This window comes from Paucibacter sp. M5-1 (assembly GCF_027498415.2).
Classification (GTDB): domain Bacteria; phylum Pseudomonadota; class Gammaproteobacteria; order Burkholderiales; family Burkholderiaceae_C; genus Roseateles_E.
On sequence record NZ_JAPZLM020000001.1, the window covers coordinates 224,721 to 280,249 of the forward strand.

Below are 55,529 nucleotides of genomic sequence, written 5' to 3' on the forward strand. Positions count from 1 at the left end.
GAGAACGAGGCCCGGGAATTCCACGGCATTTTCATGTCCAGCTTCATCGGCTTCACGGCGGTTGCCGTGGTTGCCCATGTGCTGGTGTGGATGTGGCGTCCCTGGCTCTGAATCGCTGAAGGAGGCCCGTCATGGCTGAGATCACCACCGTCCCCGTCAACCATGCGGCTTTACAGGATTCCAAGGCTTACGAGGCGCTGTTCTTCGTGAGTTTTGTGTTCGTGCTGATGATCGCCGTCGCCGCCCAGCTGCTGTTGCTGAAGTGGCGTCGCTGGTTCCCGGGCGCGGAGAGCGAGAAATCGCTGATCAAGGGTGTGAGGGCGGGTGTCTACACCTTCATGTCGCACCTTAACTAGGAGAGATAAGCATGTGGAGAATTTGGTTGCTGTTCGACCCGCGCCGAGCGCTGGTCGCCTTGTTCGCTTTCTTGTTCGTACTGGCACTGGTGATTCACTTCGTGCTCTTGAGTACCAACAAGTTCAACTGGCTCGATGGACCCAGGACGCAGGCGGTGAGCCAGAACTCATCGATGCCCGCACCGGCGCCGAAGTAGTCGCCGGCCTCGACCCATCGAAGCCACGGCGCGGGTTGAGGCCCGCGCCGTGTCCGGACCGCAAAGGGCCCCGCCAGGCGCGGGCGCCCTCTACCTGAGGTGGCAAGCATGGCTATGCTGAACTTCGAGAGAAAGTACCGCGTACGCGGCGGCACCTTGCTGGGAGGCGATTTGTTCGACTTCTGGGTAGGTCCGTTCTATGTCGGCTTCTTCGGTGTGACCACGGCGTTCTTCTCGCTGGTCGGCATCCTGCTGATTGTCTGGGGCGCCTCGCAGGGCGGCACCTGGAACCTCTGGCAGATCAATATCGCGCCGCCCGACCTGAAATACGGTCTCGGCATGGCGCCGCTGATGGAGGGCGGACTGTGGCAGCTGATCACCGTCTGCGCCATCGGTTCCTTCGTCTCCTGGGCGCTGCGCGAGGTCGAGATCTGCCGCAAGCTGGGCATCGGCTATCACGTGCCCTTTGCCTTCTCGGTGGCCATCCTGGCCTATGTCACGCTGGTGGTGATACGGCCCGCGCTGATGGGGGCCTGGGGCCATGGCTTCCCCTACGGCATCATGAGCCATCTGGACTGGGTGTCCAACACCGGCTACCAGTACCTGCACTTCCATTACAACCCGGCGCATATGCTGGCGGTGAGCTTCTTCTTCGCCACCACCTTCGCGCTGAGCCTGCACGGCGCGCTGATCCTGTCGGCCACCAACCCGGCCAAGGGCGAGGTGGTCAAGACCGCCGAGCACGAGAACACCTTCTTCCGCGATGCCATCGGCTACTCGATCGGCACCCTGGGCATCCACCGCCTGGGCCTGTTCCTGGCCCTGTCGGCCGGCTTCTGGAGCGCGGTCTGCATCGTCATCAGCGGCCCCTTCTGGACCCGTGGCTGGCCCGAGTGGTGGAGCTGGTGGCTGAACCTGCCGGTCTGGCGCTGAGCACAAGTCCAACAAGCCGAGGAGACTCATCATGGCTGCGGAATATCAGAATCTTTTCACCAGCGTCCAGGTCGCGGCGCCGTCCTATCCCGGCGTGCCGCTGGGGCGCGACGAGTACCAGCGCGAGGGCAGGGGGGCGCACTGGCATTGGCTGGGGCGCCTCGGTGATGCGCAGATCGGGCCGATCTACCTCGGCTGGCTGGGCATTGCCTCGCTGATCAGCGGCTTCATCGCCATCGAGATCATCGGCCTGAATATGTGGGCCTCGGTCGGCTGGGATCCGGTGCAGTTCGCCCGCCAGCTGTTCTGGCTGGCGCTGGAGCCGCCGCCGCCGGCCTACGGCTTGTCGCTGCCACCGCTGAACCAGGGCGGCTGGTGGCTGCTGGCCGGCTTCTTCCTGACCATGGCCATCCTGCTGTGGTGGGCCCGCATGTACCGGCGTGCCCGCAAGCTCGGCATGGGCACCCATGTGGCCTGGGCCTTCGCCGCGGCCATCTGGCTCTACCTGGTGCTGGGCTTCATCCGACCCATCCTGATGGGCAGCTGGGGCGAGGCGGTGCCCTTCGGCATCTTCCCGCACCTGGACTGGACGGCAGCGTTCTCGCTGCGCTACGGCAATCTGTTCTACAACCCCTTCCACATGCTCAGCATCGCCTTTCTGTACGGCAGCACGCTGCTGTTCGCGATGCATGGCGCCACCATCCTGGCGGTCAGCCGCTTCGGCGGCGAGCGCGAGATCGAGCAGATCACCGACCGCGGCACGGCCAGCGAACGGGCCGCGCTGTTCTGGCGCTGGACCATGGGCTTCAACGCGACGATGGAATCCATCCACCGCTGGGCCTGGTGGTTTGCCGTGCTGTGCCCGCTGACCGGTGGCATCGGCATCCTGCTGACCGGCACCGTGGTGGACAACTGGTATCTGTGGGCCGTCAAGCATGGCGTCGCGCCGCTGTACCCGGCGGTGTTCCAGCCCATCGTCGATCCGGCCGCGCTGGGAGCCAAGCCATGAGCCGCCAGCATCTGAACCACTGGTGCGCCGCCTGCTGGACCCTGCTGCGCAATGGTTTCGGCGGAGCGTCGCTGAGCCTGGCCATCCAGGCGCAACTGCCGGCGCAAATGCCGGTGGCGGTGCAGCCCGGCGCCTTGTTGACTGGAGAGCAGCCATGATGAATCGACAATCCTTGCGCCTCATCGGGCTGGGCCTGCTGTGCACGCTGCTCGCGGCTTGCGAGCGGCCGCCGGTCGACACGGTGCAGCGCGGCTACCGCGGCACCGGCATGGAGCAGGTCTACAACCCGCGCCTGATGGCCGAGCAGGCCGCCCTGCACGAGACACCGGCGCCGCTGGAGCCGGCCTCGCCTGACGGCCCCAAGGCCGGGCAGGTCTACCAGAACGTCAAGGTGCTGGGCGACCAGAGCGTGGCCGAGTTCAGCCGCACCATGGTGGCGATGACCAACTGGGTGTCGCCCAAGCAGGGCTGCGTGCATTGCCACAATGTGCAGAACTTCGCCGATGACTCGCTCTACACCAAGGTGGTCGCGCGCCGCATGCTGCAGATGACGCAGAAGATCAACAGCGACTGGCAAAGCCATGTCGCCAAGACCGGCGTCACCTGCTTCACCTGCCACCGCGGCGAGCCGGTGCCCAAGGAGGTCTGGTTCCAGCCGCTGGCGCCCAAGGGCGAGAACAACTTCGCCGGCAATCTGGCGGGCCAGAACGCGCCGGCGGCCAGTGTCGGTCTGGCGTCCCTGCCGAACGATCCCTTCAGCGCCTTCCTGCTCGGCGACGCGCCGATACGCGTGGCCGGCACGCAGGCCCTGCCGGACGGCAACCGGCAATCGATCAAGCAGACGGAGTGGACCTACAGCCTGATGATGCACATGTCCAAATCGCTGAACGTCAACTGCACTCAGTGCCACAACACCCGCGCCTTCGGCGAGTGGGACAACAGCTCGCCGCCGCGCCTGAGCGCCTGGCATGGCATACGCATGGCGCGCGAGTTGAATCTGGAGCATATGCTGCCGCTGACCGACACATTCCCGGTCGCGCGCCTAGGCCCCGGCGGTGATGTCGCCAAGGTCAACTGCGCCACCTGCCACCAGGGCGCGCACAAGCCGCTGTATGGCGCCGAGATGGCCAAGCATCACCCCGAATTGCAGGTCAAGACCGGCCCGACGCCGGCGGCCGGCACGGCGCTCAGCACCGACGACCTGAAGGTGCTGGAAGTCCTGCCGGCCACACCGGCCACCATGGCGGCCAAGCCGGCAACTCCGGGCTGAACAGTAAAAAACGCGGGTTTCCGGCAGGGGCCGGGCAGGCCTACGATCCAGCTGTCTGTGATAAGTTCAAGCAGTATCTCCGGGCGCCGCGCCAGCGCTGGCGCCCGGGCTTCATCACTCGATCGAGGCCGCCTCAGGTGTCCACAGCTTCCGAAGACCCCTCCGATCTCAGCGCGCTGTCGCCCCTGGCCAGCGAACTGGCCAACACCATTGCGCGGGTGGCCAGCGATATCGCCCTGGTCATCGACAAGGACGGCGTGATCTCGGCCGTGGCCGAGGGCCAGGCCGTGCAGGCGCAGGGCTGTGGCGACTGGGTCGGCCAGCGCTGGGTCGACACGGTCACCGCCAGCACCCGCGGCAAGATCCAGTCCCTGCTCGACGAGGTCACGAACGAGGGCGTGGTCTCGCGCCGGCGCGAGGTCAGCCATCCGGCCCAGGGCGGGCAGGAACTGCCGCTGACCTGGGCGGCGATACGGCTGGGCGCCGATGGCCCGGTGCTGGCGGTCGGCCGCGATCTGCGCGCGGTCGCCGCGATCCAGCAGCGCTTTGTCGAAGCGCAGCAGGACATGGAGCGCCATTTCTGGAGCCGCCGCCAGGCCGAGAGCCGCTATCAGCTGCTGTTCCAGGTCGCCAATGACGCGGTGCTGGTGCTGGACGCCTTGAGCCTGAAGGTGCTGGAGGCCAATGCGGCCAGCGCCGCGCTGCTCGGCCATGACGCTGGCTCGATCCAGGGCCGGTCGCTGAGCGAGAGCTTGCCGCCCTCGGCGCGCGCGGCGGTGCTGGAGTTGCTGGCCACGGCGCGCAGCAGCGGCCGAGCCGGCGAGATCCGCGTGCGCGGCCCGGCCGGCGCGCTGGACGTCTCCGCCACCCCCTTCCGGGCCGATGAGGCCCAGCTGATTCTGGTGCGGGCGCGTCGCGAGGATGCGGCCAGCGCCGACAGCCTGGCGCTGGCGCGCATGGCGGAGTTTGTCGAGACCACGCCCGATGCGGTGGTCATCACCGACTCTGCGGGCGCCGTGCTGATGGCCAACCCTGCCTTTCTGCGCCTGGCCCATCAGGCCAACGAGCTGGCGCTGCGCGGCCGGGCTCTGTCCGAGCTGCTGCTCGACGCCGACGGCGGCTGGGCGCAGATGATTGAGCGGGTGCGCAGTACCGGCATCGTCAGCAGCGCCTCGCTGGAGGTCGGTTCGCCCAGCGGCGATCCGCAGACCGTGCAGGTCACCGCGGCGCTGATGACCGAGGGCGAGCAGGCCTGCCTGGGCTTCATCCTGCGGCCGGGTGGGCCGGCGATGCCGCTGCAGATGGCTGGCGACGATGTGCTGGCCGGCTTGCTCGACCAGGTCGGTCAGGTGCCGCTGGCGGACTTGCTGGTGGAGGTGGCGCATCGGGCCGAGCGGCAGCTGATCGCCAGCGCCTTGCTGCGCAGCGGCGGCCGGCGCGACGCGGCGGCCGAGGCCCTGGGCATGACGAGCGAGGCGCTGGGCCTGCGCATGCAGCGGCATGGGCTGTCGGGGCTGGGCTATCTGCCGGGCAACGGCGGATCCACGCACCTGATCAACTGAAGCAAGACTGAACGACGCAGCACGCATCGATGCAAGCCTCGAAGCAAGTGGCACCCGCCTTCGGCCAGGCCGACCTCAGCAACTGCGAACGCGAGCTGATCCATCTGGCCGGCTCGGTGCAGCCGCATGGCGCGCTGCTGGTCTTGCGCGAGAGCGCCGATCTGCAGGTGCAGCAGTGCAGCGGCAATGTCGCGCGCCTGCTGGGCCTGCCGGCCGAGGCCCTGCTGCAGCGGCCGCTGGCGTTGCTGGGCGGTGATGTGGCCGAGCGGGTGGCGGCGCTGCTGCAGCCGCAACAGCATCCAGGCGGCCACGCCGATCTGCGCGAGGCCGTGGTGCTGCAGTGCTGCATCGGGCCGGCGGGTCGCCGTTTCGACGGCGCGCTGCACCGGCTGGCCGAGGGCGGGCTGGTGCTGGAGCTGGAGCCGGCGACGACCTCGGCCTCAGCCGAAACCGGTGGCCTGGAACTGCAAGACCTGGCCCCCGAGCTGATGGCCACCACGCTGTCCGAGGCCTTGCAGCGCTTCGGGGCCGCGCCCTCGGTGGGTGTGCTGGCCGATGCGGTGGTCGAGGTGCTGCGCCATCTGACCGGCTATGACCGCGTGGTGGTCTACAAATTCGACCCCGACGGCCATGGCAAGGTGATCGCCGAGGCGCGGCACCCGCGGCTGGAGTCGCTGCTGGGCCACCACTACCCGGCCAGCGACATTCCGCAGCGCGCCCGGGCGCTGTATCTGCTCAACCGGGTGCGCATGCTGGTCGATGTGAACGCACAGCAGGCCCCGCTGCTGCCGGCGCTGCGGCCCGAGACCGGCGCGCCGCTGGACATGTCGCTGTGCCAGCTGCGCAGCATGTCGCCCATCCATCTGCAGTACCTGCGCAATATGGGCGTGACGGCCACGCTGACCGCCTCGCTGGTGCGCGAGGGTCAGCTCTGGGGCCTGATCGCCTGCCACCATTACTCGCCGCGCCATCTGCGCTGCACGCTGCGCGCGGCCGCCGATCTGCTGGCCGAGGTGGCCTCCACCCGCATCTCGGCCATCGAGAACTATGCCCATGCCCAGGTGGCGCTGATGGTGCGCCGGCTGGAGCAGCGCCTGGTCGAGGCCACCTCGACCGAGGGCGACTGGCGCTATGCCTTGTTCCGCAACCCGCGCACGCTGCTGCAGCCGCTGGAGGCCACCGGCGCGGCGCTGTTCTGCGAGGGCGAGGTGCTGGTTTCGGGCGAGACGCCGTCCACGCCCGAGCTGCGCGCGCTGCTGGCCTGGGTGCAGGATCAGCAGCAGCCGGTGCCTGTTGATGAGCCCTTTGCCTGCGCCTCGGTCGGCCAGGCGAACCCGGCGCTGGCCAGCCTCACGCCGACGGCCAGCGGCGTGCTGGCCGTGCGCCTGTCCACCAACAGCCCCGACTGGCTGATGTGGTTCCGCAAGGAGCAGCTGCAAAGCGTCACCTGGGCCGGCGATCCGTCCAAGCCCATGGTGGCCAACAACCCGCTGGAGCTGTCGCCGCGCCGCTCCTTCGCGGCCTGGTCCGAGATCGTGCGCGGCACGGCCGTGCCCTGGTCGAGCACCGAGCTCGCGCTGGCGCGCGGCATCGGCGTGGCCCTGGTGGACATCATCGTGCAGGTGCAGGCGGTGCGATTGCTGATCGCCGAGCATCAGCTGGTGCAGATCCGCGGCGCGGTGGCCGGCTCGCGCGAGCCGGTGCTGGTGGCCAATGCCGAGGGCCGCGTGGTGTTCGCCAATGAGGCCCTGGCGGGCCTGCGCGGCGCGCCGGTCGAGAAGGGCAGCGAGATCGCCGGCCTGTTCGCCGCCGCCCCCGCCGTGCAGCAGGCCCTGGCCGAGATGCGCCGCTCCCAGCACGGCTGGCGCCGCGAACTCGATCTGCTCGGCGCTGGTGACACGCGGCTGCCGATGGCCGTGCATGCCGAGCCGGTCAGCGGCCGCGACGGCCAGGCGCTGGGCTATGTGCTGACCCTGCTCGACCTGCGCGAAGCCCGCCGCGCCGACACCGCCCGGCTCAACCTGGAAAGCACCCTGCGCCTGGCCGCGCAGCACACCCGCAGCGAAGCCAGCGAGCCCGACGGCGTGATCGCCGCCATCCTCACCAACGCCAGCCTCGCCGCGATGGACATCGCCGACGCCCGCGGCGGCCCGCCGGTCGCGCCGCTGCTGCAGGAACTGGAGAACTCGACGCGCAGGGCGGCGGGGCTGTATGCGCAGATCAGGAGTTTTTCGGGGTAGGGGGCAGGCCCTGGGCGCTGGTGCTTGCTCAAGGGCGGGTGGGAGCATTGGTTTTTCGATGGTACCGAGGTGATCGCAAGACAGTTCAAGGCTGAAGTCGGAAGTCCACCAACGTCAGCTTTGCGGCGCCCCAATGCAGGCCAGCGATCGAAGCAACGGCTCGCGGGTGTCTAGGATGCCCCCGGGCGATTCAGATCCATGAGGTCGTCGAGGTAAGCCCCCACCATTGCCTCGTCGACCTCGTTTCGCGCGAACTCGAAGCCGGCATAACCAACGCCCATCGAATGTTGCGATTTCGATGTCGCTAATGCGGCCACACGGTCAGTGTGACTTTGGTGGTGACGGAACCTCGGGCTATGTCATCAACGCGTAGCACTCCGTACCGGTCTTGCGCCTTGATCTGCGCCAACGGCACTGACCATTCGCCTGCGATTGAGGAGATGACAAGCAGGGCGTCCTTTGCGCTCGAGGCGACCTCTACGGACACCTTTTCACCAACGGTAGTTGGGATGTCCTTCGCAGTCGAATTCAGCGCCGTCCGGTTGGCGCGGTAGATGACTGGCTGCACATGCATCGTCTTGATGTAGATGGCGCTGACGTCATCGGCGCCGCTGTATGCAATCGAGCGATAGATCGACGAATAGACAGGCTTGTCGTCGAACTTGGCTGAAGACGGGTAAGGAGAGTACACATCGGTCAGCTGAAAGGCATCCTGCTTGGTTGATCGCAACTCGTCTTTGACGACAACGAAGCCGATCGAGTTCTCGTTCGGATTAGACGCGGAAAAGCCGTCGCCGATGCCCCGCTTCCAGGGGCCGCACGACAGCTGTCCTTGGCTGGATGTACACGGTGGAACAGCAGCCATCACCCATTCAGAAGTCTCGCCATATTTCTGCCAGCTCATGGTCTGACTTTCGCCCACCGCTACTACGCTTCCGAACTTTTGCGTGTATCGCTGTCTAGTGGTTGGAAAGCTTTCTGCAAAGAATCGGCGTACTTCCTGATGAACACCCCCGTCGAGCTTGACCGGCTTGACCAAGGTAAGGTGGTCGGTGTTGCCGATTCGCCTGGCCTTGCCGGAGTAGTTGCCCGATGAATTCGTCGCCACAATCACAGGCATCTCGACGGAAAGCCATTTGCAAGCGAAAAGGCCGAGGAAGCAGTCTTCTTTGGGAAAGGTCGACTCGAAGAATTCAGCCAGCGCTACCGTTTGGTCCGACCTCTTACGTTCCCCCAGCCACTCGCTGAACCGTGCATCAATGTCGGCAAGCGTCTGCGAGCCAGAACTCAGGTCCCTCAGAAGCGAGTTGTTGTAGTAGGAGCCCAGCCAGTTGGTGATGACCTTCGCGTACTCGCTTCCCCTCGTTGGCGAGCCGAGTAGGACCAAGCCTACCTTGCGACGGTCAAAAGAAGCGCGCTTGTCCTGCAAGACTTGACGTACGACGATGCCGCCCAGGGAATGAGTCAGAAATACGATGTTCTTTCGATGAAGCGGTGCTAGCGACCGGTCTTCGACTGGTGACACCAATGCGGTAAAGAGCTGACCAGCTGCGTCATCGATCGAGAAGTTGCCCGAGTCGAGTTGTGAATAGTAGCCAGCGACGAAGATGTCAACGTCCTTGAAGTACGCGGCATCGCTGGCGAGCAGGTCCGGCCAATAGGTGCACGGCTGCGCAGACGCCGTAAGCCAAGCGCCGACGTTATCTGAAGCGATCCCGTGCACGAAAACGACCACCGTGTCGGAACTGTTGTCCCTTATCCAGACGCCGTTCGCATTCTTGATTCTGGCGAATGCCTTGCTCGATGGCCCTGCGTACGCAGTCGAGCAAGGACCGGGCGCGGCCGATTGAGGAGGCGACATCTCCCCAGCGGTCAGTGCCTCCTGCGCCGCCGAAAAGCCCATCAAAATCGTCAAGACCAGCCCGGCAAAGAGTCTTCTCATATAGCCGTCTCCCCTAGCACGCAACCCTATCGGCCTCTTGTGCGGCAGCATATCTCGCTCATACTTGTTGAGCACGACTCGCTAGCTTGACGTGTTGTGAACCGACGAACTTCCGCAGGATTGAGGATGCAGGCCGTCGTCCGCGGTTGCAGTCCAGGTTCTTGATTCGGTGGATTGACGCCGCAGGAACTATGGAGGCGAACTGACACCGCGGCCGATGAAGCAGCGCGGTGGCGGTTTTTCATCCTGCCCGTCCATTCGCCCCTGCCGCATAAGCTGCTCGGTAACCATCTTGAGCCCACCAAGAGCCGTAGTCCTGCGGCTGTTAGCGACTGCTGTCGGGCTGCCGGTTACCGCGCTCCCGCGCATAGATCCGTACCTGCCCAACCATGGCATTCGGCTGCTCTCTTAGGTATCTGGTGAGCGGCAAGCTTCAGAGCCTCGGCCGCTCGCTTGAAGACCGAAGAGCGTGTGGGTCCAGAGTCAGCGATTCCCACCGCTATGCCTATTTCCCTTCACGTAGCGGTTCAGGGTGCTCGAGTGGTGGCCTGTCGAACGCCTCCTGTGCTTCCTTCAACTGTACAAAGTCCCGACTCGACACATCAAATGGCTGCTTTCGGGCGTCGAGTTCAGCGAGCCGCGAGACTGCAGCCGCTGCATCTCAGCCATTGCCACAGCTACTCATCCGCGCCGCCCACCTGCTTGCACTTCCTCAAAGACCGTCCCATGCAACTTGAACCCCTCGCACGCCTCGCTTATGACAGCATCGGTCTGCTCCGGCCCTAAATCGAGCGCATCTAGCCCCGCCCGGAAATCTCGCTTCATCCGCTCGAGTTGCTGGCCATCCTCGTCCCCGAAGGCATAGAAAGCCGTACCCAGCTCGCCCTGCAACCCGAAGCCCTGCCTCACGATGCGCGCCAGCATCTGCCCGCCATGCAGATCGCCGAGGTAGCGCAGATAGGCATGGGGAATCAGCAGCACGGGGTCGGTCCGGGCCAGTTGCCCAAGCCGCTCGGCATATTCCGCCGCCGTGCCCAGCACTGGCAAATCACGGCGCCAGTCCGCGCCAGCGTGCAAGTACCCCAGATCCTGCTCCAGCGCCGGCAGCCGGCGCAACTCGCGGCGCCAGAGCCGCTGCACATTCGGGTCGGTGGGATGGTGGGCATCCAGCCCCGCTTCCAGCGCCGCATAAATCGGCTGCAGATTGCGCAAAAGCAGGCAATACGTCTCGCGGCTGATGCGGCCCTGCATCAGCTCGGCCATCACGCCGCTGCGCTCGGCCTGGCGGTGCAGCTCGCGTGTGGCGTCTTTCAGGCGGGCGGCGAGGCCGCTACATGCTGTGCTCATGCACCGCATGATGCCTCAGCGCCCTGGTCACAGGGTCAGGTATTGCCCGTCATTGGCTCTCGCGCAGAAAGGCCTGCAGCGCCGCCAGCCCGCGGCCGGGCTGTTCTTCCTGCGGCAGATGGCCGATGCCGGGCAGGGCCGCCAGGCGGGCGCGGGGCAGGGCGGCGAGGTAGTCGGCGGCGTTGCTGAAGGGGATCATCGCGTCCTGCTCACCCCAGATCAACAGGGTGGGCGCGCGGATGAGGCGCAGCGTGGGGACCGGGTCGGTGAGCACGGTCTGCTGCATGCGGGCCAGCAGCGCGGGCCGCGCGCCCGGGGCGCGCATCAGATCGAAATAGCGGTCCGTCAGGGGGTCGCTGAGCGTGTCGGCGTCGGCGTAGGCGGCACTCAGGCTCATGCGCAGCACCGGGCGGGGCAGCACATGGCTCATCAGCTTCAGGCTGGCTGGCACCTCGGGCGCCTTGCCGTAGTCAAAGCCGGGGCTGGCGAAACCGTCCGGAGCGATCAGCACCAGGCGCGCCACGCGCTCTGGATGCCGGGCCGCGAGGCCCCAGGCGATGCGCCCGCCAATCGAGTGGCCGATCAACGTGACGGCGCCTACGCCCAGCTGATCGAGCAAGGCCAGCAGCAGCTGCTCGCTGCGGGCGTCGGTGTAGACGCCGCTGGGATCGGGCGGGCTCAGGCCGCTGCCGGGCAGGTCCACCAGGATTACGCGGTAAGTCTCGGACAGCGCGGCGGCCCAGGGCTCCCAGGTGTGCAGGCTGGCGCCGAAGCCGTGGATCAGCAACAGGGCCGGTCCGTCCTTTGGGCCGCTGTCGCGCAGATGCAGCTGGACGCCGGGCAGGGCGCGCAAGGCGACCCGATCACCGGGCTGGCGCAAGTATTTGGCGTCCAGCTCGGCCTGCGGCAGATCGGGCGTCCACGCCCAGGCGGCGAGGCCGAACAGCGCCAGCGCGACGAGTATCAAGATGGCAGTTCTCGTCTTGGCGTGCACGGCGTCAGGCGTGCGGCGCCCGCGAACGCAGGCCCCAGTCCCACAGCTTCTCGCTGGGCAGCGGCAGCACCATGAACCAGTGCTCCAGCAGGGCCAGGCTCAAGAGCATCGCGACAAAGCTGCAGGCCGTCGCGTCGAAGACGCTCACCGAGCTGGCCACAGCGCTGTGCCAGGAGGCGGCGGCCAGCGCGGTGATTGCGATCACCGTGACGGGAAAAAGCGCATTGCCGGGGCGCTGGCGGAAATAGCTGTGCATATAGCGCAGATGCTCGGGCAGGAACTGCTCGTTGAGATTGCGCACGCCCAGAAAGACATTGAGCTTGGCCGACAGGCGCATCAGCCACAGCACCGCAAAGGTCCACAGCGCCAGCTGATTGGGCTGACCCCAGCTCAGCAGCGCGATCGCCGCGCCCAGCACGATCAGTGCCAGCTCGTGATAGAGGATGGCCAGCACCGCCAGGCCGACCCGGCGCCAGCCGCGCGCGCCGCTGGGGCAGGCGACGCGGCGTGGGCCGGTCACATAGCCGAGCAGGAAACCGATCTCCTGCCAGGCCCAGACCATCAGCGCCGACGTGAAGGCGAGATAAGCGCCGCTGATCCGGGTGTCGTCGGCCGAGGCCGCCACGCCCAGCAGCGCGACGCCCAGCAGCACGGTGGCCGCGCCGAAAGTCCATTTGTGCGTGGCGCGCGGCAGGCCATTCAGATACAGGATCACACCGGTGCTGAACCACCACAGCAGCAGCGTGTAGAGCGCGGGCCAGCCGTGTTGCATGGCCAGCTCACTCACCAGCTCGGCGCTACGCGCATCTCGCGCGGCAGCTCGTGCTTGATCGTCGGCAGAAAATACAGCCGGCCGAAGCACAGCGCGGCCCGGGCGGCGCACAGGCCTTGCTGCAGCCGGCCCACCAGCCCGCCGCGCTGCTTGGCCCGCTCGGCGGCGGCCGAGATGCTGCACAGCCTATCCATGCCGGCGCGGAAGGCCGGGTGGTCGGTGTCCAGGCTCAGCGGGAAGACCTGGCGGCTGATCTCGGTGGTGATGTCGAAGACCTTGTAGTCGTAGTCGCTCGGGTCCATGCCCAGCGCCTCGGACAGCCAGGGCCGCGTGTGGTCGCGCACATACATGGTGGCGTAGACGGCCAGCAGGAAGAAGCGGATCCACAGCTTGTTGGCGCCGCTGAGCAGGCCGGGCTGGGCGCGCATGATCAGCGCGAAGGACTCGCCGTGGCGGAACTCGTCATTGCACCAGCGCTCGAACCAGCGAAAGATCGGGTGAAAGCGCAGCTCGGGGTGGCGCTCCAGCTGGCGGTAGATCGTGATGTAGCGGGCATAGCCGATCTTCTCGGACAGATAGGTCGCGTAGAAGATGTACTTGGGCTTGAAGTAGGTGTAGGCCTTGCTGCGCTTGAGGTTGACCAGATCGACGCCCAGGCCGAAGTCCTTCAGCGACTGGTTGATGAAGTTGGCATGGCGCGATTCGTCGCGCGTCATATAGCGCATCAGCGCCTTGATGTCGGGGTTGCTGACGTGCTTCTGGATCTCGTTGTAGAGCACGCAGCCGGAGTATTCGCTGGTCAGCGAGCTGACCAGGAACTCCTGGAAATCGCGCCGCAGCTGCGGTGACCACTGGGCCGACAGCGCGGCCACCTCGGCGGCGAACTCGGGCGTGCGCTGGAAGTGGTCGTGGTTGTTGTCGCCCTCGTACTCGGCCAGCATCGCGTCCCACTCGGCGCGTATCGGGCTCACGTCGAGCCGGTCCATCGCCGCGTAGTCGGTGGTGTAGAAGCGCGGCGTCAGCACCGTCTCGGCCTTGGCCAGACGGGCGGCATCCTCGGGGCTCTGCAAGGTTTGTTCAGCGCTGTGCGACATGGCTTTCTCCAGAGGCGGCAGACATCAGCCGGGCGAAGACCGCCGAGTTGCTGGGGCCGAAGGATTCGAGATCGACGCGCCGGCCGGTGCCGGGGTCCACCAGCGTGAGCCGGCCGTCGGAGCGGCCCAGCAGTTCGAACGGCGTCTCGGGCCCCAGGCCCTGGCGCTTGCGCTCGCGCACCAGGCCGCGCATGGTGCTGCGCAGAAAGCCGTTGGTGCCCGGCGCCACCGTGTCCAGCAGCGCGCCGCTGCGGGCATCGCGCACCTCGATGCCGCCATCGTCGCGGTCCTCGAAGCGCAGCTGGCGCACGGCCAGCGTGGCCGCGTCGGGCTGCTGCTGGGCGCTCATGCCCGTCAGCCGCACCAGGCCGACGCCGATCAGGCTGCTCAGCACCAGGGCCGCCATGGCTGCGAGGGGGAGCATGGGCAGCTTGGATTGCAGGTCGGGCGACATGGAGGACTCCTCAGGTGTTCTGGGCCAGCGCGCCGGCCTGAGGGTTCGAGACCAGGGTCGGCATGCCGCTGCGTGCATCGACCCGGCCGACGGCTCGCACCGGCAGCGCCGAGCGGGCCGCCTCGGCCTGCCCCAGCGCGGTGGCCAGGGTCTGCGCGACGGACTTGGCATCGGCCAGCGCGCGCAGCATCGGCTGGGTGCGCTTGAGCTGCCAGGGCCGCACATGGGGCCACAGATGCAGATAGGCGATGCGGTCGCTGCCGGCCAGGCTCAGCACGATGTCGCCGCCACCCGCTCTGCCGCGGGCGCGGAAACCGGCCGAGGCGATCTGCGCAAACGGCAGATTGAAGGTGATGCTCAGCACCACGCCGACCCGCATCACGATGCGCCGGTTGGTGATGGTGTAGACCGTGCTGCGCGCCATCAGCCAGGCGAGGGTGCCGATCAGGCCCAGGGCCAGCACAATGGGCGCCAGCATGCCGGCCATGGCCAGCAGGGTCTGGCCCAGCGGCTCGCCGTCATACCAGCTGCCGAGGCCGCGCCAGGCCAGCAGCGCGCCGAAATAGATCAGCAGCAGGTCCAGATGCAGGGCCTGGCGGGCCATCAGCAGCGCGTCGGGGCTGCCCTGCCAGAGCTGCGTCTCGCCGGCCGGCAGGGCTTCGGGCAGACCATGGGCCGCCTCGAACTCATGCTCATGCGCGGGCGTGAGCAGGTCCACCACGTTGTTGTGCTTTACGGCTTTCACAGCAGCGGCTCCTGACGTTGTGGCGTCGCGTACAAGGTGCCGGCGCCGTAATAGGCCATGATCTTTTCCTCTTCCAGCAAGGTCACCTGCTCGGGCTGGCGGGTCTGGGGCACCTGGGCGAACTGGTGGCCCAGGATGGACTTGACCCGGATGCGGCGCTGCTCGACGCGGGCGAAGTTCATCGGCAGCAGCACGCGTGCGCCACCGGCCACCTCCAGCTCCAGATAACGGAACAGCATCTCCGAGCGGTCCACCCACAGATCGATGACCCGGCCGCCCTCGACCCCGTCATCCCCCAGCACCGGCAGGCCGCGCGGATCGACGTCCTGCCGTGCGACGCCGAAGCCCTCCGCCACGCGCAGCGGCACGATCTTGGTCAGGCCCTCGTAGGTCACATCGGCCACATCGGCGCGGTCGTTCCAGCTGCCCGGCCCGACGCCGGCCAGCAGCAGCGCGCTGCCGCTCTGCTCGGGCTGCAGCGGCGCGCCGCGGTAGGCGCCCTCGTGCACCGGCGGCTGGTTCGCGGCCTTGCCGTTCGGTGCGCTGACCGACTCGCCATTGGCCAGGCGGTAGGTCTTGGGATCGGGCACCGAGGGCCAGCCCTGCACGGTGATGGAGGCCGAGCGGTCGGACTCCAGCGGATAGCCCTCGCGCTTGTTCTCGCGGTGCAGGTAGTAGATCAGCCCCGCGAAAAAGATCCAGAACGCGTAGAGCGCGAGTTGGGCGACGTCGATATAGCCTGTGATGGCACCGGTTTGCATGGAAGCCTCCTAGCCTGGGAACTCGGCCAGGCCGAAGCGCTGGCGGGATGGTTGAGGCGCGCCGGCCGGGCGCACCAGGGGACCGATGGCGATCAGCGTGCCGAACAGCAGCGCGATCTCCAGGTGATAGACGATGCTGTAGGCCACCTGCGGCTCCGACATCGCCGTGCCCAGCCAGCCGGTGGCGGCCAGGGTCTCGAAGCCGTCGCGCAGCGCGCCGCCCAGGGCCACCGCGATGCCGCCGGCCGTGGCCTGCATCGCGCCCCAGGCGCCCAGCGCCAGACCGGCCAGCCCGTCGCGCTCCAGGCTCATCGCGACAAAAAGCGTGCTGACGGCGAACAGGCCGCCGCCCAGGCCGATCAGAAAGTTGCCGACGCGAAACAGCAGGCTCGAGTCGAGTGGCGCCGCGAAAATCACCGCCGAGAAGGCGCAGATGCCGATCAGCAGGCCGATGGCCGCGAGCCGGTGCGCGTCGAAGCCGCGCCGCAGCAGGCGCGCGGCGATCGCAAAGGCCAGCACCGAGCCCAGGGCCAGGCCGGCGGTCAGCAGGCTGGTCGAAGCCACCGAGAGTTTCAGGATCGCGCCGCCATAGGGCTCCAGCACGATGTCCTGCATATTGAAGGCGGCCGTGCCCAGGGCTACCGCGACCAGGAAGCGGCGCGTCTTCGGCTGGCCGGCAAAGCGCCGCCAGACCTCGCGAAACGGCGGCTGCGGGACCGAGGCCTCGCTGCGGCGCGGCACGCTGCCGCGCGCCTCCTGCTTCCACAGCGCGATGGTGTTGAACAGCATGGTCAGCATCGCCGCGCCCTGCACGACGCCGGCCAGCCGGGTGGCCGTGAAGTCCTGCAGCACCAGGCTGAACAGCACGCTGGACAGCACCATGCCGGCCAGCAGCATCAGATACATCAGCGCAACGACCCGCGGCCGAGCCTCGGGCGCGGCCTGGTCGGTGGCCAGGGCCAGGCCGGCGGTCTGCGTGGTCTGCATGCCCGCGCCCACCATCAGGAAGGCCAGGCAGGCGGCGATATGGCCGATCACCGCGCCGCCGGGTTGCGTGTCGGCGCCGGGCTGCAGCAGTATCAGCGCGAAAGGCATGATGGCCAGGCCGCCGAACTGCAGGAGCGAGCCAAACCACAGATAGGGCACGCGCCGCCAGCCCAGCGCGGACAGATGGATGTCGGAGCGGTAGCCGACCAGCGCGCGAAACGGCGCCACCAGCAGCGGCAGCGCCACCATCAGCGCCACCAGCCAGGCCGAGACGCCCAGCTCGACGATCATCACCCGGTTCAAGGTGCCGACCATCAGCGCATAAGCCATGCCCACCGAAACCTGGAACAGCGCCAGACGCAGCAGCCGGCTCAGCGGCAGGTCGGGGCTGGCCACGTCCGCAAAAGGCAGGAAATCCAGGCTCAGCCGCGCCCACTTGAGCGCCAGGCGCTCATTGAGTTGCCGCGCGGCCTGGGTCGCTTTCATGGCCGCCTCAGCTCCATCGCCTGCGAGGTGTAGAAGCCGCTGGCGATGCGTTCGCTGCGCCCCAGATCCCAGGCCAGCAGCTGGGGATGGGCTTCGAGCCGACGCCGCAGCGTGCGCTCGGCCACCGGCACGATGGCCGGCGAGCGATCACCGCGCGGGAACAGCTTGCCGGCCGCCTTGAACAGCTCCAGCGCTGGGCTGCTGGGCGCGAAGGTGAACAGCAGCGCCCGGCGGGTGCGTTCCGCCAGGCCGGCGATCACCTCAACGGCGTCACCGGCCTCGTAGTGGATCAGCGAGTCCATGCCCACCACATAGTCGAAATCGCCGAGCTGCGGGTCCAGCATATCGCCCGAGCGGAAATCGATGCCGCCGCCGCTTTCGAAGGCAGGCTGGCGTTGCCTTGCGAGGTCCACCAGCGTGGGCGAGAGATCGATGGCCAGCACCTGCGCGCCGCGCTGCGCCGCCTCGACCGCCAGCGCCCCGGTGCCGCAGCCGGCGTCCAGCAGGCGCAGGCCGCGCAGATCGGCCGGCAGCCAGGACAGCAAGGTGGCGCGCATGCGATCCCGCCCGGCCCGCACGGTGGCGCGCACGCGGCCGACCGGCGCGTCCGAGGTCAGCCGCGCCCAGGCCTCGACTGCGGTGCGGTCGAAATAGGTTTCGATTTCGCTGCGGCGTGCGGTGTAGGTGTCGGCTTGCATCAATCAAACCCCAGCAGATCAAAGATGTCGCGGTCCTTCATCGGGACGGCGCTCAGCGGCTCGCTGCCCAGCCACAGCGCGGCGGCCAGACGCATGTATTCCTTCTGCACCAGCGCCAGCTCGGGCGAGGGCTCCATCTCGAACAGCGTCGACTTCTTCAGCCGGCTGCGGCGTATCACGTCGAGGTCCGGGAAGTGGGCCGCGAGCTTCAGGCCGATCTTGTCGTTGTACTTGTCGATCTGGTCGGTGGCGGCGCTGCGGTTGGCGATCACGCCGCCCAGCCGCACCTTGTAGTTCTTGGCCTTGGCGCCGATGGCCTGGACGATGCGGTTCATCGCGAAGATGGAATCGAAGTCGTTGGCGGTGACGATCAGCGCCCGGTCGGCATGCTGCAGCGGCGCGGCGAAACCGCCGCAGACCACATCGCCCAGCACATCGAAGATCACCACATCGGTGTCCTCCAGCAGATGGTGCTCCTTCAGCAGCTTGACGGTCTGGCCCACCACATAGCCGCCGCAGCCGGTGCCGGCCGGCGGCCCGCCGGCTTCCACGCACATCACGCCGTTGTAGCCGGGGAAGACGAAGTCCTCGACCCGCAGCTCCTCGGCATGGAAGTCCACCGTCTCCAGCACGTCGATGACGGTGGGCAGCATCTTCTTGGTCAGCGTGAAGGTGGAGTCGTGCTTGGGGTCGCAGCCGATCTGCAGCACCCGCTTGCCGAGCTTGGAGAAGGCGGCCGAAAGGTTGCTGGAGGTGGTGCTCTTGCCGATGCCGCCCTTGCCATAGATCGCGAAGACCTTGGCCGTGCCGATGTCGACTCTTGGGTCGAGCTCGACCTGCACGCTGCCTTCGCCGTCGGGGCGGCCGCCGCGTCGGATGGTTGAGACGGGAATTTCGGTGACGGTGCTCATGCTGCTGCCTTTTCAACGATCACGCCTTCGAGGCGGTCTTCCAGTTCATCGCCGGCCTGGCGCAGGGCCTGGAGCGTGTCGGCATCGGGCTGCCAGTAGTCGCGCTCATAGGCTTCAAGCAATCGGTTGGCCACCCGCGCCGAGGCGGTGGGGTTCAGCTGGGCCAGGCGCTCGCGCATGGCCGCATCCAGCATGAAGGTGGCGCTGAGCTGTTCGTAGACCCAGGGCGCGACCTGGCCGGTGGTGGCCGACCAGCCCATGGTGTTGGTCACATGGACCTCGATCTGGCGCACGCCTTCGTAGCCGTGCTTGAGCATGCCCTCATACCACTTGGGGTTCAGCATGCGGGTGCGGGTTTCCAGCGCCACCTGCTCGGTAAGCGTGCGCACCGTGCCGCCGCCGAAGCTGTCGCGGGTCTGATCGCCGATATAGACCGGGGCCATCTGGGCGTTGTCCCCGTCCTTGCGCACCTTGGCCCGCTTGATCGCGCGGCTGACGCCGCCCAGCGTGTCGAAATAGGTGTCCACCGTGGTGATGCCCAGCTCCACCGAATCGAGGTTCTGGTAGGCCAGCTGCACATCGGCCAGCACGCTTTGCAGCAGCGCGGCTTGCTGCACCGGCCGGCCTTTGACCCCGTAGGCAAAGCCCTTGCGGCGGCTGTAGGTCTCGGCCAACTCGTCGCCGTCTTCCCAGCGGCTGTTGTCGATCAGGCTGTTGATGTTCGCGCCGTAAGCGCCCTCGGCATTGCCGAAAACGCGCAGCGAGGCGCTCTCCAGATCGCCGCCATTCTGGGCCTGGAAGGCCAGCGCATGCTTGCGGATGAAGTTCTGCTCGGGCGCCTCCTCGGCCTCGGCCGCCAGCAAGGCGGCTTCGGCCAGCAGCTTGATCTGCAGCGGCAGCAGGTCGCGGAAGATGCCCGAGAGCGTGATCACCACATCGATGCGCGGCCGGCCCAGCTCGGCCAGCGCGATCAGCTCGGCACCGGCCAGGCGGCCATAGCTGTCGAAGCGGGGCCGGGCGCCCATCAGCGCCAGCGCCTGGGCGATCGGGCCGCCCTCGCTCTTGAGGTTGTCGGTGCCCCACAGCACCATCGCAATGGATTCGGGCAGCGGGTTGCCGACGCCCATATGCTTGTCGAGCAGGCGCTGGGCCTGGGCGAAGCCGTCCTTGACCGCATAGGCGCTGGGAATGCGGAAGGGGTCGAAGCCGTGCAGATTGCGGCCGGTCGGCAGAATGGTCGGGGTGCGCAGCAGATCGCCGCCGGGGGCCGGGCGCAGGAAGCGGCCATCGAGCGCGCGCAGGATGCCGTCGAGCTCATGGTCCTCGGCCATCAGCCGGTCGATGGCGCCCAGCTCCTGCAAGAGCGGCGTGGCGTCCTTGGGCAGACCCTGCGCGACTAGCGCCTCGATCAGCGCACGCTCGGGTTTGACGCCCAGCGAGGCCTCGGCGCAGCACAGCAGCAGATCGACCCGCTCGGCCGGGCTGGGCGCCTGGCCGACCACATGCAGGCCGTAGGGAATCAGCGTGTATTCCAACTCCAGCAGCTTGTCGCTGAGCTGGGCCATGCTGGGGGCGTGCAGCTCCAGCGCGGTGGCCTGGTCTTCGATCATCAGCGCCAGCGCATCCCGCTCTCCTTGAGCCTCGGGCTCCAGGCTGCGGTAGCGCTCCAGCGCCTCCTTCAGCTCCACCAGGCCCTTGTAGAGCCCGGCCTCGGCGACCGGCGGGGTCAGGTAGCTGATCAAGGTGGCGGCGGCGCGGCGCTTGGCGATCGTGCCTTCGGAGGGATTGTTGGAGGCGTACAGATACAGATTCGGCAGATCACCGATCAGCCGATCCGGCCAGCAGCGGGACGACATGCCGGCCTGCTTGCCGGGCATGAACTCCAGCGCGCCGTGGGTGCCGAAGTGCAGCACCGCATGGGCGGCGAAATCCTCGCGCAGCCAGCGGTAGAAGGCCGAGAAGGCGTGTGTCGGCGCAAAGCCCTGCTCGAACAGCAGGCGCATCGGGTCGCCCTCGTAGCCGAAGGCCGGTTGGATGCCGACGAAGACATTGCCGAAGCGCTCGCCCAGCACAAAGATATGGCTGCCGTCGCTTTGCTGCTTGCCGGGCGACGGCCCCCATTGCGCCTCGATCTCGCTCAGGTACTTCTCGCGCCGCAGATGCTCGTTGGCCGGGATGCGGTGGTGCACATTGGCCATCGCGCCATAACGCGCCGCGTTGCCGCTGATGATGCGCTCGCGCAGTTCGTCAACGGAGGCCGGCAACTCCACCGTGTAGCCGGCCCGGGCCAGCGCCGCCATGGTGTTGTAGAGCGACTCGAAGACCGACAGGAAGGCGGCGGTGCCGGTGGCGCCAGCATTGGGCGGAAAGTTGAAGACCACGGCCGCGACCCGGCGCCCGGCGCGCTCGCTGCGGCGCAGGTCCACCAGCTTGCCGACGCGGGCGGCCAGCGCATCGGCGCGCTCGATGCAGCTGTGCATATCGTGGGAGTCGACCTCGTTCTCGAAGCGGCAGGCATGGGGGCAGCCGGTGCAGGCGATGTGGGCGGCGTTGGCGCGGCCGCCGAAGACCATCGCGCCGGTGGCCCCGTCCAGCTCGGGGATGGCCACCATGATGGTGGACTCCACCGGCAGCAGGCCGCGCGAGGAGCCACCCCACTGGTCCAGGGTCTGGAACTCGACCGGGTGCACGGCCAGATAGGGCACGTCCAGCGCGGCGAGCACATCCTCGGCCGCTTTCGCATCGTTGTAGGCCGGGCCGCCGACCAGCGAGAAGCCGGTCAGCGAGACCAGCGCGTCGATCCGGCTGCGGCCCTCGGCGTCCTGGAAATAGGCGGCGATGGCCGGGCGCTGATCCAGGCCGGTGGCGAAGGCCGGGATCACGCGCAGGCCGCGCGCCTCCAGCGCGGTGATCACGCCCTTGTAGTGGTCGGCATTGCCGGCCAGCAGATAGGAGCGCATCAAGAGCAGGCCGACCGTGCCACGCGTGCCGGTGGTGGCCACCTTGGGCAGCGCGTCCATCGTGGTGGCCATCAGGCCCACGGCGCTCGCGTGGCTCATCAAGGGGTGGTAGAGCCCGATCTCGGGGTACTCGATCGGCTGCTGCGGCCGGGCGGCCAGGCGCAGCGGCTTGCGCGGCCCCTCGGCATAGCGCTCGACCAGCAGGCGCACCAGATTGCCGATATTGTCCTGCGAGCCCGCCAGCCAGTACTGCAGGCTCAGGAAATAGGCCCGCACGTCCTGGGCCGTGCCGGGGATGAAGCGCAGGATCTTGGGCAGCATGCGCAGGGTCTTCATCTGCTGCGCGCCCGCTGTTCCCTTGTTGCCGTCGTCCTTGCCCGGCGGCTTGCCGCGCAGCCGCTTCAGAAAGGCCATCGCGCCGGTGGCGGGCGCGGCCATGTCGAAGCGACCCATGCGGGTCAGCTTGGTGACCTCGGCGGCCGACATCATGCAGACCATCGCATCGCAGCGCTCGCGCCGCGCCTGCAACTCGGCCAGGATGGGCATGAAATGGTCTTCCAGGAAGAGCATCGACGCGATGACGATGTCGCCCCGCGCGATGTCCGCCTTGCAGCGGTCCAGTGCGGTCGGGTTGTCGCCCCACTCGGCGGCAGCATGGACGCTCAGGCGCAGGCCGGGCAGGGCCTTGGACAGGGTCGCATTGGCCCGCTCGGTGGCGCTGGCCAGATGGCTGTCCATGGTCACAATGACCACGTTCATGCTGCTCGCCTTATCGGCTGAAGTGCGCTTTGGCGTCATAGAGGGTCTCTACGGTGATCACCGGCACGCTCTTGCTCAGCGCATAGGCCTCGGTGTTGCGGCGGGCCTTGCCGCGCACGAAGAAGGGGATCTTGCGCAGCTCCTTCTCGGCGTCCGGTGCCCAGGCGGCGGGTGGGGCCGGCACATCGATCAGGGCGGCGGGCGGTGCGGCGGCGGCCGGCCCACCCAGATGCGAGGGCGCGGCGTCCTCGTGGAACTCGAAGTCGCCCCGGAACATGCCGATCAGGTGTTCTTCCAAGCCCATCATCAACGGATGGACCCAGGTGTCGAAGAGCACGTTCGCGCCCTCGAAACCCATCTGCGGCGAGTAGCGGGCCGGGAAGTCCTGCACATGGACCGGGGCCGAGATCACCGCGCAGGGCAGGCCCAGGCGCTTGGCGATATGGCGCTCCATCTGCGTGCCCAGCACCAGCTCCGGGCCGGCCGCGCTGATGGCGGCCTCGACCTCCAGATAGTCGTCGCTGATCAGCGCCTCGATGCCGTAGAGCGCGGCCGCTTCGCGTACATCGCGGGCGAACTCGCGGCTGTAGGTCCCCAGGCCGACGACCTTGAAGCCCAGCTCGGTGGCGGCGACGCGGGCCGCGGCGATTGCATGGCTGGCGTCGCCGAAGACGAAGACACGCTTGGCCGTCAGGTAGTTGGCGTCGACCGAGCGGGCATACCAGGGCGCATGCGAGTGGGCCTCGGCGGCCGCGAGGTCCGCTGCATGATCGGGATCGAGCCCAGCCAGCGCCGCGACCTCGCGGATGAACTCGCGGGTGGCGCCGGCGCCAATCGGGATGGTCTTGGTGGCGGGCTGGCCCAGATGGCGCGCCATCCAGCCGGCGGCCTGATGCGCCACCTCGGGATAGAGCACGATATTGAAATCGGCATCGGCCAGGCGTGCCAGGTCTTGCGGGCTGGCGCCCAGCGGTGCGACCACGTTGACGGCCACGCCGATCTGCGCCAGCAACTGGCGGATCTCGCGCACATCGTCACGGTGGCGAAAACCCAGGGCGGTGGGGCCGAGGATGTTGCAGCGAGGCGGCTTGTCGCCCATGGCGCGGGGCCCCGAAGGCTTGACAGCCAGATGGCGCACCAGTTGATAAAAAGTCTCGGCGGCGCCCCAGTTTTCCTTCTTCTGGTAGGCCGGCAGCTCCAGCGGTATCACCGGCACCGGCAGGTCCAGCGCCTGCGTGAGGCCGCCGGGGTCGTCCTGGATCAGCTCGGCGGTGCAGGAGGCGCCGACCAGCAGGGCCTGGGGCTTGAAGCGCTCGTAGGCATCGCGGGCAGCGTCCTTGAAGAGCTGGGCCGTGTCGCCGCCCAGATCGCGGGCCTGGAAGGTGGTGTAGGTGACCGGCGGGCGCTCGGTCCGCCGCTCTATCATCGTGAACAGCAGGTCGGCATAGGTATCGCCCTGGGGCGCATGCAGCACGTAATGGACCTCGCGCATCGCGGTGGCGATGCGCATCGCGCCGACGTGCGGCGGGCCTTCGTAGGTCCAGAGGGTGAGTTGCATGTCAGTGGCGCCCGGCCGCCCGAAGGCACTGACGCGCCCCCTCGGGGGGCAGCGAGCGAAGTGAGCGTGGGGGCTTGTTCATGTCAGGCTGCCAGTAGTTGCCGGCGTGTGAGAGGTCGGGTGAACAGCCCCGCCAGATCGCCGGCCTGCTCGAAACCCTGGATCGGCGTGAACACCAGCTCGATCGACCATTTGGTCGTGAAGCCTTCCGACTCCAAGGGGTTGGCCAGGCCCAGGCCGCAGACGACGATGTCGGGGCGCAGCGCGCGGCAGCGGTCCAGCTGCTTCTCGACATCCTGGCCCTCGGACAGGGCCGTGCCGGCCGGCAGCCAAGCCAGCTCCTCGGCCAGATGTTGACGGTGCAGATAGGGCGTGCCGACCTCGCTCAGCTGCATGCCCAGCTCGCGCGCCAGGAAACGCGCCAGCGGCACTTCCAGCTGCGAGTCGGGGAAGAAGAAGACGTGCTTGCCGGCCAGCAGGGCACGGTGCGCGGCCAGCGCCAGCTCGGCACGCTGGCGGGCCGGGGCGATGGCTTGTTCGACGCGCTCGGCGCTCAGGCCCATGGCCGCGCCGGCCGCCTGCATCCAGGCGGCGCTGCCCTCGGCGCCCAGCGGGAAGGGCGCCGGTACGCGGCGGGCCCCGCGGTCCTCCAGCGCCCGGGCGCTGTCCGCCAGAAAGGGCTGGGCCAGCAGGAAGCGGGTCTGCGGGCCAATGGCGGGCAGGGCGGTCGAGCGGCGCGAGGGGAAGAAGGCAAAACGCTGGATGCCCATCGCGGTGAACAGGCGGGCGAACTGATCCTCGACCACATCGGCCAGCGCGCCGACGATCAGCAGCTCGGGCTCATGCGGCTGGATGGAGATGGGCAGCACCGGCACCAGCGCCGCCAGGCAGGCGTCCTCGCCCTGGGTGAAGGTGGTCTCGATGCCGCTGCCCGAGTAATTCAGCACCCGCACCTGGGGCATGAAGCGCTCGCTGAGGCGGCCGGCGGCGCGCGACAGGTCCAGCTTGATGACCTCGGACGGGCAGGAGCCGACCAGGAACAGCAATCGGATATCCGGCCGGCGCTCCAGCAGGCGCTGGACCACCCGGTCCAGCTCGTCCTGCGCATCGGCCAGTCCGGCGAGGTCGCGCTCGTCGAGGATGGCGGTCGCGAAGCGTGGCTCGGCGAAGATCATCACGCCGGCGGCCGACTGGATCAGATGCGCGCAGGTGCGCGAACCGACCACCAGGAAGAAGGCGTCCTGCATCTTGCGGTGCAGCCAGATGATGCCGGTCAGGCCGCAGAAGACCTCGCGCTGGCCACGCTCCAGCAGCACCGGGGCGTCGCTGCAGCCCTGGTCCAGCTGGATCGGAATGACGGCGCTCATGTCGCCGCTCCGGCCGCCAGGCTGGCCGCTTGGTCGAGTCGCGCCATGCGCAGCTTCCAGATGAACTGGGCGGCATTGATCACATAGGCGGTGTAGGCGGCCAGGGCCAGCCACATCTGCTGCTGGCTGCCGAGCGAGCCGGAAAACCAGGCCAGCACATAGGCGGTGTGCAGTGCCAGCACCAACATGCTGAACATGTCCTCCCAGTAGAAGGCCGGCGCGAACAGCCAGCGGTCGAACACCACCTTCTCCCAGATGCAGCCGGTCACCATGATGGTGTAGAGCGTCAGCGTCTTGACCAGCACCGAGAGTGCGGCGGCCTGCTCGCCCTGGCCCGTCATCAGGAAGCGGACCACCAGGACCAGGCTGACCAGGAAGACCAGGAACTGCAGCGGCGCCAGCAGGCCCTGGACCAGGGTCCAGACGCTGGCATCGCGGCGCTCGCGCTCCTGCGGTGTGTACAGCGCGGCACGTACAGCGGGTGAAGCGGCTTGATTCAGCATGGAGCCGAATCTAGGCCTGCCCCCAGCATCTGTCAATTAGAATTGACGTAAACAAAACTAGACATTTTTCTGCCAATGGGGAAAATCAGCTTGACGCCGACCGCGACGGCACCGAAAGTCGGACGCGCTGCAGATGTCAATGCGAACTGACTGCGGCGCCGAGGCATAACGACAAAGAGCGACAAAGAGTTCAGGACGAGACAAAACGGTTAGCAGTAGCGATCACTGACGCTGCCCAGCGCCGAGAGCCGAGGCCAGTCTTCCCCGGTTGCTCAGAGTGAGCCTTGCTGCCAATCCACCCACGAGGAGATACGTGGTGGCTGGATGGACACACAATCGACTGGCCAAGCGCCAGCAAGCACCGCTGCCCGGGGCAGACGGTTCCCGCAGCGGCAGTGCAACGGGCGATGAATCGCTGCACCGACCCGATCCGCCGACGCTGGCCGAGCTGCTGGCGCGCAAGAGCGCCGAGCTGGTCGGCCAGCCGCGGCAGCTGAGCTTTGACGAGGAGCGGCCGCGGCTGAGCTCGCCGCATCTGGTGGCCAGCAACACGGGGCAGGACATGCAGCTCTCGCGCATCGTCGAGCTGGAGATCATCCCGCGCCTGATGCTGATGCACAGCACCCAGCCGCTGCAGAACCGCCCACCCTTGCCGGCCATGGTGCTGACCGTGGACCATGTGCACACCCTGGCCCATCTGTCGGCCGAGGGTGAATCGGACAGCGCCGGCAGCTATGTGCGGGCCCTGCTGGACGCCGGTGCCTCGCAGGAGCAAGTGTTTCTCGACCTGCTGGCGCCCTGCGCACGCTGGCTGGGCCAGATGTGGGACGACGACCGCTACGATTTTTCGCAGGTGACGATTGCCTTGTGGCGCTTGCAGCGGGTGCTGCACGAGCAGGGCAGCCGCTTCAACCAGGTCGTGCAGCCCGACGCCGACAGCCATCGCGCCCTGCTGGCCGCCGTGCCGGGCGCGCAACATACCTTTGGTGTGATCATGGCGGCCGAGTTCTTCAGCCGGGCCGGCTGGGACGTCGAATGTGAACCCAAGGCCAGCTGGCCGGACCTGCAAGCCCGTCTGAATGGCGGCTGGTTCGATATGTTCGGACTGTCAATCGCAACTGGCGACAGCATCGCCCATGTAGCGTCTGCTATCCTTGACATGCGAGAAGCGTCGGCCAACCCGCTGATTTTTGTGATGGTCGGGGGGCCGATGGCGGCGGAACTGCCGAATCTGGCGGCGCTTTGCGGCGCCGACGCGATGGCTTGCGAGGCTGGCAGCGCGGTGGCAACCGCCAACTGTGGTGTCGGCAGGCGCGTCAAGCAAGCTTGACGTCAAGTGGACGCATTATCCTTCTCGTTCACCCCAGTCTTCACCCGTCCCGGCAGCAGTTGATGCCGCCTCTTGCAACTCAGGGAGCTCGATGCAGAACCTTGGCACATCGGCCGATCAGCTGTTTGAAGCTCCCGAGCTGTACTTCTCCGACCTGAATGCCGACGTCCTGGCTGCGGCGGTGTCCGCTGCGGCCGATCTGGCCCTGGTGCTGGACAACCAAGGTGTGATCCGCGACATCTCGCTGGGCACTAGCCATACCAAGGAGCTGGGCGAGCTGCGCCAATGGGTCGGGCGGCGCTGGGTCGAGACGGTCACGGTCGAGAACCGCGCCAAGATCAGCGCGATGCTGGCCGCGGCGGCCGGCGGCGCCGGCCCGGAGCTGCAGGGCCAGCGGCCCGAGCGCCAGGTCAACCATCCGCTCGCCGGCGGGCTGGATCTGCCGGTCAGCTACAGCCTGGTGCCCATGGGCGTGCAGGGCCGCATGCTGGCGCTGGGCCGCGATCTGCGCGAGGTCGCCGCCGTCCAGCAGCGCCTGATCGACGCGCAGCAGTCGATGGAGCGCGACTATCTGCGCCTGCGCCACACCGAGGCCCGCTACCGCCTGCTGTTCGAGGCGGTCGACGAGGCGGTGCTGGTGCTCGACGCCGGCTCGCTGGTGGTGTTCGAACACAATGCCGCGGCGGCCCGCCTGCTGGGTGATTCGAGCAAGCGCATCGTCGGCCGCGCCTTCACCGAGCTGCTGGCGGTCGAGAGCCAGGCCGAGTCCTATGCCAAGTTCTCGCAGGCCCGCAGCGCCGGCCGCAGCGACGAGATGACGGTGCGCCTGGCCCATGGCCATGTGGAGCTGAAGCTGGCCGCCACCTTGTTCAAGCAGGACAGCACCAGCTCGCTGCTGGTGCGCCTGTCGCCGCTGCACGCCGGCCCGACGGCGGCCGGCCGCGCGCCCGAGGCCCCCTCGCTGCTGAGCGTGGTCAATGCGATGCCCGATGCCTTTGTGCTGACCGATATGCAGGGCCGCATCCTGAGCGCCAACCAGGCCTTCAGCGACATGCTGCAGCTGGCGGTGGGCGAGTCGGTGCAGGGCCAGTCGCTGGACCGCTGGCTGGGCCGCTCCTCGGTGGATCTGAATGTGCTGATCGGCAATCTGCGCCAGCACGGCGTGCTGCGCCTGTTCCCGACCACCTTGCGCAGCGGCTATGGCGAGCCCGGCGCGGTCGAGATCTCGGCGGTGGCGGTGCCCGACGGTCCGCAGGCCTGCCTGGGCTTCTCGATTCGCGATGTGGCGCGGCGCCTGCCGGCCGAGGGCCGCTCGAACCGCCAGCTGCCGCGCTCGGCCGATCAGCTGACCGGCCTGGTGGGCCGCTTGCCGCTGAAGGACATCGTCGGCGAGACCACCGACCTGATCGAGCGCCTGTGCATCGAGGCGGCGCTGGAGCTGACGCGCGACAACCGCGCCTCGGCCGCCGAGATGCTGGGTCTTTCGCGGCAAAGCCTGTATGTCAAGCTGCGTCGCTACGGCATCCAGGACATGGGCGGCGGGCCGAACGGCGACTGAGTCTCTGCGTGGCATTTTGCCGTGACGCATGAGAGTGTAAATTAAACTTGACAACCCGCTGCGTCAGCCCAGAATAGGGCTATGCAGCGCCCCGCACTGTCCGCAGTCACCGAACTGCTCAAGCCCATCACCTGGTTCCCGCCGATGTGGGCTTTTGCCTGCGGGGTCGTGGCCTCGGGCATGCCGGCCGAAGGGCGCTGGCCGCTGATCATTGCCGGGGTGCTGCTGGCCGGCCCCTTTGTCTGCGCCACCAGCCAGGCGGTCAATGACTGGTTCGACCGCCATGTCGATGCGATCAACGAGCCGCAGCGGCCCATCCCCTCGGGCCGCATGCCGGGCCGCTGGGGCCTCTATATCGCGCTGATCTGGACCCTCTTGTCCGTGCTGCTGGCCTGGCAGCTCGGCCAGGCGGCCTTTCTGGCGGCCTTGTTCGGCCTCGCGCTGGCCTGGGCCTATAGCGCGCCGCCGCTGCGGCTCAAGCGCAATGGCTGGTGGGGCAATGCCGCCTGCGGCCTGTGCTACGAGGGTCTGGCCTGGATCACCGGCGCGGCCGTGATGGCGATGGGCGAGTGGCCCGGTGCCCGCTCGCTGGCGCTGGCCCTGCTGTACAGCGCCGGGGCCCACGGCATCATGACCTTGAATGATTTCAAGTCCATCAAGGGCGACCGCCAGATGGGCATCGCCTCGCTGCCGGTGATCCTCGGCGCCTCGGGCGCGGCCTATGTGGCCTGCATCGTGATGGCGACGCCGCAGGTCATCGTGGCCCTGCTGCTGTGGCATTGGGGGCAGGGCTGGCATGGCCTCACGGTGGCCGGCCTGTTGGTGGTGCAACTGCTGATGATGCGGCGCTTCGTGGCCCAGCCGGTGGAGCGCGCCGTCTGGTATAGCGGGGCCGGCGTGCCGCTGTTCGTCTCGGGCATGCTGGTCAGCGCCTTTGCGCTGCGAGGGGCGCTGGCATGAGCCCCCGCCCGGCCGCTCCGAAGGGGGCTCGCACCGCAGTGCCCAGCACGGAGGTTACCCAATGAGCGCATGCAACTTCGGCTGGCTCGGGGTGTTCCGCCTGGGCCTGGTGCAGGCCAGCCTCGGCGCCATCGTCGTGCTGACCACCTCGACCTTGAACCGCGTGATGGTGGTCGAGCTGGCGCTGCCGGCGCTGCTGCCGGGCCTGTTGCTGGCCCTGCATTACTTCGTGCAGATCAGCCGGCCGCGCATGGGCCATGGCTCCGACCTGGGCCAGCGCCGCACGCCCTGGATCATCGGTGGCATGTTCACCTTGGGCTTTGGCGGCTGGCTGGCCGCGCTGGCCACCGTCTGGATGGGCAGCAGCCCGGCCGCCGGCATCGCGTTGGCCCTCGTGGCCTACAGCCTGATCGGCCTGGGTGTCGCGGCCAGCGGCACCTCGCTGCTGGTGCTGCTGGCCACGCGCGTCGCGCCAGAGCGCCGCGCGGCGGCGGCCACCACGGTCTGGATCATGATGATTGCCGGCTTTGTCGTGACCGCTGGCGTGGCCGGCAGCCTGCTCGACCCCTATTCGTCGACGCGCCTGCTGTGGGTGGCCGGCGGCGTGGCGCTGGCGGCGCTGGGCCTGACGACGCTGGCCCTGCTCGGGCTTGAAGGCGCGAGACAAGACCTGACCCCGGCTGCCGAACGTCCGGCGCCGGCGGACTTCAAGGCGGCGCTGTCCGAGGCCTGGACCGAGCCGCGCGCGCGCCGCTTCACGATCTTCGTCTTCGTGTCGATGCTGGCCTTCAGCATGCAGGACCTGGTGCTGGAGCCCTTCGCCGGCCTGGTGTTCGGCCTCAGCCCCGGTGCGACGACGCGGCTCTCGGGCCTGCAGCACGGCGGCGCGCTGATCGGCATGCTGCTGGCAGCCGCGGCCGGCAGCCGCTGGGCCGGGCGGCAATGGGGCACGCTGCGGGGCTGGACGGTCTGGGGCTGTGTCGCCTCGGCGCTGGCCCTGGGCGGCCTGGTCTGCGCCGGCCTGGTGGGCCCGGCCTGGCCGCTGCGCGCCAATGTCTTTGTACTGGGCCTGAGCACCGGCGCTTTTTCAATCGCCGCGATCGCTTCGATGATGGGCCTGGCCGGTGGCGCCGGTGGCGCCGGCCGCGAGGGCGTTCGCATGGGCTTGTGGGGCGCGGCCCAGGCCATGGCCTTTGCGCTGGGCGGCGTGCTGGGCAGCGCCCTCAGCGACATGATGCGCTGGTTGTTGACGGACGCCGGCCTGGCCTATGCGCTGGTCTTCTTTGTCGATGCGGCGCTGTTCGTCTGGGCCGCGCGCCTGGCGAGCCGGGTCGAGCCGGCGCGGGGGCCGCGCCCTGCGGTCTTCCTCGCTCAGCTGGAAAGGGCGCCATGATGAACAAGCCGATGTCTGTGGACTACGACGTGGTGGTGGTCGGTGGCGGACCGGCCGGCGCCACCGCTGCCGATGACCTGGCAGTCCAAGGCTTGCGCGTGCTGCTGCTGGACCGCGCCGGCCGCATCAAGCCCTGCGGCGGTGCGATCCCGCCGCGGCTGATCCAGGACTTCGCCATCCCGAGCGAGATGCTGGTGGCTCGCGCTACTGCCGCGCGGATGATCTCGCCGCAGGCGGCCAAGGTGGACATTCCCATCGAGGGCGGCTTTGTCGGCATGGTCGACCGCGAGCACTTCGACGAGTGGCTGCGCGAGCGGGCCAGAGCCCATGGCGCCGAGCGGCGCGAGGGCACGTTCGAGCGACTGAGCCGCGACGCCGACGAGATCAGCGTCGTGCACTACTGCCGCGAGGACGGCAGCGCCCAGCGCGTGCGCAGCCGCGCCGTGATCGGCGCCGATGGCGCCCGCTCCAAGGTCGCCAGCCAGGCCATCCCCGGCGCCGACCAGGGCCGCTTCGTGTTCGCCTATCACGAGATCGTCGCGCTGCCCGAGGCGCTGCCGGCCGATTACCTCGGCAGCCGCTGCGAGGTGCATTACTGCGGCGCGCTCTCGCCCGATTTCTATGGCTGGGTGTTCCCGCATGGCGCCAGCGTCAGCATAGGCACCGGCAGCGCCGACAAGGGCTTCTCGCTGCGCGGCGGCGTCAAGCAGCTGCGCGCCAGCGCCGGCCTGGCCCAGGCCCGCACCTTGCGCCGCGAGGGTGCGCCGATCCCGATGAAGCCGCTGCCGCGCTGGGACAACGGCCGCGATGTGGTGCTGGCCGGCGATGCGGCCGGCGTCGTCGCGCCCGCCTCGGGCGAGGGCATCTATTACGCGATGCTGGGCGGCCGGCTGGCCGCCGAGGCGGTGCAGGCGCTGCTGCAGACCGGCGATGTGCGCTCGCTGAAGCTGGCCCGCAAGCGCTTCATGCGCGAGCACGGCCGGGTGTTCTGGATCCTCTCGATGATGCAGCGCTTCTGGTACAGCAGCGACAAGCGCCGCGAGCGCTTTGTCAGCATCTGTCGCGACCGCGATGTGCAGCAGCTGACCTTCGATGCCTATATGCACAAGCGCCTGGTGCGCGCCAGGCCGATGGCCCATGTGCGCATCTTCTTCAAGGACATGGCCCATCTGCTCGGGCTGGCGCGGGTCTGATGGCCATGCTGCCGGCCTCCCTCGACGAAGCGGCGCTGCTGCACCTGGTCGATCTGGTGCTGCTCGTCAGCCTGCTCGAGCTGGCCTGGCTGCTGCTGCGCCGGCCGGCGGCGATCCGTGGCCTGCTGCCCAATCTGCTGGCCGGGCTGAGCCTGACGCTGGCGCTGCGCCTGTCGCTGGGTGGTGCCGGCCTGGCCTGGGTCGCGCCCTGTCTGATCGCCGCCGGTGTGGCCCATCTGCTCGATCTGCGGGCCCGCCGCGCTGAACAAATCCCCACACCCACCCACGCCCCCGGGCCAGGAAGGCAGTCATCATGAGCACAGCTCGCCGCTTATTCATCATCCAACTGATCCCGGTCGCCGGCGGGGGGCTGTTCGCGGGCCGCGCCTGGTCCCAGGCCATGGTCGACGAGAAGGATCCCCAGGCCACCGCGCTGGGCTATGTGGCCGATGCCGCCAAGGTCGACAAGGCCAAATACCCGAAGTTCGCCGCCGGCCAGGCCTGCGCCAGCTGCGCGCTGTTCCAGGCCAAGGCCGGCGCGGCCGCCGGGCCTTGCCCGCTGTTCCCGGCCAAGCAGGTGGCCGCCAAAGGCTGGTGCAGCGCTTATGCCAAGAAACCCTGATCTCGGCAGCCCGGCATGAGGCTGCTGCCGCCCGACCTGCCCGAGCGTGCCGCGCTGTCGCTGGAGGTGCATGCGCGCCCCTCGGAGCCGCTGGCCGCGCCCGGCCGCGCCAGCTATCTGGCGGTGCTGGTCGATGCGGACGAGCGTGAGCGTGAGTTGGCGCATCTGGCGCGGCTGTGCCGCAGCCACGGCCAGCCCGCGCCGGCCGCCGATGCGGTGCACTGGAGCGGCACTGTCGGCGGCCTGCGCCTGAAGTGGGAGCGCCACGGCGAGTTCTCCAGCTACACGGTGCTGGCGGCGGCCGCCGCTGCGGCACCACCTTTTGGCGAGCCGGCGGCGGCCCAGCTGCAGCCCGGCTGGCTGGCCGGCGTGCCGGGGCTGACCGTCTATGCCGGCCATGCCGAGCTGCTGAGCGCCGCGCCGACGTCGGCCGCCCTGCAGCAGGACTTCTTCGCCGGCCATGCGGTGGTCGGCAGCGAGGTCGGCGATGGCGCGGGCCTGGCCTATTCCGACTTCCTGATCCATGCCGACGGCTTTGGCCGCCAGGTGCTGGTGGACCAGGGCTTCACGCCGCTGATGGCCGGGCGCATGCTGCAGCGCCTGTTCGAGATCGAGGCCTACCGGATGATGGCCTTGCTGGCCTTTCCGGTGGCGCGCCGCCTGGCGCCGCGCATCCTCGCGATCGAGCGCGCGCTGGCCGGGCTGACCGATGACATCGCCAGCGACGGCGGTCGTGACGAGACCCTGCTGCAGGAGCTGACCCGGCTGGCCGCCGAGGTCGAGAGCGGCCTGTCCGCCAGCCAGTTCCGTTTCGGCGCCTGCCGGGCCTATGCGGAGCTGGTGCGCACCCGCATTGCCGAGCTGCGCGAGCGCCGGCTCAGCGGCCTGCAGACCGTCGATGAATTCATGTCGCGCCGCTTCACGCCGGCGGTCGCGACCTGCGCCACCGTGTCGCAGCGCATGCACGATCTGTCCGAGCGCGTCGCCCAGGCCAGCCATCTGCTGTCGACCCGCGTCGACATCGCCCGCGAGCATCAGAACCATGCGTTGCTGGCCTCGATGGACCGGCGCGCCAAACTGCAGCTGCGCCTGCAGCAGACGGTCGAGGGCCTGTCGATCGCCGCCATCGTCTACTACATGGCCGGCGTGGCCGGCTATCTGGCCAAGGGCGGGCGCTCGCTGGGCGTGCCGCTCGATGTCGATCTCTTCGTGGGTCTCAGCGTGCCGCTGCTGGCCTTGCTGGCGTTCGGCGCCGTGCGGCGGGCGCGTCGGCGTGCGCGTGAAAACGAGGCCATCTGAAACTTCATGAGCACCCCATTCCCTTTTTCCGCGATCGTCGCGCAGGACGAGATGAAGCTGGCCATTCTGATCGCGGCGGTCGAGCCGGCCATCGGCGGCCTGCTGGTGCTCGGTGATCGGGGCACCGGCAAGTCCACCGCGGTGCGCGGCCTGGCGGCCCTGCTGCCGAAGATGCGGGCGGTGCAGGGCTGCCGCTATCACTGCGATCCGACCTCATCCTCGCTGTGCGAGGACTGCGCGCGGCTGAAGACCGGCGCGCGCCTCAAGACCGAGGAGCTGCCGGTGCCGGTGGTCGACCTGCCGCTGGGCGCCAGCGAGGACCGGGTGCTGGGCGCACTGGATCTGGAGCGGGCGCTGTCGCAGGGCATCAAGGTCTTCGAGCCGGGCCTGCTGGCGCGCGCGCATCGCGGCTTTCTCTATATCGACGAGGTCAATCTGCTGGAGGACCATCTGGTCGATCTGCTGATCGATGTGGCCGCCTCGGGCGAGAACGTGATCGAGCGCGAGGGCCTGAGCGTGCGCCACCCGGCGCGCTTCGTGCTGGTGGGCAGCGGCAATCCGGAAGAGGGCGAGCTGCGGCCGCAACTGCTGGACCGCTTCGGCCTGTCGGTCGAGGTGAAGACGCCGACCAAGATCGCGCAGCGGGTCGAGGTGGTGCGCCGCCGCGATGCCTTCGAGCGCGACCCGGCCGGCTTTGCCGCGCTATGGGCCAAGCAGGACGTCAAAGTGCGGCGGCAGATCCTGCAGGCCCGCGAGCGTCTGCCCGAGGTCCTCGTCGGCGATGCCGTCCTCTACCGGGCCTCCGAGCTCTGCGTGGCCGTCAACAGTGACGGCCTGCGCGGCGAGCTGACGCTGATGCGCGCGGCGCGTGCGCTGGCGGCGCTGCAGGCCGCGCCCGAGGTCACGCCAGAACACCTGCGCCAGATCGCGGTGCCCGCGCTGCGCCACCGGCTGCGCCGCAATCCGCTGGACGACACCGGTTCCAGCGAGCGCATCGAACGAGCGGTAGCCGAGCTGTGGAACTGACCGAGCTGGATGCGGGCCGGCAGGCCATCTGCCTGCTGGCCGTCGACCCGCAAGGCCTGGGCGGCCTGTGCCTGCGCGGCCCGGCCGGTCCGGCCCGTGATGCGCTGCTCGGCAGCCTGCGCCGCTTGCTGCCGCCCGAAGCGCCGTGGCGCCGCCTGCCGCTGCAGATCGATGACGAGCGCCTGCTCGGCGGCCTGGACCTGGGCCTGAGCCTGGCGGCCGGGCGGCCGGTGGCGCAGGCCGGTTTGCTGGCCGAGGCCGCTGGCGGCGTGCTGCTGCTGGCGATGGCCGAGCGCTGTGATGCGGGCCTGGCGGCCAAGCTCGTGTCGGCGCTGGAGCAGCAGGGCGGGCCGCGCTTTTGCGTCGTGGCGCTAGACGAAGGCCAGTCGGCCGAGGAGCAAGTGCCGGCCGGCCTGCTGGAGCGGCTGGCGCTGATCGCCAGCCCGGCTGCGCCGGCGCTGGGCGCGGTCTTCGGATCGCCTGCCGAGTGTCAGGTCTTGCTGCCTTTCGATCTCGCAGCGGCGCGGCGGCGGCTGGCCCATATCGCTTACGACGAAGCCACCGTCCAGGCGCTGTGCGGCACCGCCGCCGCGCTGGGCCTGGTGTCGCTGCGCCCGCCCTGGCAGGCCTGGCGCGCGGCCTGCGCGGCGGCGGCCATCGCAGGGCGGGACGAAGTGAGCCAGGCCGATGCCGAGCTGGCCGCCCGGCTGGTGCTGGCGCCACGCGCGCGGGCCTTGCCACAGTCGCAGGCTGAGCCTGAGGCCGAATCCGAATCGACGCCGAAGTCCGGGGCCTCGGCACCGCCGGAGCCCAGTCCGGCCGATCCCGATCCCGAGGCCGCCGACGCCTCGCCGCCCGACCCCAGCGACGGCGAGCAGCAGGCTCAGGCTGCCCTGCAGGAGCAGCTGATCGCCGCCACCCGGGCCGCGATCCCGGCCGGCCTGCTGGCCAGCCTGGCCGGTGCGCCATCGCGCAGCATTGCAGCGGCGGCCGGCCGGCGTGGCGCCGCCGCTCGCCCGGCGCAGAGCGGCCGGCCGCTGGCGCCGCGCCGGGGCAGTCTTCGCGCGGGCAGCCGGCTCGATCTGCTGGCCACGATGCGGGCGGCCATCCCCTGGCAGCGGCTGCGCTTGATGGAGCGTGAGCAGCGGGGGCTGGGCGCCTCGCCGGCTCGCTTGCTGCTGCGCCGCGATGACTTCCACATCAAGCGCTATCGCCGCCCGAACGAGACGACGACGGTCTTTGTCGTCGATGCCTCGGGCTCGCAGGCGCTGAACCGGCTGGCCGAGGCCAAGGGCGCGGTCGAGCTGCTGCTGGCCGATTGCTATGTGCGGCGCGACCGGGTCGCGCTGATCGCCTTTCGCGGCGAGGGCGCCGAGGTCCTGCTGGCGCCGACGCGCTCGCTGGTCCGCGCGCGTCGCTCGCTCTCCGGTCTGCCGGGCGGCGGTGGCACGCCGCTGGCCGCCGGCATCGAGGCCGCCTGGCTGCTGGGCAGCAGCCTGCAATCCCGCGAGGGCGGCCAGGCGCTGCTGGTATTCCTGACCGATGCCCGCGCCAACATCGCCCGCGACGGCAGCCCCGGCCGAGCCCTGGCCATGCAAGACGCACTGAGCGCCGCCCAGCGCCTGCGCGCCTCGGGCCTCGCCAGCGTGCTGATCGACACCTCGCCGCGACCGCAGCCCGCCGCAATGGCGCTGGCCCAGGCCATGGCTGCGCGCTATGTGCCGCTGCCGCAGGGGCAGGCGAAGGATGTGCATGCGGCGGTGACTGGGGTGCGGTGAGGGCGCGGTGGACTGCGTTGGGTCGGTTGGCGATGATGGCTCAGTCGACTGGCTACGGCCAGTAGCGGCCCACCAGCCTGTCCCTCTCCACGACTGCTTGGCATTGCGACCAACAGCCCCACGCTGCGTTGCGCCCCGATAATCGGCGACAGGGGGGAAATGGTCAGATGAGCCTAGATACAGACGATGCAATGGTCACGCTCTATGTGGGCCTCACGGACTTGCCACTTGGCGACCGGCACATAGATCTTGGGGACGGGATATTCCTTCGTGGCGCTGACGCCACCTTCATTTCGTCGCTACTTCTCGTCAATACTGATGAGCACTCGAAGCAATCGAAGGCTGGGCCGTTGGGTAGTGATGGGCTACCCCCTTTGCCACGGCCGGCATTCTGGCAACTAGGTGGCAAGACAACCCGCATCTCTGCGGAGCTCGCCATCCCTAGTACGGTCCACCAGTCGCTTTCCCAGCAGTACGCACTCGCGCGGTTCTTGGGGTCGCTGCTCCGGCTCTGGACCAATCCGGGTATTCGCATGCATGCAATGTCGGAGCATCCGTTCACGGACCTGATCCGCTTGGATGGAAGCGGGCCGCGCGTCATTCCGTTGGAGTCGTTCAAGCAGCACTCACGGCTTGGTCTCATTGAGACGTCGTCAATGCTTGAAAGCGTTACCTGGGTGCAGGCGAACTGGAGAGCTGCGCACAAGCTCTACTCGTCCAGCACTGAGTTTCGGCTTGCGGCGGACGCGCTGGACGCCGCGCATTTCATCGAGAACGAGGCTCTCGCGCTGGTGTCGCTATGGGCCGCGATGGAGGCGCTTTTCTCGCCGTCGACGACTGAGCTGAAGTTCCGTGTGTCAGCACTAATCGCCAGTTTTCTGGAGGAGCCCGGAGAGGCGAGACGCTCCCGGCAGAAAGCCATTGGACACTTGTACGACAAGCGATCGGCGGCCGCTCACGGCAAGCCCAAGCATCAAAGCGAGGATCTGGTCTCGACTTTCGAGCTACTGCGGCGTGTCTTGATCAAGATGATTCACTCGCGAGCTGTTCCCTCGAAGGACGAACTTGATGCACGCTTGTTCGGTTGCTAGGCGTAAGTCACCTTGGGCTTGCTGAATCCGTGGCTTGCGCAACGCGCACCATAAGTCCGGTCAGGCTGGCTGATCGCTCATTGTGGAGAGCCGCCCGACCGGTCAAGGCTGTCCATAGGCGGGCAGAGTTGTAGCGCGGTCCCGGGTCGCATCGCGCAGGCCTAGCAATAGCGCATTGACCACCTCCGGCGCCTCCTCATGCGCCAAATGCCCCAGCCCCGTCAGCGGATGAAAGCTCGCCCCTGGCAGCCACCTCGCCAGCTCCAGCGACTGCACCGGCGCCACCGTGCGGTCAGCCAGTCCGGCTGCGAGCCATAGAGGCGTGCGCAGCTCGGGCAGGCGGGCCTGCAAGTCTTCCAGCCGCCAGCTGGCCAGCATGTCGAGCACGCCGCGCACATGGGCGGGCTGGGCCAGTAATTCGCGGTAGTGCTGCACGCCGGCCTCGTCCAGGCGTGAGCCGGTGGAGGCGATCAGGTTCTTCAGCGCGCGGGGTTGGCCGGCGTGGCGAGTCACCCAGGCAGGTAGCCAGTCACCGCTGCGGGCCGCGAGCTTGGCGACGGCCGGGGCCACCACGCCCATCAGGCCCGGCAGCGGCTGCAGCGCGCCGTTGATGGCCAGCAGCCCGCGCGCCTGCGGCAGCAGGCCGTCCAGGCACATCTGCACCATCACCGCCGCGCCGGCCGAATGGCCGGCCACCAACTCGGGCTGCCAATCGAGCGCGGCCAGCAGCTCGCCCAGGGCCTGGGCCATGCGGGCCGGGCTGGCCTGGCCGTCGGCAAAGCCTTCGCTGCCGCCATGGCCCGGCAGGTCGGGAATCAGCAGGGAAAAGTGCTCGGCCAGCCCGGGCAGGCAGGGCGCCCAGGACTGCAGCGAGGAGCCCGTGCCATGCAGCAAGAGCAGGCGTGGCAGCCCTGCCTGGCTGCCGGCGCGCTGCACGCGCCAGCGCAGCGCGCCGGCTTGCAGTTGCAGCAGCAGCAGCAGCAGCTCTGAGGGCAGGGGGCTGTCAGTTTTCATGGCAATGCCTATTGTCAACTAAACTAGACACGTCTAGGATCAAGCCATGTTGACGCCCGGCCTTCCGCCCAGCTCGCCCAGCTCCGCCGCCCTGCCGGGGGCAGCGCCCCATGCCCGTGCTGATGCGCGTCCTGATGCGGGTCCCGATGCGCGTCCTCAGGCCCTGGTCATCGGCAGCGGCTTCGGCGGCCTGGCTGCTGCCGTGCGGCTGGGCGCGCGCGGCTACCGGGTGACGGTACTCGAAAAGCTCGACGCCCCCGGCGGCCGCGCGTATGTGCACCGGCAGGACGGTTTCACCTTCGACGCCGGCCCGACCGTGATCACCGCGCCCTTCCTGTTCGAGGAGCTGTGGGCACTGTGCGGCCGGCCCCTGGCCGACGATGTGGACCTGCGCCCGGTGGCGCCGTTCTACCGGGTGCGCTTCGATGACGGCACGGTGTTCGACTACAGCGGCGATGCGCAGGCGATGCGCGCCGAGGTGGCCCGGCTCGCGCCCGAGGATGTGGCCGGCTACGAGCGCTTTCTCCAAGCCAGCGAGGCGATCTACAAGGTCGGCTTCGAGCAGCTGGGCCATGTCTCCTTCGACAGCTGGACCGCGATGGCCAAGGTGCTGCCCGATCTGCTGAAGCTGGAGGGCTACCGCACGGTCTGGGGCCTGGCTTGCAAGCATGTGAAGAACGAGAAGCTGCGTGTGGTGCTGACCTTCCAGTCCCTGCTGGTCGGCGGCAACCCCTTCTCGACCACCTCGGTCTACTGCCTGATCGCTTTTCTGGAGCGGCGCTTCGGCGTGCATTTCGCGATGGGCGGCACCGGGGTGCTGGTGCGTGGCCTGGTCGGGCTGATCGAGGGGCAGGGCGGGCAGGTGCTGTGCGGCCAGGGCGTGGAGGAAATCCTCGTGGAGCGGGGCGCGGCCTGCGGGGTGCGGCTGGCCTCGGGCCGGCAACTGGCGGCCGATGTGGTGGTGTCCAACGCCGATTCGGCCTGGACCTACAAGCATCTGCTGCCAAAGCGCTACCGTCATCGCTGGACCGACCGCCGCATCGACAAAGCCCGCTACTCGATGAGCCTCTTCGTCTGGTATTTCGGCACCAAGCGCCAGTACCCGGATGTGGCCCACCACACGATCTCGCTGGGCCCGCGCTACCGGGGCCTGCTCGACGACATCTTCACGCACAAGCACCTGGCCGACGATTTCAGCCTCTATCTGCACCGGCCCACCGCCACCGACGCGAGCCTCGCGCCGCCGGGCTGCGACACCTTTTATGTGCTGGCGCCGGTGCCGCATCTGGAGGCCGGCGTCGATTGGCGCGAGCGCGCCGAGCCCTACCGCGCGGCGATTGCCAAACGCCTGTCCGAGACCCTGCTGCCCGGGCTGGAGCAGGCTGTGGTCAGCTCGCTGATGCTGACGCCGCAGGACTTCCAGGACCGGCTGAGCTCCTACAAGGGCGCGGCCTTTGCGCTGGAGCCGGTGCTGACGCAAAGCGCCTGGTTCCGCCCGCACAACCGCAGCGAGGAGGTCGAGCGCCTCTACCTGGTCGGGGCAGGCACCCATCCGGGCGCCGGTCTGCCGGGCGTGCTGTCCTCGGCCAAGGTGCTGGACGCCATCGTGCCCCACGGTCGCGATCTGGGCCGCAACCGCCATCCCCTGGCCGAGCAAGGAATCCCCAGCCATGTCAGCAACGCATCACCGGCCTGATCAAACCCTCCCGCCGCTGCTGGACGCCGATCTGGCGGCCTGCCGCGCCAGCCTGGCCGCCAACTCCAGGACCTTCCATGCGGCCTCGCTGTTGCTGCCGCCGGCGGTGCGCGCGCCGGCGACCGTGCTCTATGGTTTTTGCCGTCTGGCCGACGACACGGTCGATGTCGAGGGCGGCCGCCGCCTGGCGATCACGCAGCTGCGCCGCCGCCTGGACCGGGTGTTCGAGGGCCGGCCTCAGGCCGTGGCGGCCGACCGGGCGCTGGCCGCTGTGGTCGCGCGTTATGCGATCCCGCGCGCCTTGCTGGACCTGCTGATCGAGGGCCTGTCCTGGGATGTCGAGGGCCGCAGCTACGAGACGCTGGATGAGCTGCAGGACTATGCGGCCCGCGTGGCCGGCACGGTGGGCGCGATGATGAGCCTCTTGATGGGCGTGCGCGAGGCGCCGGCGCTGGCGCGGGCCTGCGATCTGGGCGTGGCGATGCAGCTCTCCAATATCGCCCGCGATGTCGGCGAGGACGCCCGCATGGGCCGGCTCTACCTGCCGCGCCAGTGGCTGCGCGAGGCGGGCATAGCCCCCGAGGCCTGGCTGGCCGCGCCGCGCTTCGAGCCGGCGCTGGCCGGCGTGATGCAGCGCCTGCTGGCCAGTGCCGATGAGCTCTACGCCCGCGCGGCCTCGGGGGTGGCCAGCCTGCCGATGGCCTGCCGGCCGGGCATCAATGCGGCGCGCCTGCTTTATGCCGAGATCGGCCGCGAGGTGACGCGGGCCGGCGGCGATTCGGTCAGCCGCCGGGCGGTGGTGTCGGGCCGGCGCAAGAGCGGCCTGCTGCTGCGCGCGGGGCTGAGCCTGTGGCCCGGCCGCGCGCTGTTAGAGGCGCCGCCGCTGCCCGCCAACCGGCCCTTGCTGGCCGCCGTGGCGGCCACGGAGGCGCCGCCGCAGACCGCTGGCAAGGTCGATTTCGTGATCGATCTGTTCGAGCGTCTGGAGCGTCGGGAGCGCCAGACCCACTTCGGACGCAGCGCAGCATGAGCGTGCTCGCGCTGGGGCTCAACCACGGCAGCGCGCCGCTGGATCTGCGCGGGCGCTTCGCGATCCCCCTGGAGGCGCTGGGCCGCAGCGTGCAGGGCCTGCGCAGCCACCTGGCCCGGGCCCAGCCCGAGGTGGCCATCCTCTCCACCTGCAACCGCACCGAGCTGTATGTGGGCCTGCCGTCCTCCGCCTGCCCGCGCCATGCGCTGGAGCTGGCCGAGCCGGCGATCGAATGGCTGGCCGCCCAGGGGCGCACCAGCGCCGAGAGCCTGCGCAGCCACAGCTACTTCCTGCAAGGCGAGGCGGCCGCGCGCCACGCCTTCCGCGTGGCCTCGGGGCTGGACTCGATGGTGCTGGGCGAGCCGCAGATCCTCGGTCAGATGAAGGCGGCGGTGCGCGAGGCCGACAGCGCCGGCGCTTTAGGCGCCACGCTGCACCAGCTGTTCCAGCGCAGCTTCGCGGTGGCCAAGGAGGTGCGCAGCAGCACCGAGATCGGCGCGCATGCGGTCAGCATGGCGGCGGCAGCCGTGCAGCTGGCGCTGCAGCTGTTCGAGGATCTGCACGACACCCGGGTGCTCTTTGTCGGCGCCGGCGAGATGATAGAGCTGGTGGCCACCCATGTGGCCGCGCACCGGCCGCGCAGCATCACGGTGGCCAACCGCAGCCTGGAGCGGGGTCAGGTCTTGTCGGCCCGGCTGGGCGCGGCCTCGCTGCCGCTGGCCGAGCTGGGCCAGCGCCTTCACGAGTTCGACGTCGTGATCAGCTGCACCGCCAGCAGCCTGCCGCTGATCGGCCTGGGCGCGGTCGAGCGGGCGCTGAAGGCGCGCAAGCGTCGGCCGGTGCTGATGCTGGACTTGGCCGTGCCGCGTGATATCGAGCCCGAGGTGGCGGCGCTGGACGATGTCTATCTCTACACGGTCGATGACCTGGCCCGGCTGGTGCAGGGCAATGGCGAGCGGCGCCAGGCGGCGGTGCAGCAGGCCGAGGCCATCGTCAGCGCCGGGGTCACGAGTTTTGCCCAGTGGCTGGAGCAGCGCGCCAGCGTGCCGCTGATCCAGGCCCTGCAGCGCCAGACCGAGGATTGGCGCCAGGCCGAGCTGGCCAAGGCGCGCCGCGCGCTGGCCCGGGGCCAGGATGTCGAGGCGGTGATGGAGGCCCTGTCCGGCGCGCTGACGCGCAAGATGCTGCATGGCGCGCTCAGCGAGCTGCACGGCAGCGCCGGCGAGGCGCACCGGCGCTGGATGGACTCGGTGCAGCGCCTGTTCCTGCGCGACAGCGCATGAGCGCCGCGCAGGGCCGCCCCGAGCAAGCTCGCTCCCGCTCGGCGGGACAGGCCGCAGGCCGAAGGGTGCACCAATGAGCGCGGAGCGCTTCTACGGGCTGATCGAGCTGCTGCTGGTGTTCGGCGCCGTGATGGCCTGGGCGCTGTGGCAGTGGTGGGACTGGCGGAAATGGCGGCGCGGGCAGCGTGAGCTGCGGGAGCGGCCGCCAGACGATCCTCCGCCTCATTGATAGCCCCGCCAACCCTCGCCAGACCGTCAAGGCACAGTGCTCCAGGAATTTGCGCAAACGCATGAATGCTGGGGCGCAAACGTTTAGCGTTTTCCTTGAGCTGCCATTACACTGACATTTCCTACAATCCGTCCGGTCTCGCCTCTGCGCTTGTTCGATGTCCGTCCCTGTGGCGAGGCTGGCAGCGTGGCGAGCTGTGTTCAACCAGTCTTGATGGGTACGCAATGATCGCTCAATCCACGCTCGTCGGCGCCATGCTGGCCGCCTCCCTGTCCGCCGTTTCGCTGTCGGCGTCGGCCCAGGCTCAGCCGGCCATCATCTTCGACATGGGCGGCAAGTTCGACAAATCGTTCAACGAGTCGGCTTACCGCGGCATCGAGCGCTGGAAGCAGGAGAGCGGCAAGACCTATCTCGAGTTCGAGATCAGCAACGACACCCAGCGCGTGCAGGCGATCCGCCGCATGGCCGAGCGCGGCGCCAGCCCCATCATCTCGATCGGCTTTGCCCAGGCCTCGGCGCTGGAGCAGGTGGCCAAGGAGTTCCCGAAGTCGCAGTTCGCCATCATCGACATGGTCGTGAACCTGCCGAACGTGCAGTCGGTGGTGTTCAAGGAGCATGAGGGCAGCTTCCTGGTCGGCGCGATGGCCAGCCTGTCGAGCAAGACCGGCAAGGTCGGCTTCATCGGCGGCATGGACATCCCGCTGATCCGCAAATTCCAGTGCGGCTACGAGCAGGGCGCCAAGGTGGCCAATACCAAGGCCGAGGTGTTCAGCAATATGACCGGCACCACCGCCAGCGCCTGGAACGATCCGACGCGCGGCGGCGAGCTGGCCAAGGCGCAGTTTGCCAAGGGCGTCGATGTCGTGTTCGCCGCCGCCGGCGGCACCGGCTCGGGCGTCTACCAGGCCGCCAAGGATGCGTCCAAGCTGGCCATCGGTGTGGACAGCAACCAGAACCATATGCAGCCCGGCACGATGCTGAGCTCGATGGTCAAGCGCGTCGATGTGGCCGTCTACAACGTGCTGAAGTCCTACAAGCCGGGCCTGAGCGTGCTGGGCCTGAAGGAAGGCGGCGTCGACTATGCGATGGACCAGCACAACGCCAAGCTGGTCAGCGCCGCGCTGAAGACCAAGGTCGATGCCTACAAGGCCGACATCATCGCCGGCAAGATCAAGGTGGCCGACTACATGGCCGACAACGCCTGCAAGTACTGATCTCCCGAGAGTACGAGAGCACGAGCACTGATCCTGATGTCAGAAGCAAGCAGCGGCACACGAGTGCCTCCGGCGGTACGCCTGTGCGGGATCAGCAAGCGCTTCGGCGCGGTGCAGGCCAATCGCAGTGTGGATCTGAGTGTGGCCCCGGCCACGGTGCACGGCCTGGTCGGCGAGAACGGCGCCGGCAAGAGCACCTTGATGGCCATTCTCTATGGCTATTACCAGGCCGATGCCGGCCATATCGAGGTGGCCGGTCGCTCGGTGGCGATCGCCAACTCGCACCAGGCGATCGCGCTGGGCATCGGCATGGTCCACCAGCATTTCATGCTGGTCGAGACCCTGAGCTGTCTGGACAATGTGATGCTGGGCGCCGAGCCGGCCTTCTTCCTGGGCCGCGCCAAGCGTGAGGTGCGGGCCAAGCTGGAAGCGCTGATGCGCGACACCGGCCTGCATGTGCGGCTGGACGAGCTGGTCGGCGACCTGCCCGTCGGTGAGCTGCAGCGCCTGGAGATCCTGAAGGCCCTGTACCGCGGCGCCAAGATCCTGATCCTGGACGAGCCGACCGCCGTGCTGACCCCGCAGGAGACGCTGCAGCTGTTCGAGACCCTGCGCCGTCTGAAGGCCATGGGCACGACCATCATCCTGATCACGCACAAGCTCAAGGAAGTGATGGCCTTGTGCGACGAGGTCACGGTGATGCGTGCCGGCCAGGTGATCAAGACCAGCGCGATCGCCGACACCAGCCCGGAGGACCTCGCCGAGGCCATGGTCGGGCGCAAGGTCAATCTGGGCCGCAGCGGCGGCGCCAAGCGTGGCGACAGCCTGCGCCTGCAGGCGCAAGACCTGGCCCTGCGAGATGCGCAGGGCGTGGCCGTGCTGTCGGGCATCACGCTGCGGCTGCAGGCCGGCGAGATCGTCGGCGTGGCCGGCGTCTCGGGCAATGGCCAGAGCGAGCTGCTGGAGGTCTTGTCGGGCATGCGCGCGCCCGATGCCGGCCGGCTGAGCGTCGGCGCGGCGAGTTTCGATGCCGCCACCGCCTGGCTGGAGCCCGGCCAGGCGCGGCTGCTGAAGCTGGCCCATGTGCCGGAAGACCGTCAGGTCTGCGGCATGGTGATGAGTTTCCCGGCCTGGGAGACCGCCGCGCTGGGCTATCACGAGCAGGCGCAGTACCGCGCCGGCCCGGCCGGCTGGGCGATGAATCAGGGCCATATGCGGGCGCAGACCGCCGAGATGATGGAGCGCTTCGATGTGCGGCCGCGCGATGCGCAGCTGGGCTCGTCGAAGTTTTCCGGCGGCAACCAGCAGAAGCTGATCCTGGCGCGCGAGATCGGCCAGGCGCCGAGCGTGCTGCTGGTCGGCCAGCCGACGCGCGGCGTCGATATCGGCGCCATCGAGTTCATCCACCAGCAGCTGCGCGCGCTGCGCGACGCCGGCTGCGCGGTGCTGCTGGTCAGCTCCGAGCTCGATGAGATTCTGGCGCTGGCGGACCGGGTGCTGGTGATGAATGGCGGCCGCATCACCGGCGAGCTGGCCATCGATCAATGTGATGAGAAGAGTCTGGGCCTGCTGATGGCGGCCCAGGCGGCGGAGCCCGTGGAGTCATGAGTAGCAGTCAATCCTTGCAACTGCCGCGCTGGATGGATGTCGGCCTGTTGCCGCTGTGGAATCTGTGCGTGGCGCTCGCGGTGGCGGGCTTGGTGGTGCTGGTGATCGGGCAGAGCCCGACCCAGGCGCTGGCGGTGCTGCTGCAGGGCTCGCTGGGCAGCGTGCGCGGCCTGGGCTACACGCTGTACTACACGACCACCTTCATCTTTGCCGGTCTGGCGGTCGCGATGGCTTTTCACGGCGGCCTGTTCAATATCGGCGGTGAGGGCCAGGCCACCTTCGGCGGTCTGGGCGTGGCCCTGATGGCGCTGGCCTTGAGCGCGAGCCTGCCGGCCTGGCTGATGCTGCCGCTGCTGGTGGTCTCGGGCGCGCTGTTCGGCATGGTCTGGGCCCTGGTGCCGGCCTATCTGCAGGCCTGGCGCGGCAGCCATATCGTCATCACCACCATCATGTTCAACTTCCTGGCCAGCAGCCTGAATGTCTATCTGCTGGTCAATGTGCTGCGGCCCAAGGGCAGCATGGCGGTGGAGAGCGCGAACTTTGCCGACAGCGCCCGCATGCCGGCGCTGCACAACCTGGCGCAGAGCCTGGGCGTCGAGATGCCCTCGTCGCCGCTGAATCTGAGCCTGCTGCTGGCCCTGCTGGCCTGTGTTTTCGTCTGGTGGTTTCTGTGGAAGAGCCGCGCCGGCTATGCGCTGCGCTCGGTCGGCAGCGCGCCCAAGGCGGCGCACTATGCCGGCATCCGGCCGCGCATGCAGGTGCTGATCGCGATGGGTCTGTCCGGCGCGCTGGCCGGCATGGTGGGGGTCAACGAGATCTCCGGCGTGCAGGGCAAGCTGACCCTGGACTTTGTCGCTGGCGCCGGCTTCACCGGCATCGCGGTCTCGCTGATGGGCCGCAACCATCCGGTGGGCATTGTGCTGGCCTCGCTGCTGTTCGGCGTGCTCTACCAGGGCGGGGTCGAGGTGGCCTTCGAGGTGCCCGGCTTCAGCCGCGAGATGGTGGTGACGGTGCAGGGGCTGATCGTCTTGTTTGCCGGCGCGATGGCCATGGTCAGCGCGCCGCTGTTTGCCAAGCTGTACGCGGCCTTCCAACGCACGGCGGTGTCCCATGGATGAAGTTCTGATCGGATCCGTGCTGGCGTCCACCTTGCGCGTGACGACGCCGCTCTTGCTGTGCGCGCTGGCCGGCCTGCTGTCGGAGCGCTCCGGCGTCATCGACATCGGCCTGGAAGGCAAGATGCTGTTCGCGGCCTTTGCCGCGGCCGCTGCGGCCAGCGCCAGCCACTCGACCGGCATGGGGCTGGTGGCGGCCATCGCCGTAGCCTGCGCGCTGTCGCTGCTGCACGGCTTTGCCTGCGTCAGTCATCGCGGCGACCAGGTGATCACCGGCGTGGCGCTGAATATGGTGGCTGCCGGCCTGACCGTGGTGCTGGGCATCGCCTGGTTCGCCCAGGGCGGCCAGACCCCGCCGGTCGGCACCGAGGTGCGCCTGACGGGCTTGAGCACGGCCTATGCCGAGCCGGTGGCCGGCGACTGGTGGGGCGCGGTGATCGGCCACGGCCTGCTGAGCCATAACGTGCTGGTCTATCTGGCCTTCTTCCTGGTGGCTGCGGTCTGGTTCTTCCTGGAGCACACGAAGCCGGGCCTGCGCCTGCGTGCGGTCGGCGAAAACCCGGCCATGGTCGATGCGGCCGGCGTCTCGGTGCCGCGGCTGCGCTATGCGGCGCTGCTGATGAACGGTGTGCTGTGCGGCCTGGCCGGCAGCTATCTGACCCTGGCGCAGAACGCCAACTTCAGCCCGAACATGACGGCCGGCCGCGGCTTCATCGCGCTGGCCGCGATGATCTTCGGCAAGTGGAAGCCGGTGCCGACCATGTTCGCCTGCCTGCTGTTCGGCTTCCTGGACGCGGTGGCGATCCGGATGCAGGGCGTGGCGCTGCCGGCGCTGCTGGGCGGCGGCGAGGTGCCGGTGCAGCTGATCCAGGCCTTGCCCTATATCCTGACCGTCGTGCTGCTGGCCGGCTTCATCGGCCAGGCGCTGGCGCCCAAGGCGCTGGGCCGGCCCTATATCAAGGAACGTTGATCATGACCCTGACGCCCGAGTTGCAGCAGCGCCTGCTGGAGGCCTCGCTGCAGGCCCGCCAGCGCTCCTATTCGCCGTATTCGCGCTATGCGGTCGGTGCCGCCGTGCTCGACGAGCACGGCCTCATCCATCTGGGTGCGAATATGGAGAACGCCGCCTATCCTCAAGGCTGGTGTGCCGAGGCCACAGCCCTGGGCGTGATGCTGATGGCCGGCTCGCGCCGGGCCCAGGCGGTGCTGGTCAGCGGCCCGGGGCCCGACATCATCACGCCCTGCGGCGGCTGCCGCCAGAAGCTGCGCGAGTTCGGCGGCCCCGATCTGCTGATCATCGCGGCCGACCCGGGCGGCATCCGCCAGCAGTGGACGCTGGAGCAGCTGCTGCCCTTCAGCTTCGGCCCCGAACATTTGAAGACCTGAACTCCCGGGAGGCAAGAACAATGAACACACAAGAACAGGCGATCGCCGCCACCGTCGCCAAGCTGCAAGCCCTGTTCGGCCCGGCCCCCGAAGTGGCCGTGGTGCTGGGCTCGGGCTGGGCCGGTGCGGTCAGCCATGTCGAGGGCGCGCAAAACCTGCCCTATACCGAGCTGCCGGCCTTTCCGCAGCCCAGGGTCGAGGGCCATGTCAACGAGATCGTCGTCGGCCAGATCGGCGCCCAGCGCGTCGTGATGCTGCGCGGCCGCGCCCACACCTATGAGAGCGGCGACTGCACCGGCATGGCCGGTGCGCTGCGCAGCTTGAAGCGCTGGGGCGTCAAGGTGCTGCTGCAGACCAATGCCTCGGGCTCGCTGCGCGCCCACACGCCGCCGGGCAGCCTGATGCTGATCGCCGACCATATCAACGCGCCGCAGCGCTCGCCGCTGATCGGCGAGCCGGGCAGCGAGCGCTTTGTCGACATGAGCACGGCCTATGACGCCGAGCTGCGCGGCCATGCCAAGAAGGTGGCCCAGGCCCAGAACATGAAGCTGGGCGAGGGCGTCTATGTCTGGGCCCTGGGGCCGCAGTTCGAGACGCCGGCCGAGATCCGCATGTTCGCGGCCTGGGGCGCCGATGCCGTGGGCATGAGCACCGTGCCCGAGACCATCCTGGCCCGCCATGCCGGCCTGCGCGTGATGGGCATCGCGCTGATGACCAATATGGCCGCCGGCCTGTCGGCCGAGGCCCTGACCCATGCGCTGACCTTGCAGCAGGCCCAGGCTTCGGGCGACAGCGCGGCGAAGTTCCTGGCCCAGGTGATCGCCGGCCTGGCCGAGCTGCCCTCGCTGCGGGCCTGATGGTCATGGACCTGCATGCTGCCGCCCGCCAGGCCCTGGCCTGCCTGGATCTGACCAGCCTCAACGAAGCCGACAGCGCCGCCGATATCGAGGCCCTGTGCCGCCGTGCCCAGACCGAATTCGGCCCGGTGGCCGCAGTCTGCGTCTGGCCGCGCTTTGTCGCGCAGGCGAGGGCGTTGCTGCCGGCCACGATCAAGGTGGCGGCGGTGGCCAATTTCCCCGACGGCGCGCTCGATCTGGCGCGTGCGCTGGCCGATGTCGAGGCGATTGCGGCGGCCGGTGGCGATGAGGTCGATGTGGTGCTGCCTTACCGCGCGCTGATGGCCGGACAGGCGGCCGAAGTCGCCGAGTTTCTGGCCGAGGTGCGCCACGCCAGCCGGCCGCTGACCTTGAAGGTCATCATTGAAAGCGGCGAGCTCAGGACCGCCGAGCTGATTGCCGAGGCGACCCGTCTGGCCCTGATGGCCGGGGCCGATTTCGTCAAGACCAGCACCGGCAAGAGTCCGCTGTCGGCCACGCCGCAGGCGGCCGCCGTGATGCTCGGCGAGATCGCGGCCAGCGGCCTGCCGCATGCCGGCTTCAAGGCCTCCGGCGGCATCCGCACGGTGACCGAGGCCCAGGCCTATCTGCAGCTCGCCGCCGACAAGCTCGGCACCGCCGCGCTGACGCCGCAGCGCCTGCGTTTCGGTGCCAGCGGCCTGCTCAACGACATTCTCGCGACGCTGTCGGGCCAGGCCCCGGCGCCCGCCACCAGCGCCTACTGATGCATTCAAGAGAGGAGCGGCAGCGATGATGCTGGCTCAGGAAATCATCCGCAGCAAGCGCGACGGCGCGGCGCTGTCCGAGGCGCAGATTCAGGCTTTTGTGCGCGGCCTGGTCGATGGCAGCTGGAGCGAGGGCCAGGTTGCGGCGCTGGGCATGGCCGTGTTCCTGCGCGGCATGGGGCGCGACGAGTGCGTGGCGCTGACGCGGGCAATGATGCACTCGGGCCGGGTGCTGAGCTGGCCGGACATGCCCGGCCCGGTGCTGGACAAGCACTCCAGCGGCGGCGTCGGCGACAAAGTCAGCCTGATGCTGGCGCCGCTGGTGGCCGCCTGCGGCGGCTATGTACCCATGATTGCCGGCCGCGGCCTGGGCCATACCGGCGGCACGGTCGACAAGCTCGAAGCGATACCCGGCTACACGACGACGCCGGCCCCGGCCGAGTTCGACCGCATCGTGCGCTCGCTGGGCTGCGCCATCATCGGCCAGACCGCCGATCTGGCCCCGGCCGACAAGCGCTTTTACGCGACGCGCGACGTCACCGCGACGGTCGAGAGCGTGCCGCTGATCACCGCCTCCATCCTGTCCAAGAAACTGGCCGCCGGCCTGCAGGGCCTGGCGATGGACGTCAAATGGGGCAATGGCGCTTTTGCCGACTCGCCGGCGATGGCGCAGCAGCTGGCCCAGAGCATTGTCGAGGTGGCCAATGGCGCCGGCATGAAGACCCGGGCGCTGATCACCGATATGAACCAGGTGCTGGGCAGCGAGGTCGGCAATGCGCTGGAGATCCACGAGACCATTGCCTATCTGAGGGGCGAGCCACGCGAGCCACGCGAGCCACGCCTGCACGAGGTGACGCTGGCGCTGGCCGCCGAGATGCTGCTGCTGGGTGGCCTGGCCGGCGACGAGGCCCAGGCGCGTGCCAAGCTGCAGCGGGCGCTGGACAGCGGCGCGGCGGCCGAGAAGTTCGCAGCGATGGTCGCGGCGCTGGGCGGCCCGGCCGACCTGCTGGAGCGGCCGGCCGCCTATCTGCCCGAGGCGCCGGTGCTGCGCCCGGTGCCGGCCTTGCGGGCCGGTCGCCTGACGGCGATGCGCACCCGCGAGATCGGCCTGATCATCGTCGAGCTCGGCGGCGGCCGCCGCCAGGCCGGCGATGTGATCGATATGCGCGTGGGCCTGTCCGGCATGCGCCAGCTGGGCGACGAGCTGCAGGCCGGTGAGCCACTGGCCTGGGTGCATGCGGGCAGCGAACTCGATGCCGAGCGCGCGGTGGCTTCGCTGCAAGCGGCCTGCGAGCTCGCCGAGCCCGGCGCGCCCTGGCAGGCCTTGCCGCTGATCGCGGCGCGGGTCGGCTAGACTTTCGCCCCCGCTCCTTCTTTCTCCCCGTTCACCCCGCCATGTCCGATTCTCCCGACACCCCGCCGCGCCGCGCGATCAAGAGCTTTGTCACGCGCGCCGGCCGCATGGGCACGGGCCAGATCAAGGCCCTGGCCGAGCTAGGCCCACGCTTTGTGCTGCCCTTCAAGCCAGAGCTGCTGAAGCCGGCCGAGGTCTTCGGCCGCGAGGCGCCGCTGGTGCTGGAGATCGGCTTCGGCATGGGCGGGGCCACGGCCCAGATCGCACAAACGCTGCCGGACCATGATTTCATCGGCTGCGAGGTGCATGAGCCCGGGGTCGGCGCCTTGCTGAAGCTGATTGACGAGCAGCAGATTGCCAATATCCGCATCGTCCAGCATGACGCGGTCGAGGTGCTGGCGCAGATGATTGCACCGGCCTCGCTGGCCGGCGTGCACATCTTCTTTCCCGACCCCTGGCACAAGAAGCGCCACAACAAGCGCCGCCTGATCCAGGCCGAGTTCGTCGCCACCTTGATCCAGCACATCAGGCCCGGCGGCTATCTGCATCTGGCCACCGACTGGGAGCCCTATGCCCAGCAGATGTTGGCGGTGCTGAGTGCCGAGCCGGGGCTGGAGAACACCGCAGCGACCGGAACCGGCTATGCCGAGAAGCCGGCCTACCGGCCGTTGACCAAGTTCGAGAACCGCGGCATCCAGCTGGGCCACGGCGTCTGGGATCTGGTGTTCAAGCGCCGCTGATCTACAGCGGAGGCTGCAGCTGCGGCCTCAGCAGGCTGGCTGCAGCCAACACGACCAGAGCCAGGGCCAAGGGCACGGTGGCGATAAAGCCGGCATGCTTGAAGCCCAGCGCACCGGCCAGGCCGCCGATGAAAAAGGCCAGCACCAGGCTGGCATGGATCTTCAGGCGCCGGCGATCGGCCTGCACCCTGGGGCCGACCGGGTTCCGATTCCAGTAGAGCAGGCGCCCCAGCTCCATGCCCAGATCGGTCAGCAGGCCGGTGACATGGGTGGTGCGGATCTCGGCATTCGAGATCTTGGTGATCAGCGCATTCTGCAAGCCCATCACAAAACACAGCAGCAGCGCGGTCAGCGAGACCCGCTCGATCTGGTGCGGCAGCATCTCGCTGCCGATCAGGCCGAACACCAGCAGCAAAGCCGCCTCCAGCACCAGGGTCGGCACATAGGCCCAGACCGGACGGCGCCGGCGGCTGTAGTTGACCAGCACGGCGGTGCTGAGCGCGCCCAGCACAAAGGCCAGCACCGCGACGACGGCGCTCAGCGCCAGGCCGATCTGCCCCAGCGCGATATGGTCGGCCGCGCCCGAGACCATGCCGGTCATGTGCGAGGTGTATTGGCCCACCGCCAGAAGGCCGCCAGCATTCAGCGCGCCGGCCACAAAGGCCAGGCCGGCGCCCAGATGCAGATTGGCACGCGCGCTGCGCTGCGGGGCGGTCAGTTCGGCGAGATAGTCCACGGGCATGGGCGCGAGCATAGAGCCTGCTAGAGTGCGCGCCATGTCTGAAAGCACACAACTCGCCGGCAAGCATGTCTTGCTGGGCCTCTCGGGCGGCATCGCCTGCTACAAGTCCGCCGAGCTGGTGCGGCTGCTGATCAAGGCCGGCGCCACCGTGCAGGTGATGATGAGCGAGGCCGCCGAGGCCTTCATCACGCCGGTGACCATGCAGGCCCTGTCCAACCAGCCGGTGCTGATGAGCCAGTGGGACGCCCGCGAGCCCAACAATATGGCCCATATCAACGCGACGCGGCGCGCCGATGTGATGCTGGTGGCGCCGGCCAGCGCCGACTTCATCGCCAAGCTGGTGCAGGGCCGGGCCGACGATTTGCTGAGCCTGACCGCGCTGGCGCGGCCTGCCGAGCGCTGCCCGCTGCTGGTGGCGCCGGCGATGAACCGCGAGATGTGGGCGCACCCGGCCACGCAGCGCAATATCGCGCAGCTGCGCGCCGATGGCGCGGTCGTGCTGGGCCCCGGCAATGGCGACCAGGCCTGCGGCGAGATCGGCGATGGCCGCATGCTGGAGGCCGCCGAGCTGCGAGACGAACTGATCGCCTTCTTCCAGCCCAAGCTGCTGGCCGGCAAGCAGCTCCTGATCACGGCCGGACCGACCTTCGAGCCCATAGACCCGGTGCGCGGCCTTACCAATCGCTCCAGCGGCAAGATGGGTTTTGCGATCGCGCGCGCGGCGGCCGAGGCCGGCGCCGAGGTCACCTTGGTGGCCGGGCCTGTGCATCTGGCCACGCCGCGCGGCGTGCGGCGTGTCGATGTGCAGACCGCGTTGCAGATGTATGACGCGGTACTGCCGCGCGCGGCGGCGCACGATGTGTTCGTCGCGACCGCCGCGGTGGCCGACTGGCGGCCGGCGCAGATCAACGAGCACAAGATCAAGAAGGACGGCAGCAGCGCCAGTGCGGCGCCGAGCTTTGAGCTGACCGAGAACCCCGACATCCTGGCCGCCGTGGCGGCGCTGGCGGACAGGCCTTTTTGTGTGGGCTTCGCGGCCGAGAGCCGCGACCTGCTCAAGCATGCGCGCGAGAAGCTGCTGCGCAAGGGCGTGCCGTTGATCGTCGGCAATCTCGGGCCGGCGACCTTCGGCCGCGACGACAATGCGCTGCTGCTGGTCGATGCCCAAGGCCAGCGCGAACTCCCTCATAACGACAAACTGAGCCTGGCGCGCGAGCTGATCCGCGAGATCGCGACGCGCCTGCACGACAAGCCATGACCACGACGACTGTTGACCTGAAAGTGCTCGATGCCCGCATGGCCGAGCAACTGCCTGCCTATGCGACCCCCGGCTCGGCCGGCCTGGATCTGCGCGCCTGCCTCGATGCGGCCGTCACCTTGGCGCCGGGTCAGACGACCTTGATCCCGACCGGTCTGGCGATTCACATCGCCGACCCCGGCCTGGCCGCGCTGATACTGCCGCGCTCGGGCCTGGGCCACAAGCACGGCATCGTGCTCGGCAATCTGGTCGGCCTGATCGACAGCGACTACCAAGGGCAGCTGATGGTCAGCTGCTGGAACCGCGGCCAGAGCACCTTCGTGATCGAGCCGATGGAGCGCATTGCGCAGCTGGTGCTGGTGCCGGTGGTGCAGGCGGGTTTTCGCCGCGTCGATGACTTCGATCAGTCCGCACGCGGTGCCGGTGGCTTTGGCTCCACCGGCAAGGCCTGAGCCTCAGTGGATGGAGGCGTCCGGCGGCGCGCCGCTGACCAGGCTGAACACCGCCTCGCCGACACTGCCGGCCTCGATCTCTTCCTCGCTGGCCTCGCGCACATCGCGCACCTTCAGATGCATGCGCAGGCCGATGCCCGCCAAGGGGTGGTTGCCGTCAAGCACCACATGTTCGGGATAGACCTCGGTGACGGTATAGACACGGTCGGCCGGCATGTCTTCGCTGGCCGCACCTTCGGGCAGGCCTTCGAACTGCATGCCTTCCGAGACGTTCTCGGGCAGCACGGCGCGGCTCTCGAAACAGACCAGGGCGGAGTCGTACTCGCCGAAGGCGTCTTCGGGCTCCAGCGCCAGGCTGGCTTCGAAGCCGATCTCCTGGCCAGCCAGCGCTTCCTCGACCTTGGTGAACAGGTCGTCGCCGCCGTAGAAAAACTCCAGCGCCTCGCTCAGCTCGTCGATCAACTGGCCTTGGGCATCTTCAAGTCTCCAGCTCAGGGAGACCACACAGGGGGCGGAAATTTGCATGGGCGGGATGATCGCATACCGCGGGCAGGCCACAATCCAGGCCCATGAATATTGACCAATCCACGCCACTTCTTGGCGGTTTGTCCCCGGCGCAATTCATGCGCAGC

The 55,529-nt window shown here is 68.6% G+C and carries 54 protein-coding genes (2 of these 54 cut by a window edge); 36 read left to right on the forward strand and 18 right to left on the reverse strand.

Annotated elements, in window-relative coordinates; all coding sequences use genetic code 11:
- The 9 genes from pufB to O5M90_RS01110 all read left to right on the forward strand — a co-directional run.
- On the forward strand, positions 1–111 hold the 3' portion of the coding sequence (pufB, locus tag O5M90_RS01070) for a light-harvesting antenna LH1, beta subunit (RefSeq protein WP_137940796.1). 39 nt of this gene lie to the left of the window's left edge; the window shows 111 of its 150 coding nt (coding positions 40–150); the start codon falls outside the window, past its left edge; its stop codon occupies positions 109–111.
- 20 nt (positions 112–131) lie between these two features.
- Positions 132–356 carry a hypothetical protein gene (locus O5M90_RS01075; protein WP_137940795.1) on the forward strand — a complete coding sequence of 75 codons (225 nt, stop codon included), beginning with the start codon at positions 132–134 and terminating at the stop codon, positions 354–356.
- Between the two features lie 11 nt (positions 357–367).
- Positions 368–553 (forward strand): light-harvesting antenna LH1, alpha subunit, encoded by a 186-nt coding sequence (gene pufA, locus O5M90_RS01080; RefSeq protein ID WP_133701504.1) that lies wholly within the window; start codon positions 368–370, stop codon positions 551–553.
- A gap of 108 nt (positions 554–661) precedes the next feature.
- On the forward strand, positions 662–1,486 hold the full coding sequence (pufL, locus tag O5M90_RS01085) for a photosynthetic reaction center subunit L (RefSeq protein ID WP_137940794.1): 825 nt from the start codon (positions 662–664) through the stop codon (positions 1,484–1,486).
- A gap of 31 nt (positions 1,487–1,517) precedes the next feature.
- Positions 1,518–2,495 carry a photosynthetic reaction center subunit M gene (gene pufM, locus O5M90_RS01090; protein ID WP_269841759.1) on the forward strand — a complete coding sequence of 326 codons (978 nt, stop codon included), beginning with the start codon at positions 1,518–1,520 and terminating at the stop codon, positions 2,493–2,495.
- Complete coding sequence (locus O5M90_RS01095; protein ID WP_171018088.1) at positions 2,492–2,653, forward strand: hypothetical protein; 162 nt, start codon at positions 2,492–2,494, stop codon at positions 2,651–2,653. The genes pufM and O5M90_RS01095 overlap by 4 nt, the downstream gene beginning before the upstream one ends.
- On the forward strand, positions 2,650–3,765 hold the full coding sequence (gene pufC / locus O5M90_RS01100; protein ID WP_269841758.1) for a photosynthetic reaction center cytochrome PufC: 1,116 nt from the start codon (positions 2,650–2,652) through the stop codon (positions 3,763–3,765). Before O5M90_RS01095 ends, pufC begins: the two co-directional genes overlap by 4 nt.
- A gap of 137 nt (positions 3,766–3,902) precedes the next feature.
- Positions 3,903–5,327, forward strand: coding sequence for a transcriptional regulator PpsR (ppsR, locus tag O5M90_RS01105; protein WP_269841757.1), 1,425 nt, complete (start codon positions 3,903–3,905; stop codon positions 5,325–5,327).
- A gap of 29 nt (positions 5,328–5,356) precedes the next feature.
- A complete protein-coding gene (locus O5M90_RS01110) occupies positions 5,357–7,567 on the forward strand; it encodes a GAF domain-containing protein (protein WP_269841756.1) in 2,211 nt (736 codons plus the stop codon).
- A 304-nt stretch (positions 7,568–7,871) separates the two neighbouring features.
- Here the strand turns inward: O5M90_RS01110 and O5M90_RS01115 are convergent, their stop codons facing one another.
- From O5M90_RS01115 to bchF, 15 genes are all read right to left on the reverse strand, one after another.
- On the reverse strand, positions 7,872–9,560 hold the full coding sequence (locus O5M90_RS01115) for an esterase/lipase family protein (protein ID WP_269841755.1): 1,689 nt from the start codon (positions 9,558–9,560) through the stop codon (positions 7,872–7,874).
- A 630-nt stretch (positions 9,561–10,190) separates the two neighbouring features.
- Positions 10,191–10,856: a biliverdin-producing heme oxygenase gene (locus O5M90_RS01120; RefSeq protein ID WP_269841754.1), complete on the reverse strand. Its 666-nt coding sequence runs from the start codon at positions 10,854–10,856 to the stop codon at positions 10,191–10,193.
- A 49-nt stretch (positions 10,857–10,905) separates the two neighbouring features.
- Positions 10,906–11,823, reverse strand: coding sequence for an alpha/beta fold hydrolase (locus tag O5M90_RS01125; RefSeq protein ID WP_269841753.1), 918 nt, complete (start codon positions 11,821–11,823; stop codon positions 10,906–10,908).
- 31 nt (positions 11,824–11,854) lie between these two features.
- Positions 11,855–12,622 (reverse strand): putative photosynthetic complex assembly protein PuhE, encoded by a 768-nt coding sequence (puhE, locus tag O5M90_RS01130; RefSeq protein WP_269841752.1) that lies wholly within the window; start codon positions 12,620–12,622, stop codon positions 11,855–11,857.
- A gap of 11 nt (positions 12,623–12,633) precedes the next feature.
- Complete coding sequence (acsF, locus tag O5M90_RS01135; protein ID WP_269841751.1) at positions 12,634–13,716, reverse strand: magnesium-protoporphyrin IX monomethyl ester (oxidative) cyclase; 1,083 nt, start codon at positions 13,714–13,716, stop codon at positions 12,634–12,636.
- A complete protein-coding gene (puhC, locus tag O5M90_RS01140; protein ID WP_269841750.1) occupies positions 13,700–14,170 on the reverse strand; it encodes a photosynthetic complex assembly protein PuhC in 471 nt (156 codons plus the stop codon). Before puhC ends, acsF begins: the two co-directional genes overlap by 17 nt.
- A gap of 10 nt (positions 14,171–14,180) precedes the next feature.
- On the reverse strand, positions 14,181–14,915 hold the full coding sequence (puhB, locus tag O5M90_RS01145; RefSeq protein ID WP_269841749.1) for a photosynthetic complex putative assembly protein PuhB: 735 nt from the start codon (positions 14,913–14,915) through the stop codon (positions 14,181–14,183).
- Complete coding sequence (puhA, locus tag O5M90_RS01150) at positions 14,912–15,676, reverse strand: photosynthetic reaction center subunit H (RefSeq protein WP_269841748.1); 765 nt, start codon at positions 15,674–15,676, stop codon at positions 14,912–14,914. Before puhA ends, puhB begins: the two co-directional genes overlap by 4 nt.
- Positions 15,677–15,685: 9 nt before the next feature.
- Positions 15,686–17,149: a BCD family MFS transporter gene (locus O5M90_RS01155; protein ID WP_269841747.1), complete on the reverse strand. Its 1,464-nt coding sequence runs from the start codon at positions 17,147–17,149 to the stop codon at positions 15,686–15,688.
- Positions 17,146–17,847, reverse strand: a complete 702-nt coding sequence (gene bchM / locus O5M90_RS01160; protein ID WP_269841746.1) for a magnesium protoporphyrin IX methyltransferase — start codon at positions 17,845–17,847, stop codon at positions 17,146–17,148. The genes O5M90_RS01155 and bchM overlap by 4 nt, the downstream gene beginning before the upstream one ends.
- Positions 17,847–18,758, reverse strand: coding sequence for a ferredoxin:protochlorophyllide reductase (ATP-dependent) iron-sulfur ATP-binding protein (gene bchL, locus O5M90_RS01165; RefSeq protein WP_269841745.1), 912 nt, complete (start codon positions 18,756–18,758; stop codon positions 17,847–17,849). The genes bchM and bchL overlap by 1 nt, the downstream gene beginning before the upstream one ends.
- Complete coding sequence (locus tag O5M90_RS01170; RefSeq protein WP_269841744.1) at positions 18,755–22,477, reverse strand: magnesium chelatase subunit H; 3,723 nt, start codon at positions 22,475–22,477, stop codon at positions 18,755–18,757. The genes bchL and O5M90_RS01170 overlap by 4 nt, the downstream gene beginning before the upstream one ends.
- A 10-nt stretch (positions 22,478–22,487) precedes the next feature.
- Entirely contained in the window at positions 22,488–24,035 is a 1,548-nt protein-coding gene (gene bchB, locus O5M90_RS01175) for a ferredoxin:protochlorophyllide reductase (ATP-dependent) subunit B (protein ID WP_269841743.1), read from the reverse strand.
- 83 nt (positions 24,036–24,118) lie between these two features.
- A complete protein-coding gene (locus O5M90_RS01180) occupies positions 24,119–25,402 on the reverse strand; it encodes a ferredoxin:protochlorophyllide reductase (ATP-dependent) subunit N (protein WP_269841742.1) in 1,284 nt (427 codons plus the stop codon).
- Positions 25,399–25,905, reverse strand: coding sequence for a 2-vinyl bacteriochlorophyllide hydratase (gene bchF / locus O5M90_RS01185; protein ID WP_269841741.1), 507 nt, complete (start codon positions 25,903–25,905; stop codon positions 25,399–25,401). The genes O5M90_RS01180 and bchF overlap by 4 nt, the downstream gene beginning before the upstream one ends.
- A gap of 316 nt (positions 25,906–26,221) precedes the next feature.
- Here bchF and O5M90_RS01190 point away from each other — a divergent pair, with 316 nt between their 5' ends.
- From O5M90_RS01190 to O5M90_RS01240, 11 genes are all read left to right on the forward strand, one after another.
- Entirely contained in the window at positions 26,222–27,235 is a 1,014-nt protein-coding gene (locus O5M90_RS01190) for a cobalamin B12-binding domain-containing protein (RefSeq protein WP_137940775.1), read from the forward strand.
- Positions 27,236–27,326: 91 nt separating this feature from the next.
- Positions 27,327–28,793, forward strand: a complete 1,467-nt coding sequence (gene ppsR / locus O5M90_RS01195) for a transcriptional regulator PpsR (protein ID WP_269841740.1) — start codon at positions 27,327–27,329, stop codon at positions 28,791–28,793.
- Between the two features lie 81 nt (positions 28,794–28,874).
- Positions 28,875–29,753 carry a chlorophyll synthase ChlG gene (gene chlG, locus O5M90_RS01200; protein ID WP_269841739.1) on the forward strand — a complete coding sequence of 293 codons (879 nt, stop codon included), beginning with the start codon at positions 28,875–28,877 and terminating at the stop codon, positions 29,751–29,753.
- Positions 29,754–29,814: 61 nt separating this feature from the next.
- The gene (locus O5M90_RS01205) at positions 29,815–31,146 is read left to right on the forward strand and encodes a BCD family MFS transporter (RefSeq protein WP_269841738.1); all 1,332 of its coding nucleotides are present in this window, start codon (positions 29,815–29,817) and stop codon (positions 31,144–31,146) included.
- Complete coding sequence (locus tag O5M90_RS01210) at positions 31,146–32,339, forward strand: geranylgeranyl diphosphate reductase (protein WP_269841737.1); 1,194 nt, start codon at positions 31,146–31,148, stop codon at positions 32,337–32,339. The genes O5M90_RS01205 and O5M90_RS01210 overlap by 1 nt, the downstream gene beginning before the upstream one ends.
- Positions 32,340–32,344: 5 nt before the next feature.
- Positions 32,345–32,656, forward strand: a complete 312-nt coding sequence (locus O5M90_RS01215; protein ID WP_269841736.1) for a hypothetical protein — start codon at positions 32,345–32,347, stop codon at positions 32,654–32,656.
- Positions 32,653–32,961, forward strand: a complete 309-nt coding sequence (locus O5M90_RS01220) for a high-potential iron-sulfur protein (protein ID WP_269841735.1) — start codon at positions 32,653–32,655, stop codon at positions 32,959–32,961. Before O5M90_RS01215 ends, O5M90_RS01220 begins: the two co-directional genes overlap by 4 nt.
- 15 nt (positions 32,962–32,976) lie before the next feature.
- Positions 32,977–34,260 carry a DUF3422 family protein gene (locus O5M90_RS01225; protein WP_440401781.1) on the forward strand — a complete coding sequence of 428 codons (1,284 nt, stop codon included), beginning with the start codon at positions 32,977–32,979 and terminating at the stop codon, positions 34,258–34,260.
- 6 nt (positions 34,261–34,266) lie between these two features.
- Complete coding sequence (gene bchI, locus O5M90_RS01230; protein WP_269841732.1) at positions 34,267–35,286, forward strand: magnesium chelatase ATPase subunit I; 1,020 nt, start codon at positions 34,267–34,269, stop codon at positions 35,284–35,286.
- Positions 35,277–37,064, forward strand: coding sequence for a magnesium chelatase subunit D (locus O5M90_RS01235; RefSeq protein ID WP_269841731.1), 1,788 nt, complete (start codon positions 35,277–35,279; stop codon positions 37,062–37,064). The genes bchI and O5M90_RS01235 overlap by 10 nt, the downstream gene beginning before the upstream one ends.
- Before the next feature lie 191 nt (positions 37,065–37,255).
- A complete protein-coding gene (locus O5M90_RS01240; protein WP_269841730.1) occupies positions 37,256–38,155 on the forward strand; it encodes a HEPN domain-containing protein in 900 nt (299 codons plus the stop codon).
- A 102-nt stretch (positions 38,156–38,257) separates the two neighbouring features.
- On the opposite strand, the gene bchO is transcribed toward O5M90_RS01240, so the two are convergent.
- On the reverse strand, positions 38,258–39,169 hold the full coding sequence (bchO, locus tag O5M90_RS01245) for an alpha/beta fold hydrolase BchO (protein WP_269841729.1): 912 nt from the start codon (positions 39,167–39,169) through the stop codon (positions 38,258–38,260).
- A 46-nt stretch (positions 39,170–39,215) separates the two neighbouring features.
- Between bchO and O5M90_RS01250 the strand changes: the two genes are divergently transcribed.
- The 13 genes from O5M90_RS01250 to trmB all read left to right on the forward strand — a co-directional run bounded on the left by O5M90_RS01250 (position 39,216) and on the right by trmB (position 52,445).
- The gene (locus O5M90_RS01250; RefSeq protein WP_269841728.1) at positions 39,216–40,865 is read left to right on the forward strand and encodes a phytoene desaturase; all 1,650 of its coding nucleotides are present in this window, start codon (positions 39,216–39,218) and stop codon (positions 40,863–40,865) included.
- On the forward strand, positions 40,840–41,895 hold the full coding sequence (locus O5M90_RS01255; RefSeq protein WP_269841727.1) for a phytoene/squalene synthase family protein: 1,056 nt from the start codon (positions 40,840–40,842) through the stop codon (positions 41,893–41,895). Before O5M90_RS01250 ends, O5M90_RS01255 begins: the two co-directional genes overlap by 26 nt.
- Entirely contained in the window at positions 41,892–43,178 is a 1,287-nt protein-coding gene (hemA, locus tag O5M90_RS01260) for a glutamyl-tRNA reductase (RefSeq protein ID WP_269841726.1), read from the forward strand. The genes O5M90_RS01255 and hemA overlap by 4 nt, the downstream gene beginning before the upstream one ends.
- Before the next feature lie 73 nt (positions 43,179–43,251).
- Positions 43,252–43,407, forward strand: a complete 156-nt coding sequence (locus O5M90_RS01265) for a hypothetical protein (protein ID WP_171018087.1) — start codon at positions 43,252–43,254, stop codon at positions 43,405–43,407.
- 224 nt (positions 43,408–43,631) lie between these two features.
- Positions 43,632–44,621 carry a BMP family lipoprotein gene (locus O5M90_RS01270; RefSeq protein ID WP_269841725.1) on the forward strand — a complete coding sequence of 330 codons (990 nt, stop codon included), beginning with the start codon at positions 43,632–43,634 and terminating at the stop codon, positions 44,619–44,621.
- Positions 44,622–44,657: 36 nt separating this feature from the next.
- Entirely contained in the window at positions 44,658–46,229 is a 1,572-nt protein-coding gene (locus tag O5M90_RS01275; RefSeq protein WP_269841724.1) for an ABC transporter ATP-binding protein, read from the forward strand.
- Positions 46,226–47,347, forward strand: coding sequence for an ABC transporter permease (locus O5M90_RS01280; RefSeq protein WP_269841723.1), 1,122 nt, complete (start codon positions 46,226–46,228; stop codon positions 47,345–47,347). Before O5M90_RS01275 ends, O5M90_RS01280 begins: the two co-directional genes overlap by 4 nt.
- Positions 47,340–48,314: an ABC transporter permease gene (locus O5M90_RS01285; RefSeq protein ID WP_262968220.1), complete on the forward strand. Its 975-nt coding sequence runs from the start codon at positions 47,340–47,342 to the stop codon at positions 48,312–48,314. The genes O5M90_RS01280 and O5M90_RS01285 overlap by 8 nt, the downstream gene beginning before the upstream one ends.
- Positions 48,315–48,316: 2 nt before the next feature.
- Positions 48,317–48,730, forward strand: a complete 414-nt coding sequence (cdd, locus tag O5M90_RS01290; protein ID WP_137940758.1) for a cytidine deaminase — start codon at positions 48,317–48,319, stop codon at positions 48,728–48,730.
- 20 nt (positions 48,731–48,750) lie between these two features.
- Positions 48,751–49,587, forward strand: coding sequence for a purine-nucleoside phosphorylase (locus O5M90_RS01295; RefSeq protein WP_269841722.1), 837 nt, complete (start codon positions 48,751–48,753; stop codon positions 49,585–49,587).
- Between the two features lie 5 nt (positions 49,588–49,592).
- Positions 49,593–50,351, forward strand: a complete 759-nt coding sequence (deoC, locus tag O5M90_RS01300; protein ID WP_269841721.1) for a deoxyribose-phosphate aldolase — start codon at positions 49,593–49,595, stop codon at positions 50,349–50,351.
- Between the two features lie 25 nt (positions 50,352–50,376).
- Positions 50,377–51,705, forward strand: coding sequence for a thymidine phosphorylase (gene deoA, locus O5M90_RS01305; protein WP_269841720.1), 1,329 nt, complete (start codon positions 50,377–50,379; stop codon positions 51,703–51,705).
- A gap of 41 nt (positions 51,706–51,746) precedes the next feature.
- Complete coding sequence (gene trmB / locus O5M90_RS01310) at positions 51,747–52,445, forward strand: tRNA (guanosine(46)-N7)-methyltransferase TrmB (protein ID WP_269841719.1); 699 nt, start codon at positions 51,747–51,749, stop codon at positions 52,443–52,445.
- 1 nt (position 52,446) lies between these two features.
- Here trmB and O5M90_RS01315 read toward each other — a convergent pair whose 3' ends face one another.
- Positions 52,447–53,187 carry a YoaK family protein gene (locus tag O5M90_RS01315; RefSeq protein ID WP_269841718.1) on the reverse strand — a complete coding sequence of 247 codons (741 nt, stop codon included), beginning with the start codon at positions 53,185–53,187 and terminating at the stop codon, positions 52,447–52,449.
- A 34-nt stretch (positions 53,188–53,221) separates the two neighbouring features.
- Here O5M90_RS01315 and coaBC point away from each other — a divergent pair, with 34 nt between their 5' ends.
- Together coaBC and dut are read left to right on the forward strand one after the other, a co-directional pair.
- Complete coding sequence (coaBC, locus tag O5M90_RS01320; RefSeq protein WP_440401782.1) at positions 53,222–54,445, forward strand: bifunctional phosphopantothenoylcysteine decarboxylase/phosphopantothenate--cysteine ligase CoaBC; 1,224 nt, start codon at positions 53,222–53,224, stop codon at positions 54,443–54,445.
- Positions 54,442–54,897 (forward strand): dUTP diphosphatase, encoded by a 456-nt coding sequence (gene dut, locus O5M90_RS01325; protein WP_269841717.1) that lies wholly within the window; start codon positions 54,442–54,444, stop codon positions 54,895–54,897. The genes coaBC and dut overlap by 4 nt, the downstream gene beginning before the upstream one ends.
- Before the next feature lie 3 nt (positions 54,898–54,900).
- Here dut and O5M90_RS01330 read toward each other — a convergent pair whose 3' ends face one another.
- Entirely contained in the window at positions 54,901–55,422 is a 522-nt protein-coding gene (locus tag O5M90_RS01330) for an FKBP-type peptidyl-prolyl cis-trans isomerase (RefSeq protein ID WP_137940750.1), read from the reverse strand.
- A 44-nt stretch (positions 55,423–55,466) separates the two neighbouring features.
- Between O5M90_RS01330 and O5M90_RS01335 the strand changes: the two genes are divergently transcribed.
- Positions 55,467–55,529: the 5' portion of a JmjC domain-containing protein gene (locus O5M90_RS01335; protein WP_269841716.1), read on the forward strand. The gene runs 1,053 nt beyond the window's last position; only the first 63 of its 1,116 coding nucleotides appear in the window; it begins with the start codon at positions 55,467–55,469; the stop codon falls past the right edge of the window.

Bases quoted from the DNA above. Each gene is read 5' to 3' on its own strand.
- trmB (WP_269841719.1), top strand. From the start codon at position 51,747: ATGTCCGATTCTCCCGACACCCCGCCGCGCCGCGCGATCAAGAGCTTT.
- bchO (WP_269841729.1), bottom strand. From the start codon at position 39,169: ATGAAAACTGACAGCCCCCTGCCCTCAGAGCTGCTGCTGCTGCTGCTG.
- O5M90_RS01265 (WP_171018087.1), top strand. From the start codon at position 43,252: ATGAGCGCGGAGCGCTTCTACGGGCTGATCGAGCTGCTGCTGGTGTTC.
- O5M90_RS01155 (WP_269841747.1), bottom strand. From the start codon at position 17,149: ATGAAAGCGACCCAGGCCGCGCGGCAACTCAATGAGCGCCTGGCGCTC.
- O5M90_RS01280 (WP_269841723.1), top strand. From the start codon at position 46,226: ATGAGTAGCAGTCAATCCTTGCAACTGCCGCGCTGGATGGATGTCGGC.
- O5M90_RS01285 (WP_262968220.1), top strand. From the start codon at position 47,340: ATGGATGAAGTTCTGATCGGATCCGTGCTGGCGTCCACCTTGCGCGTG.
- chlG (WP_269841739.1), top strand. From the start codon at position 28,875: ATGCAGCGCCCCGCACTGTCCGCAGTCACCGAACTGCTCAAGCCCATC.
- O5M90_RS01295 (WP_269841722.1), top strand. From the start codon at position 48,751: ATGAACACACAAGAACAGGCGATCGCCGCCACCGTCGCCAAGCTGCAA.
- pufL (WP_137940794.1), top strand. From the start codon at position 662: ATGGCTATGCTGAACTTCGAGAGAAAGTACCGCGTACGCGGCGGCACC.
- deoA (WP_269841720.1), top strand. From the start codon at position 50,377: ATGATGCTGGCTCAGGAAATCATCCGCAGCAAGCGCGACGGCGCGGCG.
- O5M90_RS01110 (WP_269841756.1), top strand. From the start codon at position 5,357: ATGCAAGCCTCGAAGCAAGTGGCACCCGCCTTCGGCCAGGCCGACCTC.
- puhA (WP_269841748.1), bottom strand. From the start codon at position 15,676: ATGCAAACCGGTGCCATCACAGGCTATATCGACGTCGCCCAACTCGCG.
- puhC (WP_269841750.1), bottom strand. From the start codon at position 14,170: ATGTCGCCCGACCTGCAATCCAAGCTGCCCATGCTCCCCCTCGCAGCC.
- O5M90_RS01180 (WP_269841742.1), bottom strand. From the start codon at position 25,402: ATGAGCGCCGTCATTCCGATCCAGCTGGACCAGGGCTGCAGCGACGCC.
- acsF (WP_269841751.1), bottom strand. From the start codon at position 13,716: ATGTCGCACAGCGCTGAACAAACCTTGCAGAGCCCCGAGGATGCCGCC.
- O5M90_RS01115 (WP_269841755.1), bottom strand. From the start codon at position 9,560: ATGCTGCCGCACAAGAGGCCGATAGGGTTGCGTGCTAGGGGAGACGGC.
- bchL (WP_269841745.1), bottom strand. From the start codon at position 18,758: ATGAGCACCGTCACCGAAATTCCCGTCTCAACCATCCGACGCGGCGGC.
- O5M90_RS01240 (WP_269841730.1), top strand. From the start codon at position 37,256: ATGGTCACGCTCTATGTGGGCCTCACGGACTTGCCACTTGGCGACCGG.
- O5M90_RS01255 (WP_269841727.1), top strand. From the start codon at position 40,840: ATGTCAGCAACGCATCACCGGCCTGATCAAACCCTCCCGCCGCTGCTG.
- cdd (WP_137940758.1), top strand. From the start codon at position 48,317: ATGACCCTGACGCCCGAGTTGCAGCAGCGCCTGCTGGAGGCCTCGCTG.
- O5M90_RS01330 (WP_137940750.1), bottom strand. From the start codon at position 55,422: ATGCAAATTTCCGCCCCCTGTGTGGTCTCCCTGAGCTGGAGACTTGAA.
- O5M90_RS01220 (WP_269841735.1), top strand. From the start codon at position 32,653: ATGAGCACAGCTCGCCGCTTATTCATCATCCAACTGATCCCGGTCGCC.
- O5M90_RS01120 (WP_269841754.1), bottom strand. From the start codon at position 10,856: ATGAGCACAGCATGTAGCGGCCTCGCCGCCCGCCTGAAAGACGCCACA.
- O5M90_RS01205 (WP_269841738.1), top strand. From the start codon at position 29,815: ATGAGCGCATGCAACTTCGGCTGGCTCGGGGTGTTCCGCCTGGGCCTG.
- O5M90_RS01170 (WP_269841744.1), bottom strand. From the start codon at position 22,477: ATGAACGTGGTCATTGTGACCATGGACAGCCATCTGGCCAGCGCCACC.
- O5M90_RS01315 (WP_269841718.1), bottom strand. From the start codon at position 53,187: ATGCCCGTGGACTATCTCGCCGAACTGACCGCCCCGCAGCGCAGCGCG.
- O5M90_RS01225 (WP_440401781.1), top strand. From the start codon at position 32,977: ATGAGGCTGCTGCCGCCCGACCTGCCCGAGCGTGCCGCGCTGTCGCTG.
- deoC (WP_269841721.1), top strand. From the start codon at position 49,593: ATGGACCTGCATGCTGCCGCCCGCCAGGCCCTGGCCTGCCTGGATCTG.
- O5M90_RS01095 (WP_171018088.1), top strand. From the start codon at position 2,492: ATGAGCCGCCAGCATCTGAACCACTGGTGCGCCGCCTGCTGGACCCTG.
- pufA (WP_133701504.1), top strand. From the start codon at position 368: ATGTGGAGAATTTGGTTGCTGTTCGACCCGCGCCGAGCGCTGGTCGCC.
- pufM (WP_269841759.1), top strand. From the start codon at position 1,518: ATGGCTGCGGAATATCAGAATCTTTTCACCAGCGTCCAGGTCGCGGCG.
- bchM (WP_269841746.1), bottom strand. From the start codon at position 17,847: ATGCAAGCCGACACCTACACCGCACGCCGCAGCGAAATCGAAACCTAT.
- coaBC (WP_440401782.1), top strand. From the start codon at position 53,222: ATGTCTGAAAGCACACAACTCGCCGGCAAGCATGTCTTGCTGGGCCTC.
- O5M90_RS01275 (WP_269841724.1), top strand. From the start codon at position 44,658: ATGTCAGAAGCAAGCAGCGGCACACGAGTGCCTCCGGCGGTACGCCTG.
- O5M90_RS01215 (WP_269841736.1), top strand. From the start codon at position 32,345: ATGCTGCCGGCCTCCCTCGACGAAGCGGCGCTGCTGCACCTGGTCGAT.
- O5M90_RS01210 (WP_269841737.1), top strand. From the start codon at position 31,146: ATGAACAAGCCGATGTCTGTGGACTACGACGTGGTGGTGGTCGGTGGC.
- dut (WP_269841717.1), top strand. From the start codon at position 54,442: ATGACCACGACGACTGTTGACCTGAAAGTGCTCGATGCCCGCATGGCC.
- ppsR (WP_269841740.1), top strand. From the start codon at position 27,327: ATGCAGAACCTTGGCACATCGGCCGATCAGCTGTTTGAAGCTCCCGAG.
- hemA (WP_269841726.1), top strand. From the start codon at position 41,892: ATGAGCGTGCTCGCGCTGGGGCTCAACCACGGCAGCGCGCCGCTGGAT.
- bchF (WP_269841741.1), bottom strand. From the start codon at position 25,905: ATGCTGAATCAAGCCGCTTCACCCGCTGTACGTGCCGCGCTGTACACA.
- bchB (WP_269841743.1), bottom strand. From the start codon at position 24,035: ATGCAACTCACCCTCTGGACCTACGAAGGCCCGCCGCACGTCGGCGCG.
- O5M90_RS01250 (WP_269841728.1), top strand. From the start codon at position 39,216: ATGTTGACGCCCGGCCTTCCGCCCAGCTCGCCCAGCTCCGCCGCCCTG.
- puhE (WP_269841752.1), bottom strand. From the start codon at position 12,622: ATGCAACACGGCTGGCCCGCGCTCTACACGCTGCTGCTGTGGTGGTTC.
- O5M90_RS01075 (WP_137940795.1), top strand. From the start codon at position 132: ATGGCTGAGATCACCACCGTCCCCGTCAACCATGCGGCTTTACAGGAT.
- bchI (WP_269841732.1), top strand. From the start codon at position 34,267: ATGAGCACCCCATTCCCTTTTTCCGCGATCGTCGCGCAGGACGAGATG.
- O5M90_RS01270 (WP_269841725.1), top strand. From the start codon at position 43,632: ATGATCGCTCAATCCACGCTCGTCGGCGCCATGCTGGCCGCCTCCCTG.
- pufC (WP_269841758.1), top strand. From the start codon at position 2,650: ATGATGAATCGACAATCCTTGCGCCTCATCGGGCTGGGCCTGCTGTGC.